At 62.5% G+C, this 52,604-nt stretch carries 67 protein-coding genes (1 of these 67 running past the window's edge); 10 read left to right on the forward strand and 57 right to left on the reverse strand.

The window, feature by feature from the left end; translation table 11 throughout:
- From ACFQ95_RS09325 to ACFQ95_RS09385, 13 genes are all read right to left on the reverse strand, one after another.
- Positions 1-708, reverse strand: a 708-nt coding sequence (locus tag ACFQ95_RS09325) for a DNA cytosine methyltransferase (protein ID WP_422830581.1), incomplete at its 3' end; no start/stop codon positions are given.
- Positions 705-1,319 (reverse strand): hypothetical protein, encoded by a 615-nt coding sequence (locus ACFQ95_RS09330; protein ID WP_422830582.1) that lies wholly within the window; start codon positions 1,317-1,319, stop codon positions 705-707. The genes ACFQ95_RS09330 and ACFQ95_RS09325, both read right to left, overlap by 4 nt.
- Positions 1,316-1,537 carry a hypothetical protein gene (locus ACFQ95_RS09335; RefSeq protein ID WP_422830583.1) on the reverse strand — a complete coding sequence of 74 codons (222 nt, stop codon included), beginning with the start codon at positions 1,535-1,537 and terminating at the stop codon, positions 1,316-1,318. Before ACFQ95_RS09335 ends, ACFQ95_RS09330 begins: the two co-directional genes overlap by 4 nt.
- Entirely contained in the window at positions 1,534-1,941 is a 408-nt protein-coding gene (locus ACFQ95_RS09340; protein WP_422830584.1) for a DUF4406 domain-containing protein, read from the reverse strand. Before ACFQ95_RS09340 ends, ACFQ95_RS09335 begins: the two co-directional genes overlap by 4 nt.
- A complete protein-coding gene (locus ACFQ95_RS09345; protein WP_422830585.1) occupies positions 1,938-2,147 on the reverse strand; it encodes a hypothetical protein in 210 nt (69 codons plus the stop codon). The genes ACFQ95_RS09340 and ACFQ95_RS09345 overlap by 4 nt, the downstream gene beginning before the upstream one ends.
- 2 nt (positions 2,148-2,149) lie before the next feature.
- The gene (locus tag ACFQ95_RS09350; RefSeq protein ID WP_422830586.1) at positions 2,150-2,590 is read right to left on the reverse strand and encodes a hypothetical protein; all 441 of its coding nucleotides are present in this window, start codon (positions 2,588-2,590) and stop codon (positions 2,150-2,152) included.
- A 1-nt stretch (position 2,591) separates the two neighbouring features.
- Positions 2,592-2,792: a hypothetical protein gene (locus ACFQ95_RS09355; protein WP_422830587.1), complete on the reverse strand. Its 201-nt coding sequence runs from the start codon at positions 2,790-2,792 to the stop codon at positions 2,592-2,594.
- Positions 2,780-3,004, reverse strand: a complete 225-nt coding sequence (locus ACFQ95_RS09360; RefSeq protein ID WP_422830588.1) for a hypothetical protein — start codon at positions 3,002-3,004, stop codon at positions 2,780-2,782. Before ACFQ95_RS09360 ends, ACFQ95_RS09355 begins: the two co-directional genes overlap by 13 nt.
- Before the next feature lie 2 nt (positions 3,005-3,006).
- Positions 3,007-3,420 (reverse strand): DUF7673 family protein, encoded by a 414-nt coding sequence (locus ACFQ95_RS09365; protein WP_422830589.1) that lies wholly within the window; start codon positions 3,418-3,420, stop codon positions 3,007-3,009.
- Entirely contained in the window at positions 3,417-4,136 is a 720-nt protein-coding gene (locus ACFQ95_RS09370) for a tyrosine-type recombinase/integrase (protein ID WP_422830590.1), read from the reverse strand. The genes ACFQ95_RS09365 and ACFQ95_RS09370 overlap by 4 nt, the downstream gene beginning before the upstream one ends.
- 183 nt (positions 4,137-4,319) lie before the next feature.
- Positions 4,320-4,625, reverse strand: a complete 306-nt coding sequence (locus ACFQ95_RS09375) for a hypothetical protein (protein ID WP_422830591.1) — start codon at positions 4,623-4,625, stop codon at positions 4,320-4,322.
- Complete coding sequence (locus tag ACFQ95_RS09380; RefSeq protein ID WP_422830592.1) at positions 4,618-5,094, reverse strand: phage regulatory CII family protein; 477 nt, start codon at positions 5,092-5,094, stop codon at positions 4,618-4,620. The genes ACFQ95_RS09375 and ACFQ95_RS09380 overlap by 8 nt, the downstream gene beginning before the upstream one ends.
- 103 nt (positions 5,095-5,197) lie before the next feature.
- Positions 5,198-5,362: an Arc family DNA-binding protein gene (locus ACFQ95_RS09385; protein WP_422830593.1), complete on the reverse strand. Its 165-nt coding sequence runs from the start codon at positions 5,360-5,362 to the stop codon at positions 5,198-5,200.
- Positions 5,363-5,456: 94 nt separating this feature from the next.
- Between ACFQ95_RS09385 and ACFQ95_RS09390 the strand changes: the two genes are divergently transcribed.
- Together ACFQ95_RS09390 and ACFQ95_RS09395 are read left to right on the forward strand one after the other, a co-directional pair.
- Entirely contained in the window at positions 5,457-5,768 is a 312-nt protein-coding gene (locus ACFQ95_RS09390) for an Arc family DNA-binding protein (RefSeq protein WP_422830594.1), read from the forward strand.
- A gap of 54 nt (positions 5,769-5,822) precedes the next feature.
- A complete protein-coding gene (locus ACFQ95_RS09395) occupies positions 5,823-6,731 on the forward strand; it encodes a DUF4238 domain-containing protein (protein WP_422830595.1) in 909 nt (302 codons plus the stop codon).
- A gap of 628 nt (positions 6,732-7,359) precedes the next feature.
- On the opposite strand, the gene ACFQ95_RS09400 is transcribed toward ACFQ95_RS09395, so the two are convergent.
- From ACFQ95_RS09400 to ACFQ95_RS09410, 3 genes are read right to left on the reverse strand one after another with little or no spacing between them, the layout of a single operon-like run.
- Positions 7,360-7,746 (reverse strand): hypothetical protein, encoded by a 387-nt coding sequence (locus ACFQ95_RS09400; RefSeq protein ID WP_422830596.1) that lies wholly within the window; start codon positions 7,744-7,746, stop codon positions 7,360-7,362.
- A 51-nt stretch (positions 7,747-7,797) separates the two neighbouring features.
- Positions 7,798-8,229: a phage protein NinX family protein gene (locus tag ACFQ95_RS09405; RefSeq protein ID WP_422830597.1), complete on the reverse strand. Its 432-nt coding sequence runs from the start codon at positions 8,227-8,229 to the stop codon at positions 7,798-7,800.
- Positions 8,230-8,260: 31 nt separating this feature from the next.
- Positions 8,261-9,037: an SOS response-associated peptidase gene (locus tag ACFQ95_RS09410; protein WP_422830598.1), complete on the reverse strand. Its 777-nt coding sequence runs from the start codon at positions 9,035-9,037 to the stop codon at positions 8,261-8,263.
- Positions 9,038-9,076: 39 nt separating this feature from the next.
- Between ACFQ95_RS09410 and ACFQ95_RS09415 the strand changes: the two genes are divergently transcribed.
- Together ACFQ95_RS09415 and ACFQ95_RS09420 are read left to right on the forward strand one after the other, a co-directional pair.
- Positions 9,077-9,445, forward strand: coding sequence for a hypothetical protein (locus tag ACFQ95_RS09415; protein WP_422830599.1), 369 nt, complete (start codon positions 9,077-9,079; stop codon positions 9,443-9,445).
- A gap of 25 nt (positions 9,446-9,470) precedes the next feature.
- A complete protein-coding gene (locus ACFQ95_RS09420; protein WP_422830600.1) occupies positions 9,471-9,785 on the forward strand; it encodes a hypothetical protein in 315 nt (104 codons plus the stop codon).
- 9 nt (positions 9,786-9,794) lie between these two features.
- Here ACFQ95_RS09420 and ACFQ95_RS09425 read toward each other — a convergent pair whose 3' ends face one another.
- From ACFQ95_RS09425 to ACFQ95_RS09580, 32 genes are all read right to left on the reverse strand, one after another.
- Positions 9,795-9,935, reverse strand: a complete 141-nt coding sequence (locus ACFQ95_RS09425) for a hypothetical protein (RefSeq protein ID WP_422830601.1) — start codon at positions 9,933-9,935, stop codon at positions 9,795-9,797.
- 15 nt (positions 9,936-9,950) lie between these two features.
- Positions 9,951-10,337, reverse strand: a complete 387-nt coding sequence (locus ACFQ95_RS09430) for a hypothetical protein (RefSeq protein ID WP_422830602.1) — start codon at positions 10,335-10,337, stop codon at positions 9,951-9,953.
- Positions 10,338-10,340: 3 nt separating this feature from the next.
- Positions 10,341-10,904, reverse strand: a complete 564-nt coding sequence (locus tag ACFQ95_RS09435; RefSeq protein ID WP_422830603.1) for a hypothetical protein — start codon at positions 10,902-10,904, stop codon at positions 10,341-10,343.
- Positions 10,897-11,223 carry a DUF6527 family protein gene (locus ACFQ95_RS09440; protein WP_422830604.1) on the reverse strand — a complete coding sequence of 109 codons (327 nt, stop codon included), beginning with the start codon at positions 11,221-11,223 and terminating at the stop codon, positions 10,897-10,899. The genes ACFQ95_RS09435 and ACFQ95_RS09440 overlap by 8 nt, the downstream gene beginning before the upstream one ends.
- Positions 11,223-11,780, reverse strand: a complete 558-nt coding sequence (locus tag ACFQ95_RS09445) for a lysozyme (RefSeq protein ID WP_422830605.1) — start codon at positions 11,778-11,780, stop codon at positions 11,223-11,225. The genes ACFQ95_RS09440 and ACFQ95_RS09445 overlap by 1 nt, the downstream gene beginning before the upstream one ends.
- The gene (locus ACFQ95_RS09450) at positions 11,777-12,133 is read right to left on the reverse strand and encodes a hypothetical protein (protein WP_422830606.1); all 357 of its coding nucleotides are present in this window, start codon (positions 12,131-12,133) and stop codon (positions 11,777-11,779) included. Before ACFQ95_RS09450 ends, ACFQ95_RS09445 begins: the two co-directional genes overlap by 4 nt.
- A gap of 10 nt (positions 12,134-12,143) precedes the next feature.
- Positions 12,144-12,482: a hypothetical protein gene (locus ACFQ95_RS09455; RefSeq protein WP_422830607.1), complete on the reverse strand. Its 339-nt coding sequence runs from the start codon at positions 12,480-12,482 to the stop codon at positions 12,144-12,146.
- Positions 12,479-12,745: a hypothetical protein gene (locus tag ACFQ95_RS09460; RefSeq protein ID WP_422830608.1), complete on the reverse strand. Its 267-nt coding sequence runs from the start codon at positions 12,743-12,745 to the stop codon at positions 12,479-12,481. Before ACFQ95_RS09460 ends, ACFQ95_RS09455 begins: the two co-directional genes overlap by 4 nt.
- 9 nt (positions 12,746-12,754) lie before the next feature.
- Entirely contained in the window at positions 12,755-13,594 is an 840-nt protein-coding gene (locus ACFQ95_RS09465) for a hypothetical protein (RefSeq protein ID WP_422830609.1), read from the reverse strand.
- Positions 13,591-14,976: a hypothetical protein gene (locus tag ACFQ95_RS09470; protein WP_422830610.1), complete on the reverse strand. Its 1,386-nt coding sequence runs from the start codon at positions 14,974-14,976 to the stop codon at positions 13,591-13,593. The genes ACFQ95_RS09465 and ACFQ95_RS09470 overlap by 4 nt, the downstream gene beginning before the upstream one ends.
- Positions 14,973-18,626: a phage tail length tape measure family protein gene (locus ACFQ95_RS09475; protein WP_422830611.1), complete on the reverse strand. Its 3,654-nt coding sequence runs from the start codon at positions 18,624-18,626 to the stop codon at positions 14,973-14,975. Before ACFQ95_RS09475 ends, ACFQ95_RS09470 begins: the two co-directional genes overlap by 4 nt.
- Before the next feature lie 121 nt (positions 18,627-18,747).
- Positions 18,748-19,212 (reverse strand): DUF1799 domain-containing protein, encoded by a 465-nt coding sequence (locus tag ACFQ95_RS09480; RefSeq protein WP_422830612.1) that lies wholly within the window; start codon positions 19,210-19,212, stop codon positions 18,748-18,750.
- Positions 19,173-19,499 (reverse strand): hypothetical protein, encoded by a 327-nt coding sequence (locus ACFQ95_RS09485; protein WP_422830613.1) that lies wholly within the window; start codon positions 19,497-19,499, stop codon positions 19,173-19,175. The genes ACFQ95_RS09480 and ACFQ95_RS09485 overlap by 40 nt, the downstream gene beginning before the upstream one ends.
- Positions 19,500-19,524: 25 nt before the next feature.
- Entirely contained in the window at positions 19,525-20,460 is a 936-nt protein-coding gene (locus ACFQ95_RS09490) for a hypothetical protein (RefSeq protein WP_422830614.1), read from the reverse strand.
- Between the two features lie 32 nt (positions 20,461-20,492).
- Positions 20,493-20,693 (reverse strand): hypothetical protein, encoded by a 201-nt coding sequence (locus tag ACFQ95_RS09495; RefSeq protein WP_422830615.1) that lies wholly within the window; start codon positions 20,691-20,693, stop codon positions 20,493-20,495.
- 24 nt (positions 20,694-20,717) lie between these two features.
- Positions 20,718-21,146: a hypothetical protein gene (locus ACFQ95_RS09500; protein ID WP_422830616.1), complete on the reverse strand. Its 429-nt coding sequence runs from the start codon at positions 21,144-21,146 to the stop codon at positions 20,718-20,720.
- A complete protein-coding gene (locus tag ACFQ95_RS09505; RefSeq protein ID WP_422830617.1) occupies positions 21,143-21,694 on the reverse strand; it encodes a hypothetical protein in 552 nt (183 codons plus the stop codon). Before ACFQ95_RS09505 ends, ACFQ95_RS09500 begins: the two co-directional genes overlap by 4 nt.
- On the reverse strand, positions 21,694-22,311 hold the full coding sequence (locus ACFQ95_RS09510; RefSeq protein ID WP_422830618.1) for a hypothetical protein: 618 nt from the start codon (positions 22,309-22,311) through the stop codon (positions 21,694-21,696). The genes ACFQ95_RS09505 and ACFQ95_RS09510 overlap by 1 nt, the downstream gene beginning before the upstream one ends.
- 24 nt (positions 22,312-22,335) lie before the next feature.
- Entirely contained in the window at positions 22,336-22,755 is a 420-nt protein-coding gene (locus ACFQ95_RS09515; protein ID WP_422830619.1) for a hypothetical protein, read from the reverse strand.
- Positions 22,756-22,831: 76 nt separating this feature from the next.
- Positions 22,832-25,498 (reverse strand): phage protease, encoded by a 2,667-nt coding sequence (locus ACFQ95_RS09520; RefSeq protein ID WP_422830620.1) that lies wholly within the window; start codon positions 25,496-25,498, stop codon positions 22,832-22,834.
- Positions 25,499-25,593: 95 nt separating this feature from the next.
- On the reverse strand, positions 25,594-26,388 hold the full coding sequence (locus tag ACFQ95_RS09525; protein WP_422830621.1) for an Abi-alpha family protein: 795 nt from the start codon (positions 26,386-26,388) through the stop codon (positions 25,594-25,596).
- A 67-nt stretch (positions 26,389-26,455) separates the two neighbouring features.
- The gene (locus ACFQ95_RS09530; protein WP_422830622.1) at positions 26,456-27,553 is read right to left on the reverse strand and encodes a hypothetical protein; all 1,098 of its coding nucleotides are present in this window, start codon (positions 27,551-27,553) and stop codon (positions 26,456-26,458) included.
- Positions 27,554-27,556: 3 nt separating this feature from the next.
- Complete coding sequence (locus ACFQ95_RS09535) at positions 27,557-28,969, reverse strand: hypothetical protein (protein ID WP_422830623.1); 1,413 nt, start codon at positions 28,967-28,969, stop codon at positions 27,557-27,559.
- A 99-nt stretch (positions 28,970-29,068) separates the two neighbouring features.
- The gene (locus ACFQ95_RS09540; RefSeq protein WP_422830624.1) at positions 29,069-29,743 is read right to left on the reverse strand and encodes a hypothetical protein; all 675 of its coding nucleotides are present in this window, start codon (positions 29,741-29,743) and stop codon (positions 29,069-29,071) included.
- Position 29,744: 1 nt separating this feature from the next.
- Complete coding sequence (locus ACFQ95_RS09545) at positions 29,745-31,397, reverse strand: hypothetical protein (RefSeq protein WP_422830625.1); 1,653 nt, start codon at positions 31,395-31,397, stop codon at positions 29,745-29,747.
- 3 nt (positions 31,398-31,400) lie between these two features.
- Entirely contained in the window at positions 31,401-32,660 is a 1,260-nt protein-coding gene (locus tag ACFQ95_RS09550) for an SGNH/GDSL hydrolase family protein (RefSeq protein ID WP_422830626.1), read from the reverse strand.
- 3 nt (positions 32,661-32,663) lie between these two features.
- Positions 32,664-33,275 (reverse strand): hypothetical protein, encoded by a 612-nt coding sequence (locus ACFQ95_RS09555; protein WP_422830627.1) that lies wholly within the window; start codon positions 33,273-33,275, stop codon positions 32,664-32,666.
- Positions 33,276-33,297: 22 nt separating this feature from the next.
- Entirely contained in the window at positions 33,298-34,899 is a 1,602-nt protein-coding gene (locus ACFQ95_RS09560) for a hypothetical protein (protein WP_422830628.1), read from the reverse strand.
- A complete protein-coding gene (locus ACFQ95_RS09565; RefSeq protein ID WP_422830629.1) occupies positions 34,896-35,885 on the reverse strand; it encodes a hypothetical protein in 990 nt (329 codons plus the stop codon). The genes ACFQ95_RS09560 and ACFQ95_RS09565 overlap by 4 nt, the downstream gene beginning before the upstream one ends.
- Before the next feature lie 178 nt (positions 35,886-36,063).
- Positions 36,064-36,549, reverse strand: coding sequence for a double zinc ribbon domain-containing protein (locus ACFQ95_RS09570; RefSeq protein WP_422830630.1), 486 nt, complete (start codon positions 36,547-36,549; stop codon positions 36,064-36,066).
- Positions 36,550-36,589: 40 nt separating this feature from the next.
- Positions 36,590-37,180, reverse strand: a complete 591-nt coding sequence (locus ACFQ95_RS09575) for a tyrosine-type recombinase/integrase (RefSeq protein WP_422830631.1) — start codon at positions 37,178-37,180, stop codon at positions 36,590-36,592.
- Positions 37,174-37,311, reverse strand: coding sequence for a hypothetical protein (locus ACFQ95_RS09580; protein ID WP_422830632.1), 138 nt, complete (start codon positions 37,309-37,311; stop codon positions 37,174-37,176). Before ACFQ95_RS09580 ends, ACFQ95_RS09575 begins: the two co-directional genes overlap by 7 nt.
- Positions 37,312-37,555: 244 nt before the next feature.
- On the opposite strand from ACFQ95_RS09580, the gene ACFQ95_RS09585 reads away from it, so the two are divergent.
- Positions 37,556-37,747 (forward strand): hypothetical protein, encoded by a 192-nt coding sequence (locus ACFQ95_RS09585; protein ID WP_422830633.1) that lies wholly within the window; start codon positions 37,556-37,558, stop codon positions 37,745-37,747.
- A 136-nt stretch (positions 37,748-37,883) separates the two neighbouring features.
- A complete protein-coding gene (locus ACFQ95_RS09590; RefSeq protein WP_422830634.1) occupies positions 37,884-38,816 on the forward strand; it encodes a glycoside hydrolase family 26 protein in 933 nt (310 codons plus the stop codon).
- A 290-nt stretch (positions 38,817-39,106) separates the two neighbouring features.
- Here ACFQ95_RS09590 and ACFQ95_RS09595 read toward each other — a convergent pair whose 3' ends face one another.
- Both ACFQ95_RS09595 and ACFQ95_RS09600 read right to left on the reverse strand, forming a co-directional pair.
- The gene (locus ACFQ95_RS09595) at positions 39,107-40,309 is read right to left on the reverse strand and encodes a diaminopropionate ammonia-lyase (protein WP_422830635.1); all 1,203 of its coding nucleotides are present in this window, start codon (positions 40,307-40,309) and stop codon (positions 39,107-39,109) included.
- Between the two features lie 49 nt (positions 40,310-40,358).
- A complete protein-coding gene (locus tag ACFQ95_RS09600; protein ID WP_422830636.1) occupies positions 40,359-41,546 on the reverse strand; it encodes a M20 aminoacylase family protein in 1,188 nt (395 codons plus the stop codon).
- 129 nt (positions 41,547-41,675) lie between these two features.
- On the opposite strand from ACFQ95_RS09600, the gene ACFQ95_RS09605 reads away from it, so the two are divergent.
- A complete protein-coding gene (locus tag ACFQ95_RS09605) occupies positions 41,676-42,149 on the forward strand; it encodes an Lrp/AsnC family transcriptional regulator (RefSeq protein ID WP_422830637.1) in 474 nt (157 codons plus the stop codon).
- Here the strand turns inward: ACFQ95_RS09605 and ACFQ95_RS09610 are convergent.
- Genes ACFQ95_RS09610 through ACFQ95_RS09620 form a run of 3 tightly spaced genes read right to left on the reverse strand, consistent with a single transcriptional unit; the run spans position 42,146 to position 45,265 of the window.
- Positions 42,146-43,330, reverse strand: coding sequence for an FAD-dependent oxidoreductase (locus ACFQ95_RS09610; RefSeq protein WP_422830638.1), 1,185 nt, complete (start codon positions 43,328-43,330; stop codon positions 42,146-42,148). The two genes, ACFQ95_RS09605 and ACFQ95_RS09610, sit on opposite strands and share 4 nt — an antisense overlap.
- 31 nt (positions 43,331-43,361) lie before the next feature.
- The gene (locus ACFQ95_RS09615; RefSeq protein WP_422830639.1) at positions 43,362-44,357 is read right to left on the reverse strand and encodes a cupin domain-containing protein; all 996 of its coding nucleotides are present in this window, start codon (positions 44,355-44,357) and stop codon (positions 43,362-43,364) included.
- Complete coding sequence (locus ACFQ95_RS09620; RefSeq protein WP_422830640.1) at positions 44,354-45,265, reverse strand: LysR family transcriptional regulator; 912 nt, start codon at positions 45,263-45,265, stop codon at positions 44,354-44,356. Before ACFQ95_RS09620 ends, ACFQ95_RS09615 begins: the two co-directional genes overlap by 4 nt.
- Positions 45,266-45,394: 129 nt before the next feature.
- On the opposite strand from ACFQ95_RS09620, the gene ACFQ95_RS09625 reads away from it, so the two are divergent.
- From ACFQ95_RS09625 to ACFQ95_RS09635, 3 genes are all read left to right on the forward strand, one after another.
- The gene (locus ACFQ95_RS09625) at positions 45,395-46,249 is read left to right on the forward strand and encodes a dioxygenase (protein WP_422830641.1); all 855 of its coding nucleotides are present in this window, start codon (positions 45,395-45,397) and stop codon (positions 46,247-46,249) included.
- 24 nt (positions 46,250-46,273) lie between these two features.
- The gene (gene ypfH, locus ACFQ95_RS09630) at positions 46,274-46,909 is read left to right on the forward strand and encodes an esterase (protein WP_422830642.1); all 636 of its coding nucleotides are present in this window, start codon (positions 46,274-46,276) and stop codon (positions 46,907-46,909) included.
- Between the two features lie 95 nt (positions 46,910-47,004).
- Complete coding sequence (locus tag ACFQ95_RS09635) at positions 47,005-47,883, forward strand: MBL fold metallo-hydrolase (RefSeq protein WP_422830643.1); 879 nt, start codon at positions 47,005-47,007, stop codon at positions 47,881-47,883.
- 53 nt (positions 47,884-47,936) lie between these two features.
- On the opposite strand, the gene ACFQ95_RS09640 is transcribed toward ACFQ95_RS09635, so the two are convergent.
- From ACFQ95_RS09640 to ACFQ95_RS09655, 4 genes are all read right to left on the reverse strand, one after another.
- Positions 47,937-48,359: a hypothetical protein gene (locus ACFQ95_RS09640; protein ID WP_422830644.1), complete on the reverse strand. Its 423-nt coding sequence runs from the start codon at positions 48,357-48,359 to the stop codon at positions 47,937-47,939.
- Between the two features lie 101 nt (positions 48,360-48,460).
- On the reverse strand, positions 48,461-50,194 hold the full coding sequence (locus ACFQ95_RS09645) for a putative bifunctional diguanylate cyclase/phosphodiesterase (protein WP_422830645.1): 1,734 nt from the start codon (positions 50,192-50,194) through the stop codon (positions 48,461-48,463).
- A 268-nt stretch (positions 50,195-50,462) separates the two neighbouring features.
- Positions 50,463-51,104 carry a response regulator gene (locus tag ACFQ95_RS09650; protein ID WP_422830646.1) on the reverse strand — a complete coding sequence of 214 codons (642 nt, stop codon included), beginning with the start codon at positions 51,102-51,104 and terminating at the stop codon, positions 50,463-50,465.
- A 34-nt stretch (positions 51,105-51,138) separates the two neighbouring features.
- Positions 51,139-52,604 carry the 3' portion of a PAS domain-containing sensor histidine kinase gene (locus ACFQ95_RS09655; protein WP_422830647.1) on the reverse strand. 52 nt of this gene lie beyond the right edge of the window, so 1,466 of the gene's 1,518 nt are visible here — the last part of the coding sequence; the start codon falls outside the window, past its right edge; its stop codon occupies positions 51,139-51,141.

Raw genomic sequence — 52,604 nt, forward strand, 5'->3', positions numbered from 1 at the left:
CATATGGCGCAGCACGTCGCCCACGGCATGCAGGCGGCGCTTGGGCGGCTCGTACAAAAAGGCCGGCACCTTGTCCATGCGGCGGGCCACCAGCAGAAAGCGCTTACGGCTTTGCGCCAGGCCATCGCCCAGCTCGCCGCAGTCGTGAGTCGTCTCACTCACCGCATAGCCGTAGTGGCGCAGCAAGCCGATGATCTGGTCCAGCAGGTGGCGGCCACGGCTGGCAATGCGCGGCACGTTCTCAAAGATGAACAGGCCGGGTAAGTCATCCGCAAACGCCTCCAACATTAGCCACACCCCGCGCAGGGTGAGCTCGTTCAGGGCCTGGTACTTGGCCGTCACGCTCAGCGATGCACTCAGCAGCCCGCTGAAACCCTTGCACGGCATCGAGGTAAACACGATGTCCGGGAAATGGCCATGCGCCGCACGTCGCACCGTTTCGGCCGTGGCCTCGCGCCAACCAGCGGGCGGCATGTGGCCATGAAAGGCAAGGTACTGGCCCAGCGTGAACAGGTCCACACAAGCCTGCTCCACACCCGTCAGCACCTTGAAATCGCGGCAGGCACGGGCGTCCACGTCGATGCCGCCCACACACACCATCCTGCCCGGCATACCGGGAATGGAAGGGTCCGCATCTTTGAAGCCCGCCGCCCCACTACCCAGGCCGCCGCACATGTGAAAGTGCGTCACGGTTTGCACACTGGTCATTCACATTCCTTCAGCGCGGCATCGCGCGCAACGTTGAGTTCAGCCATGGCGGCATGGGTGCCGCCGTGGTCGGGGTGAGTGCTCTTCAGCAAAATGCGGTAGTGCTGCTGGATCTGGCTGGCCACGGCCGGGCCGTTGCCGTACTCAAGTACTTCGCGCCAACCGCGCTGGCTGGCCGGCGCGGGCAAGGCTGTGAAGCCGGTGAAAGCACGGTCCAGAATGGCCGCGCCGCCGTGCCGCTTGATGGCCCGCATCGCCTCCAGGGTGGCGGCGATCGCGGCCAGGTTCTGCGCCACGTCGTCGTACTGGTCGACCGCCATGCAGCGCATGGGCGCCTTGGGGTTCTGCTGCCAGTACACCGCCACACCGGTGTCGCTCGGCTTGGCCTGGTTGCTGCGCGGGTAACCGTCCAGCCGGGTCTGCAGGTTGGTGCTGATGATCACGTCGTCGGTGTGAATCGACAGCTTGGCCAACTCTTCCAGCACGCGCTCCACGCCTTGGAACACGGACAGGTCATTTCCCGACTTGCGGAACAAGCCAGGCTTGCGCGCACTGGCCGCCGTGCGCTTCCAGCCCTCCGGCCAGGTCAGCGGGTAACGGGTGGGGGTCATAGCGCGTCATCCTTCAAGCGTTCCACACGGCCATCGCGGTACACCAGGCGGTTGCCGGCACGGCTGGGCAGCTGTTGCGCGGCATCGCCGCCGGCGCGGGCGCAGGGTTTCGTCAGCTCAGGGCAGTGGTAAGGCCCGGTGCTATGGGCAATGCCCACCGCCTTGGCAAACGGAATGCGCGACTGCAGCTGGCGGCTGGTTTGCAGGTATTCGCTCATTGGCCCACCTCGCCGCCGTCTGTTGAGCGGGTAAACACCGGCACGCCTGTGCGGAAGGCCTGGCCGTGGTGCGCCGCGGCGGGCTTCAACAGCGGGTCCTCCCACACGTTCAGCAGGCACTGCACGCGCACCACTCGCATCTTCAGCAGGTGCGCCACATGCAGCTCTTCCTTGCTGCCCTTGCTCAACTCCCAGCCGGGCAGCACGGCCACCGTGTCGCAGCGCAGCACCTGGGCCAGCGACATGCGCAGGTAACCCTCGTACGTCTTGCACTCGGGCTCTGGGTTTTCGGCCGGGTTCTCCACCGTGTGGCCATGGGCGCGCAGTTGCGCGGCGGCGGCGTGAAACGCCGGGTAGTTGTAATCGGGCAAATGGCTCATGGGCCCGGCCAGGTAGATCTTCATGCGCTTGGTTTCCTTTCCTCGGTAGACAGCACCAACCAATCGGCGGCGCGGGTATTGGGGTAGCTCACGTCAATGCACTGGGCAATGGCCGCGCGGCCGGCGTCGCACTCGCGCTCCACCTGCACGTCGATGTGGCCGGTGGTGTTGCGGCCCTTGCGGCGCAACTTCACGCGTATGTGCTTCAGCACGGGGGTAGCAGTCGTCACAGTCAAATTCCTCTCGATGCAAAGTTGTCGATCGCCTGCACTTGCGCCAGGTGTTGGGTCAGTTGGTCGGGGCCTTCGGCTGGCAGCGGCATGCTCAGCTCGTACATCACCAGGTGCAGGCCCTTGCCCTGCCCCTCGGGGCTGGCCACCTCGGCCACGCCTATGCGGTAGTGGCCTTTGTGCGGCTCGGCCTCCACCGCCCGGGTCAGGCCCTCGGCGCGCAGCTTCCAGGCGGCACGGCGGGCCAGGGGCGTGCCTGCCAGGCGGTAACCCGCGTGCTCGGCAAACGTGGCGTAGCCCTCCACCACCAGGTCGGCCAGCGCGTCGTCTATGGCGGGTGTGCAAGTGCTGCTCAGGCCCGCCTCGAGCTGGGCACGCGGCACCCAGGTGCCGGCCTCCATCAGCCGCGTCACAAGTTCATCCATCAGCGGGGTCAACGCCATCTCAGCGCCCTCCCCGCTGCTGGGCGCGGCGTTGCGCGGCCAGGTCAATCTCGGTCTCGGCCAGGTAGCAGCGCAGATCTGCCTCGCGGCGCCAGGCCGCCACCACCTGGTGCACATGCAACGTGAAGTGGCGCAGCCGGTACACCACCGCCTCGGCCAGCTCCAGCAGGCCCAGCACCACCCACCAGATCACAAGGCGCATGGCGTGGCCTCCAGTGGTTTGCGGCGGCGCTGTTGCACCAGGCTGGGCACCAGGTGCAACGTAGGCTTGGTCGACAAGCGCATGCAGTGCATTACCCGCGCCGCGCCCCATTCCTGCTCGGCCTGGCACATGGCATCCATAAAGCTCGCGGCGCTCACGCGGCCGCAGCGGCGGCGGCCTCGGCCGTCAAAGTGGGTTACCTTGAACAGCATGCTCAGGCACCCACCACTTCGGGCAGTTCGGCCTTCTTGCAGGCGCCCTTGAGGCGCATGTCATAGGCCCAGTGCTCCAGCTCGGCGCCGGTGTTTGCCCCCTCGCCCAGCAGCGCATCCAGCAGCACATGCACTTCGCACCAGGTGTGGCGTGCATCCATGCGCAGCACCACCATGGCCGCCTCAAAGATGGCCGTGTCAACAGCGCGCAGATCGGTCAGGTCAAACGGAAAGCGCCGGCCGTTGTACAGGCCCAGCAAAAACTTGGCGGCATATCTGGATCCGCTGGTGCCTGGGTGCTGTTGCACCACGTTGTACAGCCGCAAGATGGCCGTTTGCTGCTCCGGCGTGTAACGGGCAATGGTCGTTGCACGGTGCTGCGCCATACGCTCGGCCTGGGTGGTCTGCATGTTCATGCCCGCACCTCCGCCAGCTTCTGCGCCTTGGCCTTGGGCATGCGCCCACCCGCCACCGCGTGCATCTCGCGCTCAAAGTCTTCGCGCAGCATCTGCGTGTAAATGCCGGTGCTGGCAATGCTCTCGTGGCCCAGCGCAATCTGCGCCACCTTCAAAGCGTTCTTGCCGCGGCTGCGTTTGATGATGTTCACACCCCGGGTGTGGCGCAGCCAGTGCGGGCTCACACCAGGTGGCAACCCGGCGGCAGCGGCCCACTTGGCCATGCGGGCTTGCAAGGTGCGCACACTCATGTGGTCGGCCAGCAACTTGCCGCGCACCACGCCGCAACGGCCCCACAGCAGCGGCGCCGCGCCCTCGGCACGCAAACCCAGGGGGCACAACTCAGCGTTCAGCCGCAGCAGCGTCTCCAGGCACTGGCGCACCGGCTCCGTCACCATGTAGCTGTGCGGCTTGCGCTTCGCCACTTTGGCCGGTTGCCCGGGCTCCACCTTGTAGCCGTGGCCCTTGCGCTGCTCAGCGCGCATGGTCAGCCAGCCATGGGCCAAAGCCTGGCTGGCCTGCGCCGCCATCGTCGTGGCCAACTCGTTCACCCGCATGCCCGTCTCGATCAACAGGCGCATCCAGGCATGGTCGCGCTCGGCCAGCGGCCCCGCCGCCTGCTTGGCCGCCTGCAGCAGTCGGCGCTGCTCGTCGTCCGTCAAATGTCGCTTCTGCATCACACACTCCTTGGTTGTCGTTACCCATTACCCCATCCAGTGCCGGGCCCAGGCCCCCCAGGGCCAAAGCCAGCACCACCCCACCCAGCCAGCGCGCGGTCTGTCTCACGTCACCGGCTCCGGTTGTTCTTTTCACGGCGTGCGCGGTTGCGCAGCAGGCCGTACGCGCTGCACGTCAGCGCCTTACGCATCACCGGGTTCTCCCAGGCCGCCTCGAAAGTCGGCCACCGCTGGGGTAACCAGGCGCAGGCGTCGAACACGCGGCGCGCCCACTGCTCCACCAGCACCTCGTCGGCTGGCGGTAGCGCCAGCGGCAGCTGCTGCGGGCTGGGCAAGTTCGGTTTGTGCGTGTTCGGCATGGCGGTACCTCGCGGTCAAAGCAGCCTTGATCTCTTGCCCAAACAGCGCGGCAATGGCGCGCGCCGGGTTCACCACATAGCCCTCAGGCACGCGGTGCTGCACGTCTTGAAGGTGTGAGGGCTTAGACATGCACCAGGCCCTCCAGGCGCTGCAGCAGCTGCAGCACCGCGCGAATCAGTTGGTGGCCCTCTGCCTGTACGGCTTTGAAGTCGTCAACACAGAACCGGTCGTCGTCAAAGCCGCGCGCCAAGGCCTGGCACATCTGGCCCTCTTCACTGCCGATGTGGCACAGCAGCTTGCTGATTTCGGCGTCGGTCGGCGCCGGGCCCGGCGTAATGTCAAACGTGCCCAGGTGGAACAGATGGCACAGCGCGTGCAGCACCTGCAGGTCGCCGCTGATGCGCGTCACCCAAACCACATCGCGGAGCGTGGGCTGGTGGCGGCTCTCGTCGTTGGCGTCGGCCTTGTTGTAGAGCACGCCCGGCACCATGCCAATCTCGGCCGCCATGTCGGGCACACCGTAGCGGTACACCAAGCGGCGAAAGGCTTCGTGCACGTTCACCTGGGTGGGTGACTGCGTGGCGTTTTTGGGCGTCATGCGTGAGTCCCGCCTGCGTCGTCACGCACCGTGACGGCAGCGCCCAAAGCCCCTACCATCCGCGTTTCTCGCAACATCACATTGGGTAAAGATGTATTCACATTTACACCTTGTTTCCCAGGGACCGCTCCAGGCGGCTTCGCATCTCACTGCTGCGGCTTCGGCAGTTGTTCTGGGCCGCTTTGTCCAGAGCGGAAATCACATCTTTTGGGAGACGAATCACCACCGGTGTGGCCGGTAGCGGCACCTTCTTTTTCAAACCTTTCATGGCACTCCTCATGTATTCACATTGGCAACACTGTGAATCTATGTGAATACATTTTTAGTGTCAAGAACTTTTTAATCAGTGGGAAAATTGCGCGATGGAAAAAGAAACGTTCAAGGCACGGGAAGTGCAGCCAACAGTGCTGCGCTTGCACCCCGACATGCGTGAAGAATTGATGAGGTTGGCCAAGGCAAATGGCCGCAGTCTCAGCAAAGAGATCGCGGTGCGCCTTGAAGAGAGCTTGAAAGAAAAGAAGCACGCGGCACCGCCAATGCCATCGCAGCAGTTGCGCGCCCAAGAAAAAAGCCTGGGCGGTTTCGTCTCTGAAACCGACCAGGCCATGCTCGATGTATTCCACTCGCTGCCGCCAAAAAAGCAGCTCGCCCTGCTTTCTCTATTTGAGGGCTAGGTGGGCGGCTCGCTGTGGTCTTCCGGCCAGAAGCAGACAGTGCGTTACGCAAACATGAGCAGCACCGACCCGGTTCGACAACACTTTGTGCCACGTGGCTATCTAAGCTCTTGGGCCTGCGGAGTTGGTGCCCAACCTGGCTGGGTCTGGCGGTTCGACCGCGAACTGACGCGCGTCGATCTCAAGTCGCCTCGCAAAATCCTTCGCGAGGCGCACATTTACACCACGCGCGCGCCCGATGGAACGCACGACTATCGCTTTGAAAGATTTCTTCAAGAACGCGAGGATGCCTTCTACACAGTGCGGCAGAAGCTGTTGGCGCATGAAATGCTGGACACGCCCGAGTGGGTTGATCTTCTAGCATTCACCGCCGCAGCGCGGGTACGCACGCAGATCAATCGAGATCGTCACAGGGCACAGTGGGGGCAAGTCGTGAAGATCGGCGAAGAGATGATGAGCAAGCTGTCTGAGATGTCTCCTGACGCACGTTCGCAGTTTGCAAAGATGCAGCCCGCTAGTGGGAAGAGCAACGGTTTGACCTTGGACCAGGCACGCAAACTGCGAGACGAGCCTATTCAAACCACGCTAGTCCCCGCAATAAAAAAGCTTGTTGAGCGCTTCGACCGCATGGAGGCAGCCGTGCTTTTTGCTCAGGGGTCGGCCCGATTCATAACGTCCGACAACCCTTGCGTTTTCTACGATGCCAATGCGCGTGCTCGGCCACCCCTCAGAGCGTTTCCTGACATTGCGTCACCAACTTTTGAAGTTTCGATGCCGCTAAGCCCTATTGCATGTTTGCGCCTTGGACCAAAAAGAACCGGTCACTACGCTGTATCCGATGACAATGTCGTCGCCATCAATAATCGCACGGCTGCAGCAGCTGCCCGCTTTCTCGTCGCAACAACGCGAGAAGGATGGCCGCCGCATTGCGGGCCTGCAGATTGGCGATTGGGTGTTGACTAGGCGACTGCGGATTGCGGCGGTTAGGCTAGCCCATGCCGTCGTCGCTTCCCGCACGTAATCGACAATATCGATTCAATTGAGCAAATTCCGCTTGGGTCCCAAAGCTCTCAAATCGGACTATATACAGGCCCGGCTAGCCTGGCTTTTTTTTCGCCAAAACTAGTACCTATTTGCTCGTCACAGGCTCCTGAGATTGGTCTGACAAGGAGTTTTCAATGACGTTAATGGAGCGAAGTCTTCCCTCAAAATCCCGTAGTTCTTTGTACTCGTTAACAGCAACTATGCAGATAGCAAGCAGAGCAATGGGAATGCCGTACACGAGAGGAAGAAAGAAGAGAGAGGCAGGCGCTGCTACAACGCAAACTAATGTAGGGGCGATTGAAGTTAGCCCCCTTTGTGGGGGCGGCTGATTGTCATTCATGTTGTGCCTATGCTCGCATGCGGCACCAACAGACAACTCACAAACCCTGCGCTTCTGTTCAGTATGGTCCCTTGTGCCAAGAAGTCACGTTCTCATTTGTATCGAAACGTGGGCCGTCAGAGACCAGGCGGCTACCCAACCCCGCAACCGGCGACGAGGCCAGCCAGCAGGTGACAGATCTTGGTCGATAGCTGTCCACCCAGTCCATCATTGAGATAAATGCTCTTGGGCGTCAAGCAGAAACTGGATAGACGCTGTGATTTGGTCACGGGGAAATGTCGTGAAACTCGACGTCCCGTCGTGATAGTCGGTCCGCAGAATGGCCTGAGCGCTGGCTTCGTCCACGCTCCAGTCGATTTGCTTAATCGGCTTTTGCAGCGGGCTGACTTCCGGCAAGTTCATATTGGCCCGCTCCACCTTGAGCCGGTCGTTGGCAATGTTTGCGGCGGCGGCAAATTGATCACCGTGTTCAGGTGAGAAGGCAACCACGAACGGACCATGTTCGCTCAGCACCTCGACGTAGGCCATGCTTGCGTCGGGCAACATCCCTGCACCCTGCACGCCGGCGATCCGAAACCCTTCTTTTTGCTGCATGGGAATCCTTCCTCTCGGGTTAAGCCCGTGAAACCGTTAAAACGAGTTGGGTCAGCCAAAGAAAAACGGCTGGTAGGTGAAATCGGGCGCGCTGCTCCAGTCCGGGTTGTCATCCACAGTGGGCCCAAACCTTTGGTGCACAAACGCCTTCAGGCCTGCGCCAAGGTAGGTGAAGTGCTCCATCTCCCCTTCGATCGAGTAGCGGCCGTCTGTATCGGTGCGCAGCGTGTAGCCGGCCCGGGGGTTACGGTCTTCGTTGCCGCCAAACACAAAAATGCTGCCATGGTCCAACACCGGCCCACCTTGGGCCCAGTTGCGCAGGGGGTGGTAGGCCTCCAGGCTGCTGTGCGGCGTGCCCTTGGGGTCCCCGTCCACCAGCGTCACCCAGTGCCAATGCACTCCGTCCACGCTGTGCAGCGACCAGCCTTGTGCACGCGCAACCCATCGGTCCAACAGCTCACCATCCAACTCTGAAGTTTTCATCATTCAATCCTTCCCGCGTAGGGCCGCGATATCAAAACAACTCACCCGCCACATCGAGGTCTTTGCCCTCTCCCGTGGCCAGGTCCAACACAATGCGCCGGCGCGTGTCGCGCGGCCCATGTTTGAACACCTCCACCGTCGGCAGCCGAATCAGGCGCTGCGCCTGCTCGGCCGTGCCATGCAGCCAGGCATCCCAATCGGCCCGCTCCAGCGGCACCACCGAGCGCTTGTCCTGCTCCTCAGGCGGCAACACGTTGCCTTGCCTATCCACCTCGGGTTTGTGCAGCAGTTTCAGCAGTGGGTGGGCATCGCAATTTTGCGTCAGCATCGTGAAGTTGGGCACCACCTCACCGGTGGCATGGTCGGTCCACTCGCTCCACAGGCCAGCCAAGGCCCACGGCGCGCCGTCGGCACGCTCCAGCCGCCAGTAGATGTTCTTTTTGCCAATGCCGTAATACGGCTCAAAGTAGGCCCACGCCGGTATCAGGCACCGGTGGCCCGCCTTCCAGGCGCCGCGATACGTGTGCGCTGTGGCCATGCGCTCGTTGCGTGCATTGTTGGTGCTGAGCTTCTTGGGTTTGGTGCCAGGCGGGTCGGTCTTGCGCGGCTGCAGGGTCGGTATGCGCGTGGTCGACCCCGGCGGAATCATCCCCCACTGCCCCACCTGCAGCAGCTGCCCAGCCTTGACGTACGGGCCCATCGTCAGCGGCGCCTGGCTGGTGCGCCAAGGGGGCAAGTCGTCGGGTATTTGTACGTCAAAAAACGCCTCCAGCTGCTCAGGCCCGGGGGCGTCGTACTCATTGCACATGGTGTTTTCCTTGCTTAGAAAATACTGTATGCTTAAACAGTGATTCTACATGTCTACCAACTTCGTTCAGGCGGCACACGCCGCCCACGCAGCGCCATTCTGCGGGGCAGGCCCGTGCGTGGCCGCTTCATTTACCGCGAGTATGAGGTCGGCGACCGCAAGATCATGCGGGCCAGCATCGTGGACGACAAGGGCATGGACCTGCTCGACCCACTGGTCCACGCCAGCATTCCCAAGATCGGGCTGGGCATGCACGTGGTCGGCACGCAGTACATTGGCCACGGCGGCGCCAAAAGCCGAACGGTGCAGTACCCACAGTCATGGGTGTGCGCTCAAACCGAGCCAGATCTGAAGGCGCTGATAGGCCTGGTGCCCGAATACGAAGACGAAGACGACAAGCCGTTTTAGGCCGTTAATCACAAAGGAGAATGCTATGGACCAGGTGCGCATCGCCCGCTTACCCACGCTTCTGCCGGGGGAGCATTACGACGGTGAAGAATGGCTGCCGGCCGAGGCCGAATTTTGCCAGTGGTATGAAGAGCCAATGATTAGCTACAACGAAAAGTATGGGGACAACACGCACTGGCTCGAGTTTCGCGAGGTTCCCGACGACCAAGTTGAATCGAAAGTGCAAGCCATGTATGACAGGCTCATCTACAGCAGAACGCCAGAGGGGCAGCTTGAGACGATCAGGAAAGCCAAGGAAGACTTTGCAGGCATTCTCGACCTGCCCCCGCAAGATAAGTGAGACGCCCACTCACTTCGGGTTGACCATCGCGACTCTGCGCACAATGGCAATGCAGGTTTGCACAGCAGCGGCTTTCGCGGGCTGGTCTTGGGCAATCAAGCGTTTGCGGTAGGCCTGTAGGGCTTCAATCACGGTAGCTGCTTCGATCATGGTGCCAGTATTGAATCACAGCGCGGCAAACGTAGAGTCGCTCATGGCCAAACCGCTGTTGCCGGAGGCCGAGATCTCCACCCAGTTCATGGCAATCCCGTCGACCACCGTGCCGCGCAAGCGCGTCACGCGCAGCAAGGGCATGCGCTCACGCATCACCTGCAGGTGCAGGTCGGTCACAGCAGCGTAGACAAAGTGAATGCCCAGCTCAGTGAACGGCTGCAGGCCCACCCTCTCCATCAGCCGGTAGAAGCCCGGGCCCATCAGCGAATCGATCAACGCGTTGTCACCCATCTGCGTGACCTGCAGGCTCGACGTGGGCCGCTTGTCTGGCCCGCGCTCAAACACCAGCACCGTGGTGCGCCGGTGCACGTTGCGGTGGGTGATCTGGTCGACCGCCATGCACTACCGCCCCGCCTGCTCCGCGATCTTCCGCACCGCGTCGCCACTTGCCTTGCTGCCCCGGCTGCTGCCGATGAAGTACGCAATGGCGCCGGTGAGCCCAGTTTCAACTGTCGCGTACGCTCGAACGATCAACGCGCGCAAAAACTCGTCGCTCGGTAGCGGTGCGAAATAGAACACGGCAAACGTGACAATCCACGCGACCCCCAAGCCCAGCAGGATGAACTGCGGCACCTTGTCACCGGTGGCTACCTGCCGGCCCCGGGCGTCTTGCACGTCTTTCAGCACCGCATCATCGGCCGCCTGGTTGACCTTCTCCAGGTCAATGTCGAGCTCGCGCATGCGCACTTCAAACGCCTGCTCTGCGGTTTTGATCGCCACGATCTGCTCGCCCGTGAGCTGGCCGCCCGCAATGGCTGCAGCCAGGTCACGTTCAGTCCCATCTTCGCGCCCGAGCACGGCGCTGGCCAGCACCTTCACGGCCGCACCGGCCATGGGGCCACCGAGCGCGGTGCCGAGCACGGGCGCCACACCGGCCACAAACTTTTTCCAATCGAAGTCAGCCATGGTGGGGCTCCAGTTCAGGAAGGTCTACGGTCTGGCCTGCCAGCGCATGGGTGCAGTCGCTCAAAAACTGAATGCGGCCATCGGTCACAAACGAATGGCACACGTCGGGCGGGTCGCCCTCTTCACGAACCCAGGCGGAATCTACGGCACGCCCGGTGCGCACCAACACCGAGGGCGTGAGCGTCGGCCGGTCAAGCGAGCCGTTCCAAGTCCAGCAGCCGGGGCCACTGGTGCTCACGGCATGCTTCGTGTCGCAACCAGGGCAGTGAAACCACGCGTAGTGCGGCGCCGTTGGCGAGGGGTGTTCTAGGCGTGCCATCACACGGCCCTCTTTCCGATGGCAATCGCCTGCTCGCCGCTCGCCCCCAAGAACAACGCACGCTCAGCGGCCCGCCGCCGGCGCAGCCCCAACAATGAAATGCCCTTTGACTTGTGCCACATCAAAATGGCGTCGGCCGCGCCGGTCAAATCGCCCTGGTTGAATCGCCGCACCACAGTGGACGTTTTGAACGCGTCGACGCCAATGTTGTAGGCCAGGCACACCATCGCATCAAACTGGCTTTGTGTTGGCACGCTCACCAACGCTACGCGCACACCCGGCTCAAACTCGTTGGCCAAGCGGTGCGCAAACCGCGCATCTGCCCATTCCTGGGTCACCGCCAAACCCTCCACCACGTCGGGGCCTGTATCACCCCAGCCAATGGTCCACGGCGCTCCAGAGAGGCCACGCATCGATGTGGGCACCGAACCCAGCCATTTCAGGCCTGCAGCCGCCAAGGCCCTTGCCAATGGGCTGCCCGGATCTGGATACGCGACGAGCCGGCACTGCTCGAAGTAATGCATGACGGCCTGGCCGCCAAAAGCTGAAGTGTTCATTTGCGGCCCCCTGTATCAGCCGTGCGGCCACGCAGAATGGCCAAGCTCTCTTTGATCTCGCCCGTAGCGCCGCGCAGTTCCTTCAGGTCGGCCTTCAGCTCGGCTAGTGCGGCTTTTGTTTGCTCGCGGTCGGTCGCGGCTGCAGCTTTCACCGCCTCCACATCGGCCTTGGTCTGCACCTGCTCCGTGCGAATGCCGTTGTAGAGCGCCAAGGCAGACGAAGCCACAACCAGGATCTGCACGATGGTGCCGGTGTTGATGGTCGGGTCGAATCGCATCAGGCGCTTTCCTTCTGTGGGCGCGGTGGTGTCGCCCAGTGGGGCGGGTCGGGTGCGGGTGGTGGTTGAACTCATGGCGCTCCCCTCAGTCCTGCGTGATGGCGGCTACGTCGCGGGCACCGAGATCTGTGGCACCGGGTTGCCGCAACACGGCAGACAAGGCCATGGGGATCACCTGGTTGGCTTTCACCATTTCGTTGCGGAACGACTCGACCGCCGCACCGGTGGCGCGTTGCTGTTGCGAGTTTTCGATCAACAGAACGGGCAACCAGGCCATCGCACAGCCACGCTCGTCGGTTTGCTCGCCCGTGTTCGGGTTGCGTCCGGCAAGCTGGATGCTCCAGGCGCAGCGGTGGATCTTGTTGTCCCTGATCTCCTCGCACTTGCTACCGAGCGGACACGTAGCTACGACTTCGATGTTCATGGTGCCGACGCCTCCACCATCCAGCTCAGATCCACATCGCGCACGATCCAGCCATCGAACGTGGCATTGATGGCGGCTTCTTTGCCCTCCGGCAAGTCTGTAGGCGGCGCCTTGAGGATGGTTCGCGGCGGCAGATGAATGTTCATCTGATCAAGGTTGCGTTCAAAGTTGTACGGCCCGATGTAACTCAGGTCGTCACCCCACTGGTGGCCAGTGAGGACCTCCCTGGTGGGCAACTGCTCGGCTGTGTTGTCTTCTTCCATGGCTGGCTCCTAGTTTTTCGTGCAGATGATCAAATCGATGTAGCGCGGCACCCAGTTGGTCCCGCTTGAACCGTTGTCAGTGGTGCCGGAGTGGGTGTGTGAGGTGGATTGCCCGCCCACGGAAATCACCGCATAGCCGGTCTCCGTGTAGTCCCCTCCTGAGCCTGGGTAGCCAGGCGCCCCAGATCCAGGTGAGCTGTTCTGGTTGTTACCGTTGCTGTAGCGGTGTTGGTGCCCTAAGTCACTCGCGGGATGGTTATGGCTGGAACTCTCGGTGCCGGTGCTAAATCCGTGCGTGTGGTTTGGCACCACGTTGTTCAGGATCGGGCTGTGCGAGCCGCCCACCCCACCCCCAGCCCCCGACGACACGACACGCAACATGCGGTTGTTCGCGTTGTCCGAGGTGTCGCGCGTCCAGCCAGTAGGGGCTGCGACCTGGGCAAAGGCAATGCGAGTGCCGGCCCCAAAGTACTTGCCGGGCGGATCCAACGGCGTCCAATCCCCCGACACTCCAGGCGTGCTGGCCGCCACGTTGGGCAGGTCCACCATCAAGAGCCAATATGAGCCAGCATGGAGCACCGATGCAGGCCGCGATAGAGCACCAGAAAGAGCCGACCAGTTCCCTTTGAAGTTGGCCCCGGCCAGCGCCACGCCCGAGGCGTCGGCAAATTCTTTCGCCGCCGTGGCATTGGTGAAGTTGGCCAGCAGCGCGGCGTTTATCTGCGCGCTGAAGTTAGCCCACCAGTTCACCATTAACTGCATGCGGCCCGGAAACGTCAGCTTGTCCTCTCGGTCCGGGGCTGGGCTCGGTGCAAGGTCCACATAGGGCGGTTCCACAGGAAGAGTCATGTCAGTCCTTTCACCGCCAGATTCGTGATGGTGTAAGTAGGTTTTTGGAAGGTGAAGCGCCAGCGCGACATGCTGGCGAAATTCACCAAGGCATCGAACTGCACCTCTTCACTGGGGATGTAGAGCGCAGGCTTGCTGCCAATCTTCTTGCGCAGCCAGGTCACGCGCGGCATCAGCCCGGCAGGCACGTGAATCTCATAGCTGTTGTCGAACGAGCTGTTCCCAGCGATACGCGTAGTCACGCCGTACTTGTTGCGCGTGACCTGGCTCCAGTCCACAAAATCGCTGTCAGCGCCAAAGTTGCATTCACCGATGTCGTAGCTCACACCCATGGTGAAAAAGCCGCAGGCCACCGGCCCATTGCCCTCCAACACCACGGTGATCAAGCCATCGGCATACGGGGCCAAGTTACTGAAAAGGGCCTTCTCGACCTGAATAAAGGGGTCGAAACACCATTCCCAGTAATCCTCGGCAAGCGAGCCATCCAACGACTTGGTGCGCGCCGAAATCAACCGCCCGCCAGCTGCCACGTGCTGCGTCAGGGTGACGTGCCCACCCACCAGGCCCATCAGCCCAACGGTGTCAATCACGCCCGGTGGGCGCAGCAACAACACAATGGTGTTGTTGGCGGTGGTGGGCGTGCTGACCTGGTCATCGAACATGCCCCAGCGGTTGGTCTTGTCCCGCACATTCCAGTAAGCTGCATTCGCGGCCAGGGCTGGGTTCTTGTTGAGGTTGGCGGGCGACTCCTTTGCCGACTCGTACACCGTGTGCGTTGCAGGGTCGTAGCAGGTCTGCAGCAAGTTGTAGGTGGTGCCTGCGTTCCATGGCGCCTCACCTGTGTCCGGTTCAGGCACGCTGCTGTAAAGCAACCCCGTGCCGGTCAACACATCGGCCGCACGCGTGGCGGCAGCGCCGTTGGTCGGGATCCAACTACTCGCGACAGTCTTGCTCGGCTCCAGGTTCGCGTATGCCACCACGCCAATGACCGTCAGGGTCAACGTGCCGGCTGTGGGCGTGAACGTGATCGACCGCCGCGCTGGGTATGCTCCAGCCCCGCCCACAGGCCCGCCCGAGCTGTACACACCGCTCAGCGCAATGCTGCCCGTGCCAAACCAGCTCAGCGTATGGGGAACCGCTGCCACGGTGACGCTTTGCGTCGACAGCGCCAGGCTGTTGAGCAGCAGATTGGTGGCCGCGCCCTCGATCAACGCACCCAGGCATTGCAGCGTCACCGGATCATGGGTAATGCGCGGCACATTGGCCGCCACCGTCTGCATACTGCCGTCGCTTGCAAAGCAGGTGGCCACACTGGCCCGAGCAAAACTGCCCATCGTCAGCGGCAGGTCCATCGGGTCCACGATCTTCATCATCGTGCTCATAGGGTCGCACGCTCAGGGGGCAGGCCCTGTCCATCAAACTTTTCCCAGAGCTCCAGCAGGTCCAGCAGCGCTACCGTACCCACGCGCGATTCACTGCGCGCCTCGCTCACCTCTGCAATCAGTCGGTTCATCAACTGCGCCAAGCCACTGTCGCTGCCCGCCCCTCCGCTGCGCATCGCTTGGCCCAGCTGCGCCTGGTTCCAGTACCTGGCCGGGCCCGTGGCCTCCACCTCCCAGCCGTTCTCGCCTACCAGGCGCAAGCCACCGCTGTGGTCGCCACCACCGGCAAACGCCGGAATGCTGGTCAGCGTCTGCCCTGCCGCGCTCTCGGCCGCGTTCAGTTGCTTGCCCGAGATCTGCAGCAATGCATCCAGCTTGCCCGCCAGCAGCAGGCGCGCGCGCTGCTCTTCAGCGGCCGAGGCATAGCTGCCGTTTTCCACTGCGCTGCGCGCCGCGGCGATGGCTTCGCGCAGGGTCGCATCGTCGGGCAGGTAGCCGCTCTTTTGTGCCGTGCTCAGCGCTTGGTCGATAAAGGCCTGGCCCGCACTGGCTTGCATGCCGGCGGTGCTGCTCACGCTGCCATACAGGTCGGCCACGCTGTCCTTGAGGACATCAAACACGGCCCCCACCGAGTCCATCAGTTCCTCGGCAGCAGCTTTGCCGCCGTTGGTGATCGAAGCAAACGCATCGGTAATGCCCATCAACGTGTTCCAGGTGTTGCGCCCAGCTTCGGTGTTCAGGTCTTGCGCCTCGATGTAGCTGCGCAGCTGTTGCCGCGCGGCATCGCTCTTCGCTGCCACGTCTGGCATGGCCAGGCCAAGGCTGTTCAGCGTGTTGGTCACTATGGCCGTGGTGTTGGCGGTGCGCTCGGCCTCGGTGTAGTAGTTCTGCTCGTAGCTGGCCAGCTTCGACTGCAAGGCGTCCAGCCCACCGGCGGTGGCCACCAACGCCTCGGCCGCCTCCATGCCCACCACCTTCAGGTTGGCAAACGGCAGCTTTTGCACCGACTGCATGAAACTGGTGTACGCGCTGGCCCGATCCAGGGCCGCAGTGATCTCGGCCACCGACATGCTGGCCGTGTCCAGGCTGCGAATGAAGCCATTGATGTTGGGGTCGAGGTCGGTGTTTTGCAGCAGCTTCACCAGCGCTTTGCTGCTGGCCAGCGTCACGGCGGCGGTCAGCTCCGCTTCGCTGCGGCCCACGTTTTCCACGCCGCCCAGCTCGGCGCCACGGCTGTACACCGTGGCGCCGTTCAACTGGGCGTCCAGCACCAGCTGCGTTTGCGCCTTGCCCTTGGGGTCTGTGGCCACAAACGCGCCCCCGGTGTAAGCGCCGGCCTTGCCGCCCAGCGCTGCAGCGGCCGAGGCATAGCTGGCCCCCACCGACTCCACAATCTGCTGCGCCTGGCTGTCATTCGCCCCGCCATAGCTGTAGCTGCCGGCGCTCGACCCCATCAGCCGGTTGTTCACGTTCAGCAGCGCGCCGCTGTTGTAGCCGCCCTCAGACTTGGGGCCACCGCCACTGGTAAATTTTTTGGCGAGCATGGCCACGGCAGCAACGCCCAAGGCAATGGGGCCCAAGGCGCCGGCCATCACCCCCAAGCCACTGCCAATGCCAGACAGCGTCCCCGTTCCCAACAGGCTGGCCCCAGCGTTCAAGGTCGACAAGATGCCCCCGCCCGCACCCCAGGCCCCCGTGAACCCTGCGGCAATCGACCCCGTGCCAGACAGCAGGCTGCCCACGTTCCCCAGGCTGCCAAGGCCCGAGGATCCGCTGCCGCCAGCCGCGGCCGAGGCCGCAGAGCCCGTCACGTTGGCCCCGATGTTCACCACAAAGGTCTGCTTGGCCAGTTGGTACAGCACGTCTAGCACCGACGACTGCAGCGTTTTGCCGATGCGTTTAAACGCGTCGTCGCCCCAGTCGGCCACATTCACAAACGTGTCGTGCGCCGTCTGGTCCACCGACTTCCAGAAGTTCTCAGACTCCTCGCGCTGCGCTTTGGTGTTGATCAGCGTCAGCAGCTCGCGGCGCGCATCAATCTCCTGCTGCACAGCCTGGTAGCCCTCGCTCCCCTCCCAAAAGCGCGACTGCTTTTCTTTGAGGCGGGCAATGGTCACTTCTTCAATTGCCTGCGCCAGGCTGATGTTCTTTTGGGCGGCCAGCTTGGCGGCGGCCTCTTCATCCAGCAGGCTGTTGGCCCGGTCGCGCACGCTGGCCAGGGCTTTCTCGCTCGCGGCCTGCTGCGCGTTCATCCAGACGGCCACGCTGCTGGTTTCTTTGTCGAGCATGGCCTGGCGGGTCTTGGCCACGTCGCTGGCGGTCTTCAGTTCGTCCTTGGTGGCCTTCTCCACCATCTCGCTGGCGGCCTTGCGTTCATACAGCGCCGTCACTGTGGCGCGCTGCGCGGCCGTGAACTTGGCCCATTCGTCGCTCTTGGTCAGCGCCAAGAACTCAATCTGTGCCTTGTTGTAGCCCAGCTGCGCGCCCTCGGCCTCAGCCGCAGCGCGTGGCAATTCCTTGCCCAGCTTGTCGATCAGCTTGTCGTAGTCGCTCAGCTCGGCAGCGCGCGACGGGGTCTTTTTCTTCTGGCCTTCGATGTAGTCATCAATGGCCTTTTGCTCAAGCTTGGCGCTCTGGGCTTTCAGAAAAGCATTCGCAGCCTCATTCGCCTGGTTCGCCTGCAGCTCGGCCTTGCGGGCCAGCAGCGACTCGCGCAACTGGTCTTGCACCGCAGCGCCGCGCTTGGGCGTCTTCTGGGTGGCCAGGTAGTTCAGCTGCTTGTCGATCGCCTCGATCTGCTGGGCCAGCGTGTCCTCGCGGCCAAGGTCCAGCATGGCATCCCAGGCGCGACTGGCCCAGTTGCGCACGCCCTGCCAGGCCTTCTCCAGCGTGCCCAGGTTCTTGGTCAGGTCGCCGCCCAGATGCTGGGCCAGGATGTCGCTGTTGGCCGCCATGGCCTTCTGCGTTTCGCCCGCCTTCTCCAGGCCCTCGATGTACTTGTACTGATCCAGCGTCAGGTAGTGGTATTGCTCATTGTGTTTGGCCGCCCACTTAGCCACGCCGTCACCCATGCTGGCAAAGTCAGCGGTTACCGTGTCGCGGCTCTTGCCGCTGAACTGCGTCACCAGCTCCACACCCTTGGCCACGCTCTCCAGGCTCTCACCACCCACGCGGCCGGTGGCCACCAGGGCCTCCATGGTTTCGCGGGCATTGCCCACCAGGCCGTTGATGGATGCCGCCGCGTTGCGCGCTGATGCATTGATCTGCCCCGCCACCAGGCCTGCGGCATTGCCGGTGAGCGTGATGGCATTGGCCTGGCGCTCGGTCTCACGGCTCACCTGCAGCGCAATCACCCCATAGGCCACGCCTGCAGCAGCCGCCAACCCCAAGCTTGTGGCCAGAAAGGCGGTGGCACCACTCAGCCCGCTGGTGGCCTGCGCGGCGCTGGTCAACACGCCGGTCTGTTTTTCGAGCGTGCTGCCCAGGCCCTCGCTGGCGGCATCCACCCGTTTGGTGGCCCCCTCGATCTTGGTCGCGCCGGCGTCCACCGCTTGCGCGGCCTCGGCCATGCCAGGCTTGAGGTTGCCCAGCTCGGCCTTCATGCGCACCACGATCTGGTACAGGGTGGACGCACCCACGCCGCCGCTCATGCGTCCCCTCCCGAGTTCAGATTTGTGATGTGCGCGCGCGTCATGATGTGGCCCTGCCGCACCGTGCGGCAGGGTGATCATTCGCGGTTTGCGCGGCCATTTAAAGGCCGTGCCAAGGCCGTTAGAAGGTGAAACCGCGCGGTGGGGGTTCGGGTTTGAAGGCCTTGGCCGAGGCCGAGCGCAGTGCCTGCTCCATGCCCTGCAGGTCCGTAAACATGGCGGCCAGTTTGGCCTTGGGCAGCCGCAGCATGCGCGCCGCAGCTTCCACACCGGCGTAGTCCAGCCGGTCAAACCGCCGGTCGCCGGTGTAGCGGTTCTCCGTGGTCACCCATTGCGAGGCCACGGACACAAAAAATTCAAGGCTGTCCCAGTTCTCCGGCCACACCTGGTAGGCGCTGGTGTCGGCGGGCGGGGCCAATTGGCGCTTCAGTTGTTCGAGCTGCTCGGGCGTGGCGCCCATGGCCCGGGCACCGTCCAGCACGTTCTGGTCCACCGGCGACTCGGGCCGGTCGGGCTCATCCAGCCCGGCCCAGCGCAGTGCCGCCCCTACGAGTTTTTTGCGCGTGCGCCGTTCACACCTTCCCAAAAGGCCACGGCAATGCCGCGCGCCGACGGCGCAATGCTCAACACGCTGTCCAGGTTCTCTGGGGTGAACGGCAGGTTTTCCCGGGTGTCGCCGTCGACCAGCTCCCAGCCAGCTAGGCGATCACGCGCCAACTCTTCATCGGAGATTTTGCGCAAGGCCTTGAGTTCTTCAGCGGTGGCCCGTTTGAAGATGCCGGTGAAGGTGTTCACGACTTCGTTGCCTTGGTCGTCAAGCACCGTCACGGTCACTGTGTTGGGGAATTTGGGGCTCAGGGTACGGTGAAACATGGTTTTGGCTTTGAAGTGGAAAGACTTACTTGACGGTCAGCACGAACTCGTCGTTACCGGTGTTCGGGATCATGCTGAAGGAGACGTTGGTCATCGACACGCTGTTGTCTTCACTGAACGTCGGCGCAGCGGTCACCTGTACATAAGGCACATCAGCCTGAATGATGTTGCCGGCGGTGGTGCCGTGCACGATGGACAACGGGCCCTTGGTGCCCAGGCGTGTGATCTCGCCCCAGTTCACCACTGCTGCGCTCGCCGTTTCCACCACCATCGAGCCCGCAGGGGAACGGTCAGCGCTGGTGGGGCCGGCGGCGCCCACCAGGTCGCGGTAGGCCAGAGCGTTGGCCATGTCCATGGTGAGGGACTGCATCACCATGGGTTGGCCGAACGCGCTGAAGCTTGGCGTGTTGACTTTGCCCACGGTGAGCGGTTGCTGGTAGCCGCTGAAATCCGCCGTGGTCGGCAGTACCACATCCGTGGCGGGCGAATACTCGCCCAGAAACTTGTACTTCATCACGGGGATTTGCTTCGAGTTCAGCTCGAAGCTCACCGTGCCTTTGGAGCCCGTCAACTTGAACAGCAGGCCATCAAGGTAGCCATAGCACGTCACCGTCGGCTCCCCGCTGCTCACGGGCTGATAAACCGCACTGGTGCTGGCAGACAAGGTTTCGCTGAAGCCGCAGGCCTTCAAGGCTGGGGCCCACTTGGGTGCGGTACCGGCGGCGCCGGCACCCGCCAGTTCAATCTCAAACTCCAGCACGCGGTGCACGCCCACGGCCAGCGAGCCAAAGTTGCCCTTGTAGCCACGAATGTTGTTGCGCTGCACGAACTCGGCGGTGATCGGGTTCAGGGTGACATTGCGCACCAGGATGGAGTTTGCTGCCGCGGTGGGCGCTGCATCGGTGCCGCTGGTGGTTTCCACCTTTAGCGTCAACAGCATGTTCTTGACTGACTTGGCCATGGTTTGCTCCTAAAAATGTGGTGGTGCGGCGCTCAAGCGTCCACTGGGGCGGCGTCTTCTGCAGGCGGCTGCGCCTTGGTGCGCACACCGGTGTACGGGTCGCGCACGTAGTCGCCGCCAATGCCGGTGAACTCGTCCGCCGGCCAGCCACCAGGTGGCACAGGCAGCGGCTGGCGGGTTTCGGCGGCGGTGTTGGCCGCTTCAGCGGTGGGCGTTTTGGTCTTGGTGTTCATGGGTGCGGTTGTCCTCAAAGGGTTTCAATACTTCACGTCCAGGCCCAGGGTGAGCCAGCCGTAAGGGTGTTCAAGCTGCTTGCTCTGCTGCCAGTTCCCCGGCGTAACCGAGTCCACACCAGGCAGCTGCGCGTGTTCGTGCACCCAGTCCAGCAACTCGCCCAGTAGCGCAAGCTCGGCCTGCTCAATGGCTTCGGGCTCGGTGTCGTCCGCAACCTTCAGAAAGCCCACCAGGTTGAGCTGCAGCGTGCCCAGGTCGCCCTCGCGGCCACGGTAGTTGGCAAAGTTGCCGCCGCCGCTCACCACCAGGCACACCACACCGGCCTGCAGGCGTTCCAGCGGCGCATTGCCCGGGTCTGCCAGCAGGCTGCGCTGCACGTGGCGCGTCGTCAGGGCGGCCATCAGGCTGGCCTCGATCACGTCCACCGCCGGGTTGGGTTTGCGTACGCTCATGCCGTACCACCCTGCGCTGCACTGGCGCGCATGGCCGCTTCCACGGCCGTGATCAAGCGCACACGCATGGTGGGCTCCAGCTGCTGAAACGCCGGTTTCACAAAGGGCCGCGCCTTGGTGCCCTTATGGCGCACGCTCCAGGCCAGGCCTTCGTAGCGGTCGCGCAGCTCCAGCTCCATGGCGGTGAACTTCAGCGAACCTTTGCGCGGCTTGCGCGCGCTGCCAAAGGCCTTGCCCTGCAGCCATTGCACGATGGAACGGCTGGCGGGGTCAAAAAAGCGCGGCAGGCCTTTCCCGCCGGGGCGCACGCCCTCTTCCACCGCGCTGGCATAGGCCGCACCTGGTGACACCTCGCGCACCAGTGGCTCGGGGCTGCTCATGTGCACGCTTTGCGTCAAAGCTGTGCGCCACTTGGGCGCCGTCATCTTCAGGCGGCGCTCAATCAGGCGGCCCATGGCATCCAGTTCGCCGCTCAGCGCGCTCTCCACCTCGGTGGGCAGTTGCCGCAAAGAACCAACCACGGCCAGGGTGTGGGTGTTGGTACTCATCAGGCAGCGGCCTCAAAGATCTCCAGCAGCTGGGCGTGCAGCGCCGCGGCCGTGCTGTTGCGCGGCTGGCCGCTGTAGCCGTCACGCATGGCCACGGGCTTGGTCACGTTGCGAATGGCCAGCTCGCGCAAGGCCTCCACCTGGGCGCGCAGCAGCAGCAGGCCACGGTCGGCCAGGTTGACCGTGCTCTCGGTTGGCTCATCGCCCAGCGTGTGGGTGGCGAAGTAGTAGAAGCGAAAGCTGCTCCCGCGCGCGGCAATGTGCAGCGCGTTGGGCGCCGGCGCAAAGTCCAGCCAATACCCTGCGCCGTCGTTCGAGGCGCTCATGCGCGGCGTGGCGCCGGGGTAGCCCGCATCCCAGGGCTGCAACGCGCATCCGCGCTGCTCCCACAGGTGCGTCTTGTAGGCCGAGAAGTCTGCACAGTCCGCCAGGCTGTAGCGCGGCACCTCGGCCTGCAACAGCACCTGGCCCAGCTTGGTGCGCGGGCGCTTCAGCGCCATCGCGGGCAGCGCCTGCAGCACAAAGCGCCGCATGTCGGCCAGCGCGTCCGCACCAAAGGCTGTGGCGCTGTCATGCAGGCTGTGCTGCAGGTCCAGCGCCAGGTCGGGCAAAGACATCGTACCGGCCATCTGCTGCGCGCCTTAGGTCTGCTCGCCGTTGCCGGTACCGGCGGGCGGAGTGCTACCGCCGCCATCGCCACCCAGGCTGCCGTCGGCCAGCGTCAGGCGCCGCTCCTGAACGGCGGCCAGCACGGTGCTGCGAGGCTGCTTGCGCTCGAGCTCGAAGCTCTCCAGCAGGGCCAAGTCTTCGGCGCTGTACTCGGGCACGGCGGCGATCAGCTGCGCGGCATTGGCGCCCTGGTAGAAGGCCAGGATCTCGTCGGCACGAATCGGCGTGCGATCGCCTTGGTTGCCGCTGTTGCCGGCCTCATCGCCGCCAGGGAGAAACTCGCCGGGCACTGCATCCCGGTCAAACTCGCGGCCTTCGCCGGGCTGCAGCAATTTGCCGCCAATGAACTTGGCGGCGTCGGTGTCGTTCGACACATAAACTTTTTGATCCACGGGGTTCTCCGTTGGCCCAACGGGCCGTGCGCTTGCAATCAAGCGACGGCCCGCCAGGTGGGGCTATGGGCAGGGCTTAGGCGGCGCGGGCCACGCGGCCGGCAGCGCTGTACAAGATCAGGCTGGTGGCGGCGTTCTTGCGGTTGATAGGCGTGTGGCTCACGATGTACTGCTCGCCGTAGCCTTCTTTGGCGCCAATAAAGGCACCCGCTGCGTTCTTTGCCTCTTGCAAAGCGCCCATGGCAAACGGCTTGGCCATGCGGAAACGGCTGTTGTTGCGCTCGCCAATCACGATGCGGTTGTCGTTCAGCATCAAGCCAGGAGCGCTCGGCTTGAAGGTCTGAATGCCCTTGGTCACGCCCACGCTGCCATCAGCGTTCAGGCTCGTGCCCAGGCGCGAACCGTTGGCAGTGAAGGTGGTAGCCTGGCCCAGCGCGTTGTTCACGCCCCCGGTCATCAAGCACATGCCGGCGTTGAAATACCGGTCGTCCTCGATGACCACCTTGCGGTTGCCAATGGCGGTCAGCAGGTTGTCGTAAAGCTGGCCCACGGTCAGCGAGCCAAGGTCCAGGTTGAACTTGGCCATGTTGGTGGTGTAGCTGTAGGCCACGGTCAACACCCAAGCACTGGTCGGCGTTTGCAACACACCGGCTTCGTTGTAGAAGCGCAGCTCGCCCAGGTTGTAGTCCATCACGTAGTACAGGCCTGCAGGCAAGGCGCTACCGTCCGATGGCAGCACAAACTCGTTGCGCACCACGGCGTTCAGCGTCACCACCAACGGGTTGGCCGTAGCCACAGCCACATTGCCCTGCAGGTCGTACTGGGTGCGCGGGCGCACCACAGGGAACTGCGAGGTCACAAACACCTTGTTGGTGCCGTTCACCTGCGCCGTCAGTGTGTCGGTGATGGTGGCCACGCCGTACTCGTCGGCAGAGCGCACGATCTCGTTGAGGTTCACACGCTCGGTGTCTTCACCCACGATGCGGATCATGTTCGCGACGTTCTCGGCGATCGGGTCGAAGTTGATGGGGCCAGCGCCCAGCAGCAACTGCATTTCGTTCGACACCTGAAATGCCAGTTTTTGAGGCGTGTTGAAGGCGGTGTCCCAGTCTTGCCGCACGCCCGCCTTCTGAATCGCCTGCAGCTCGTAGCGGCGAACGTTGTTCACGCCGGCCGCAGTAGTGTCACGCCAGCTGTACGGGATCATGTAGCTGGGAGCCAACGCGGCGGTGCCCACGTCCATGAAGTTCAGGCTCACCAGGTTGAAGAGCATTTCGCGCAGCACGGTGCGCTCCACCGAGGCCGGCACCTTGATGTCACTGATGGTGCCCACGCCCGCGCTCAGCATCTTGTGCTCGTTGTGCAGGCGGTGGCCGTTGGCGCTGTCAAACTCGGCCAACACCTTGTCGGCGTACTCCTTGTTGGCAGCCAGCAGCTTGCCACCGGTGGCAAAGAAACGCTTGTTGTCGCCTTCGGTGCGCACCAGGCCCAGGCGCTTGTCCAGCGTAGATTGCAAGCCGTTCACTTCGTTGCTGCTGTCGACCGTGATCAAACTGCCATTCGGCACGATATAGCCCAGGCCAGCCAGCTTGGTGGCAGCGCTGAGCTTTTTCGCATTGGAGACCTGCAACTCGGCCAGCGTTTTAACCTGGTCTACGGTGCTGACGGCAGTCACCATGGGGTGCACTTCTTCCGCCAGGGCTTTCACCTGGTCGACCGTGAGCGTGGTGTCGCCAGCGGCAATGGTTTCGCTCAGCGTCTTGTGCAGGTTGGCCAAGGTGGTGGCCGAAGCAGCAGCAGCGGTTTCTCGTTCGGCCAACAGGCGGGCAAACTCGGCGGCCACGTCCACAGGCTGGCTCAGCGTGATGCTCACGTTTTGCGGCTGCGCCGGGTTGCCTTGGCCCAGGCTTTTGAGCTGGTCGCACACACTTTGGCCAACCGATTCCCAGGTGGCCACGGCGGCCAACAGCTTCACCTGGTCAGTGCCAGCGGCATCCAGTTGTTTCTTGGCTTCGGCCAGCAGCTTGTTGGTGGTGTCTTCAGACAGGCCCAAGGTTTTGTACTTGGCGCGCAGTTGTTCGAGGTGGGTCATGGAATGCTCCGAAAGTTCGCGTAAAAGTTTGGGTGAGACCCAGGTGCGGATCTCGTGGTCGTCGTCGTGCTCGCCTTCGCTCAGCTTCACCGGATCAAGGCCCTTGATCACCGGCCGCGTGGTAAGGCCTGCGCCCAGAAGCACACAGCCGTGCTGCTTCCGGGCTTCGTTGTCCTGCCACGTTTCGTGAAACTCAGCGCTGAAATACTTGAACCCGCGCACGCGCACGGCCTCCACGCCATAGGGCGTGAAGTCCACCAATGCACGCAGCCGGCCGTTCTCCAAAGCCAGCTTGCGAATCGTGGCGGCCGAGCCATTGCTAGGCCTGTGCTCCACGTCAATCTCCACGTCCTGGCCCAACACGCGTGCGTCAAAGTTGCGCACCATCTCGTTCAGCATCGCCAAGGTGATGCTGAAGTCGCCATATCGGGGGTCGTAGAAGTTACCGGCGCGGGTCAAGGTCACCCACTTTTGCGTGGTGCCCTCCGCCAGTTCAATGGAGCACGAGAGAAAACGAACCAGGCCGGGCGCGGCCTTGTGATCCCCGTCTGCCAGCTTGAAGTGCCGCCCCGTGGGGGCAGCGGTGCAAGGTTTTGCACACAGCGCGGCCATCGCAGCCGCCAGAACGAAACCCAACCGTGAACGCTTCATGCCAGAACTCCATCGCACCATGCGATGGGGGCCATCATTCAGGGTTCAGGCGGCCATTTAAAGGGGTGAGGTTGGCCGCCTACTCACCCGGAGTTTTAGCTCTCTGTCCGACAGCATGCCGAATAAAACAACTTTCCAAACAAAGTCACGTCTATGCAGCCGGGGTGCGACTTGTGACTGGTATCTTCATATTGAAATGGAGACCATTCGCCCTGCGGGGTGCCCACCAGGCCACTCGAGTAACGAAGCACACCCATCGTTACGAGATGCTCCAAATACATTCTCATTTGCTCTGGATATGCATAGTCGTCCTCGCAAAACACATGCTCCGCGTACCAACTCCTATCGGAGTCGCTGAAGTCCTCTTCCGCATTGACGGCATCTAGCACCGTGCCATAACTAAACCACGGCCCCTGCATCCGTTTCTGGAAAAAAATTTGGCATCCCCTCCGATTAACTCGCTCAAGCATCAGAAGTTCGTCCAACGCAAGGTTGTTGATAACCAACAAAAAGCCAGGATGCGCCTCGCCCAGTCGCTCTTTATCCATCGCCCGTGCCAGCAAATTTACGTATAGGCCGGCAAGCCGCCCCGGTTCTTCGAGAACAAGTTTCTGAGCGATTGGATACAACAGAGCGTCTACAGGCTTGACCAAGCGATCGGAAGGCACCTGGGCAAGTGCAGCTTCAAGATGGCGATCGAGTCGATCCCGCAGATGCCCGATTGCTACAAATGGAATTGTGGCAAGACGAGCCGCCTTCACAATCTCAGTAGCGGCGTGACCAAACTGCTGAATTGCACCACTCAAGGCATCTTTGTAGATCTGTTCTACTAGCGGAGCGTGAGGGGCTGCTGCAGCTGCAACGGCGGCAATTTCTGCGGGACTTAACATGGCGGGCCTTCCTTCTTAACGTTCGCTCACTTAACCGGAGTCGAGCCTACACTTTAGCGCGGCGAAGCTATCGCCGCTGCCTAGCAAGCCGCTCCTTTACCCTGTACAACGGGCTGCGCACCATCCCCTGCGAAATCTTCCCTTCGCTCCACAGCGCCGCTTTCTCTTCGCCCAGAATTCCCACGCGCACGTCGGGCGGCATGCGGCCCATGGCGTCGGTCACCGTTTCTTTGCCAGCGCGGTCAGCATCGGTCACTTCGCTTTCAAACACCATCTCCACAAAGCTCAACGTGTTGGGGTGCGCTGGCCACGGGCACGCGGCACGCGTCGGGTACACACCCGGACCCAGTCCATAGAGGTTCTGCGCTGCCAGCAGGTCGCAAATGTCGGGTTTGGGGTGCTGCGGGCTCAGCAGGTAGCGCCACCCGGCAAAGCCCGGCGTGCCCTCCCCGCCCTGCATGTAGGCCTCGCCGTGCGCCCGGTTGATCTCGGTGCGCAGCACGCGCTCGGCCTTCCAAACTTCACTGCCATCCTGGCCTGCCAGCAAGTCACCCAAGCGCACCAGGGCCCCGCTGCGGCTGGCGGCCAGGCGTCCCGCCACCTGGGCCGGTACCGCCTGGCCACCGTAGGCCAGGTCAGCCGCGGCGCGGCTCGCATCCCAGCCCTGCACCACGGCATTGGTAATGGCCCGGCTCAGCGCCTCGCGCGCACCCTGGTCCAGCCGCCAAAGCCGGTCACTGAGGCGCAGGCCATCCGCGGCGACAAAGTTGCGCACCGTGTCGACGGCGGCCGCGTGCACGCGCATCGCCGTTTCGCTGGTCAGCACCGCCTGCGCGTCGCGCCCGGTCGCGGCCACGCCCTGCAGGGTATAGGGGCGCACACCCAGCGTGGCAGCGTTGTCGAGCTGCTGGGCGATCAGCGCATCGCGCTGCGCGCCCATGGCCGTCACAAGCTCGTCAATCTGGGCCAGCAAGGGCCGCAGGTGGTGCTGGGGCACGGTGTCGCCAGCAGAAGCCGCACGCCGTATGGCAGCACGCACCTGGTCGGCAGCGGCCTGGTAGATCTGCAGCAGCTCGGCCGCGCCTTCAGCATCCAGCTTGCGCATCGCGTTGCGCGCTTGTTGGCTCGCCCGGCGAATGGCGGCCCGGTCGCTAGCAGTGCTCACCGCTTAGCTCCTGCCCCGCCCACCATTGCCACCAGGTGCGGCAATGGCCGTTGCGCTCTCGCCCTTGGGTGCGTTGCCTGGCGTCACGCTCACATGGTTTTGCGTGCTGGGCTGAAGCGGCAGGCCATCCGGTCCCACCTTCAAGGGATTGGGGTACGGGTCGTTGCTTGTGGCTTGGCGGATCTTCATGTCACGAATCTGCTGCGGATCCAGCCCCATCTCGCGGTGGATGTATTCGTCTGGCAAGCCCAGCGCCATCCATTTCAGGCCCAGGTCAGCCACCTGGTTGGCTGTCTCGGTGCGCCGCTGCGCAAACCGCAGGTAAAACTCGTCGGGCCCGGGGTCGATGCCCTGTAGCAGCAAATGCATGCGAAAGGCGAACGCGTAGGCGCCGCCCTGCGCGTCCTGCAAGCCATCCACGTGGTCGTAGTACTGGCGCTTCATGTCCTCAAGCACATCACGGGCAATGTTGTCGGTGTACCCAAACAAAGCCTTGGGCGCGGGTGTACCGGCAAAGAACGTGCTCAGCAGGTGAGCCACATCGGCAATGTGGTCCAGGTTGGCATCGCCCTGCACCGCCTGCACGCCCCCCTTTTTGTTCAGATAAAAGTCGGTGGTGATGTCGCCCTTTTCGCCTTCGGTCTGCTGCCGGTACACGTTCAATTCGTCAGTAGAGGCGCCCTCCAAGATATGCGCCAAGCGCAGTGGTGCACGCATGCGCCGGCGTAACACCAGGTCTTCTTCGGTCATCACCAGTTTGCGCCAGGTCGACGCGCAGCCGTCCAGCAGCGGCCGCCCCATGCTGCCCATGTCGTCCCAGTTTTGCGGGTCTAGCCGCCCCAGTGCCAACTGCCAGGCCGCAAAACGGGCCAGCACCTGGCCGGTCATCACGTCGCGCTGCTCAAACGCCACAGCCGGGTCCTTGAAGCGGCCATTGGGCGCCGTCATGGGCACCAGCGTGTCGCTGGGCATGCGCACTGCAGCAGCAACGCGGCGGCTGTCGTCCAGCACCAGCTGCAGCGGCAAGTTGCCTTCCATCACCTGGCCGCGCGCATCGCTTTTGAGCTTCTCCGCGTTGTTGAGCTGCAGCCGCCCTTGGAAGGCTTGCCACTCGCGCTGCAGCACCGGGCTTTGAGTCTGCATCACCAGCCCGCCCCGGATCACATCACCCGCAATGCGCCCGTGCACCATCTTCACCCGGCCGTCTTGCGAGTCCATTGTGCGCATCATCGCCACCATGGCGCGCCGTTCGTAGTCCACAAACATGGCCTGGCGCATGCTGCGCTCCATCGCCAAGTCGCTGGCCACGCGCGCACCGACTTCATTGGGCAGTTTGCCGGCCGAGGGGAACAGGCTGTTCCATCCGGCTACGAGCGGCGCCCAGGTGGCCGAGGCCAGGGATTTGATTGGGTTCATGAGTGCAGATTGAAAATCTGCGTCAGCATGCCGATGAACCACGGCCATTTAAAGCGGTGCGTGTGGCCGGTCATCGCAACACTCGCAGGTGTTGGAAAACTAAGACGCCGCACGCAGCATCATCTGAAAATACGCCGCTGCGGAGATCGGGCCACTGGACACCGGCGGCAGAGGCGGCGACGGCAGCGTGACAGCGATAGCCAGCGGGTTTGCCCAGTAGCCGGCCGCGTCACCAGCACGCCAGCGCACCTGATCCGTCGCACCTGGCGGGCGCCCCGTATGGTTATGCGTGCGCGTCGTTCCTTTATGGATCCAGGTACTGCCGCCGTCCTGCGAAACCTGGTAGGCGGTAACCCCGATGTTGTCTGTAGCCGGCTCAATCGAGGTTGTGTAGCTGACGGACGTTAGGGCAGATACTGTTATGACACCAACCATTTCCGGGCTAGCCGTGTCGCCACCAGCACCGACCTTGTTCGTGATGCTCTCTGAATAAACAGTGGAAAGCGCCGGTTGCACGAAGTACCCCCGGTACCACTGTACGTACGTTCCGTCTCCAGGTTTGAACAGGTTGTAAGCGCCCAAGTCGTTGGCACGCGTTGTTCCGCTCGATGGCAACGGCGCGAGCAACTTCCAAAGGGCCTGCGCAGTTGAACGCCCTGGAAGCTCTGGCAGATCATTGCCGAGCGGGCAAATAAAGTCGCCCGCCGATGCGAGGTTGGCGGCTGTGGCACCAACCGGCCCGAGAAGCAATCGAGGTGAGTTGAGCAGCAACATGTTAGGTCGCCGCCATCACGCAGACAGCGCGCTTCTTGATGTCGGATGGGTCTTCAATGACAACTTCGTAGTTTGTGCCCAGCGCAAGTGATGCGTGGGTGTAACGCGCAAGCTGACCTTCCGAGTCTGTGTTCTTGGTGGCCTTTGGCAATACAACGTCACCATTGGCGGCGTTGTTCACGCGCACGTAGAAGGCCTTGTTGATTTCCAGGCCTTGGCCAACCTCAATGCCAACAAAATCACCAATGGCAAGCTCTGGCTTGTTGAGATCGAGTCCGTACACGGTCACGCCATCGGTGGTGAAGCCTGCAGAAGAAACGATGTTGCTGTTGTTGTTTGCAGCATCGGTATGAACCGTGTGCGAGTAGCACGTTGTGGCAGAGGGCAAGCCCGTGACGCCAAGAATCTTCGCCCCGGCGCTGGTAATCCCCAGGTTGCCGGCCCATGCAGCTGCCGTTCCAGCGTTATTTTGACCGGCCTTGATCTGAGCAACGGTCGGCACGGTCGCACTGGTGGTGACAACCGAGAACATCGTGCCGTTGCCCTCGTCGGTGGTTGCGCCGACGTTCGCCGTTGTGGTTCCCGTCTTGGTGCCAACTGGGGCCGACAAGATTGGCGCGATGCTGTCACCAGCTGCTGCCGTGGTGAAGCTGGCCGACGATACGACATTGCTGTTATTGCCAGCGGCATCAGTGTGCACATCGTGGCTGTAGTACGGCGTGGTTGGCGTCAGCCCACTCGCATTGAGCGTTTTGGCGCCAATGCTCGACACGGCGACGCTGCCAGCCCAGGCAGCCGCTACGCCAGCGGCATCTTGCCCGGCCTTGATCTGCGCCACTGTTGGAGCGGTGGCGCTGGAGGTCACCACGGCATACATCATGCCGTTGCCTTCGTCCGTCGTCGCGCCGACTGTTGCGCTGTTGGCACCTGTTGAGGTCCCAACTGGGCTACTCAAATTTGGCCCCGTTGTGTCAGGTGCGGCAACCCCCTTGATCACGGCGGCAATGCGCGATGTCTGAGTCTGCCCCGAAGTCCACGACACACCGACCGAGGTGGACGCCCCAGCTTTGTAGGAGTGGTTGGCCGTGATGCTGTTCAGTGTTGGCGAGCCGCCGAAGTTGCCAAACGAAGTCTGACCCGCCAAGGGGGCCACGCCGGTCGCACCGTAGCCGCACCAGCTGAAGATAGTGATGTCGTCCGCCGTGGCCGAGATGTTGATAGTATTTGGCGACGTGCTGCTGGGAGAGCCACCAACCTGAGCGGCACTAATACGCGTCGTCGGGTCGCAATCATGGTAAGTCTCGACCGTAACCATGACCTGCTGGCCGTACCAAGAGCCGACACCGATAAACAGATTGGATACGCCAACAGCGGGGTCCATCAGGTAAAAAATTAGGTTGCTGCTGTTCGGGCCACCTGATGCAGTTGTGCCAAGTTCTGTCAATGCCGTCCCGCCAACACCCCCGGCTGTGCCACCCAAAACAACATTTAGGCCGGTAGGTTTAGAGCCGCCATTTGGGTTACTGATCTTGACAACCGTAAGTCGATTGGCCCCGGCGCCAACTGTTACCGAGCGATCAACACCATATGGCGCCGCATTTGAAAGAGTGACAGCGAACTGAAGAATGTTGGCCGTTTGTAATGCTACTGGCATGGCTTATCCCCGAACTGTGGCGCAGCGAATGTCAAAAGAACCCATGGCGCCGCTGAAGGCCGCGCCTGATGGCAATTCGATATTGAGCTGAGCGCCTGTGTGTGAAATCTTGGTCCCGGCGCGAGGGATTGCCGTGCGCAGAACCTGCACGCCGTTCATCACCGCATCACCCATTTGGAGCTTTGTGGTGTCTGCCGTCAGCTTCTCGTTCTGGTAGCCATAGACAAACGCCCGCAGCATCGAGAACCGGGTTGCGTCGAAGTTGTTGAAACGAATCTCTATGACGAGGTCCAGAGCAGCCGGATCGCTTGCAGTGATCGCACGGCCATTCAGGTACGTGACGAGCTGCATGTAACCGCTGCTGCCGACCGACGTTGGATTGACCCGCAGCCAAGGATCAGTGTTGCTGTCGCCAGCGTCAGCGGCAAGAATCAATGTGGACGCACCGTAACCGGATCCATATTGACCGAGGTTCCAGTAAGTCGGCATCGAGCCAGAACCGATGCTATTGGTCCCACCTGTGCCGGTGTTGTGCGGATTGCGCACCCACTGCGGATTGGCCGGATAGATGTCGCCCGCAACCCTGCTGACAGGGCTCGGCAAGCCAAGCGGGAGAATCAGAGCGTTGTAGGGAGCAGAGCCGTCTGCCGTCATGCGAGCGGCGGCTTTCGTGCCACCGTGCACGCCATCGGCTGGCTTATAGGTAGCGACCCATGCGCCAGTGCCATCGTTGACGCCAGTCGTGTCATCAATGAATGTGCAACCCGGAACAGTGGGGCAATAGCTTGCCAGCCAGGCGTTGAAACTGTTCACCCCTGCGCCGTTGTCAGGCGCGCTTAGGGGCGGCACAGCATGCATGATGAAATGATCGGCGTACTTCGTCAGGACCTCAGCAATGAGCTGCTGATAGTCAGTCTTCATGCCCGCTGAAATGCTGACACCACCCCGCGCATTGTTGGTGCCAATGCGACATTCAAAAAAGCCGATACGCCCCAAACCCGCCAAACCGGGGGAGGCTGCATTCCACGGATTGTTGATCCGATCCAAGAGGTTGCGAACCGTGTGACCTGCAACACCGATGTTGGCGATTGGTTTCAGCACCCCGCCAGCACGGGCATTCAGTCCATAGCCGGTGTGCAATTCACCATAGCCCGGGTCAGTCAGCGAGTCGCCGCCAAACACAACAGTGTTCAGAACGCTAGGGCGCGGCCAGCCCGCATAAACGCTGTCACCGCTGGCGATGGTGTAAACATCGGCTGTCATGGTTTAAGCGCCGACTTTTACCGCCGCGTATTCGTCCGCCACACTGCCGGGCATGATGATGATGGACGCCATTTTGTTAGACACCTGCAGGGTGCCCCAGGCCGCACCGGTGGCCGGGTTGATCAGGGGAACACCACTGCCAACGACATCCAATAGCGCCGCGTCGTAGCGCCGAATCTCCACTGGTGCGGTGATATCGGATGCCGCATTGGCCGTGGCGATGACGATACCGAGTACCGGAATGATGGTTCCGCTATCCGCAGCGGTCAGCGTGAAATTCCCCGTGCGCGGCGCCTGGGTGACGATCGAAGCACCAGCCCCAGCCACTCGCGCCTGGCCATCCCAGACGCCCGAAGAGGCATGGGCAAGTTTCAGTACAGCACCAAGTTCAGCCGTCGACACAGCGCCGCCAACGGTCAACCCGTTGTCACCTTGCACCGTGATCGCCCCGCTTGAGGCCTGTTCCAGCAGCACGCTGAAAAACAGTGGCAGGCCTCGTGGCACCTGCACCACACAAGCAGCAGCAAACCGCAGTGTCTTTTGGTGATCTGCGGCCACCAGCCGGTAGCTCGGCTCGTTCACCAGCACGAAGTCGCCATTGCGTGAAATTGTCATGTTCAGCCCCTAAGAAAAATGCTCAATGCATGCCCAAAGCCAGCCCGCCCATCAGGCTTTCGCGGCTCACCTTGCGCTGCTGGATGACCGCCGGCGCATCGGCCATGCCGCGCGTCAGCAACGAATACACGGCCGCACACGCAGCATCAAACAAGTCGTCGCCAATCTTCGGGTCGGCCATCTGAAAGCTGCTGTAGCTACCCTTGGTCGGTAGCGCACGCAGGTTGCCCAGCTGCCGCATCCAGGCCAGCCACTCGGGGGCCTCTTGGTCGTAGCCCTTGTCGACGTACGGAAAGGCAGCGCGGTTGTGGTGAAAGGCCTCGCGCAGCGCGCTGGCCATCACGTGTTTGGTCATGCCCTCAAAGCGAATCGGCGCAAACGCCCAGCCGCTCCATGCGCTGGCATTGCTCTCGCCGTCGTTCACCGTCTCGCGGTTGATCTCCGTCAGCCCGCGCCGATACAGGTCATCGTTCACGGCTGTCATCATCCCCACGCCGTAAGCGTCCCCCAGGGCATAGTCGGGCCGGAAGTAGTCCCAGATGGCCACCAGGTCGTGGCGCAGCGTGGTATCGCTCACACCCGGCGCCCACACTTTCACGTAAGGAAAGGTCAACCAGTTGCCCAACACCTCACAAATCACCAGCGCGCTCTTCGAGGCCTCGGGCGCTTCGCCGTGGCCGGTGTGGTCATAGCCCAGACCAATCAGACCGCGCCGCTTGTAGCGCTGGCCTGGCATGGGCTCGGCACGCTCCAGGCCTGCCTCTAGGCCCAGGGCGTTGGCGCGCATGATGTGCTCTTCCCAGATCCAGTTTTGTGCCTTGACGTTCTTGCAGAGGAACTGGCGGATGTACTCGGCCGGCGGCATCTGCAGCTGCATCGACTGCGCCCATTTGGCGTCCACCATGCCCATCTGCACGCCCAGATGCACATTCACCGGCGGCAGCACGTGGTATTCGCCGGTATTGATCAAGCTTTGCAGGACGTCAGCACCCTTGAACACCCCGGTGATGCGAATCGACGGCTTGAACTTAGTGGCCGTGCTGTCTACGCCCAGGCGCCGCGCTGCGCCCAACATAGGCAGAAACCGGCTCATCAGCCGGTCGTGTGGCATGTCGTCCACCTCTTCCATGTCCGCAATGGTGATCGAGTCGCCGTCGATCTGGCTCATGATCCCGTAGGCACTGGCGCGGCTGTGATTCATCAGCTCGAACCCGGTGTCTTTGAGCTGCGGACGCCCCGCGCTATAGGCAATAAAGCTGCTCAGGATCGGGCTGCGCTTGATCGCATCAATCTGATAGTTGAGGTTGTTCAGACTCTGCTGCATCCGTGGCGCCACAATGCCGCATTCTTGGTACGGGGTGGTGGCCAGCGTCTCCAGCACGTGGATCTCTTTCACCGCCGTCTTTCCCGTGCGCCGGCAGCTGTAGTCCACAGTGTTGGGGTGCAGATCCATCTCGGCCATCTTCAAGATCTGCATGGCATCAAGCTCGACGTTGTGCACGTGCTTGTGCCACAGCGCATGCGGCTTGAGTCCAGTCACCGGGTCGGGCAAGGCAAAACGCATCAACTCACGCTCAGCCACGATCGAGCTTTTGGCACGCTGCGCGGCAGAGCTGCGCGTCATGGCGAGCCTCCCGCGGTCGCGCGTGGGGTGTGCTTGGCCTGCTGCGCTTCATGCGCCACCAGTACCGGATCGTTCCGCGTGGCGGTTTCGGCATTCACCAGCAGCTGTTGCGCGCCCTGCATGACAGTCAGCATGCGCTGGCTGAACGCCTCCAAGTGTTCGGGCGGCGTGTTGCTCAGGCCCAGACGCCCGCCGGCCTCTTCTTCATCGGGTTCTGCCGCGCGCACGGTCATGCCCAGATCTGTCATCGACAGACCCAAGCGAGAAACCAAGTCGGTGATCGGCTTCAAAGCAGGGTGAGCCGCAAGGCTCATCACCTTGTGCGTTTTCCCCTGCTCGTCCTCATAGGTCAAAGTCACAGGTGTGCCATCCCGCGCCAGTTCCACCTTTGGCACCCGGATCACCACCCCATCGCCTAAAACCTCTTGCATCAGCATCTGCAGCAGCGACGTGAGGGCGGCCTGCAGGTCGGCGTGCATCGCCCCCAACACCTTGGGGTTGCGCTGATCAAAAGCTGCGTGATGCAAAAGAAAGTTCTCTGCGCGCTTCACGCACGCAGGCTGCTGGCCACACCATCCCCAGTCCACGTCGCAGCTCTTACAGAACGTGTAACCCCCAGGCTTGGCCGGAAAGTACGTGGCCACGCGGGCGTTCAGCCCGTGCTTCATGGCGTTGAACCTGGTTCGCTGAGATTCCTCAGGCGTAGGGTGCCCGTCCAGATTCGCCGCCGTCGCCGCAAGCCCAGCCGCCGTGCGCGGCCCGGTCGCCGCCTGGTGCGCCTTCAAAAGCGCCTTCTCCCATGTCGCCTGCGGTTGATTGGGCGCCTGGCACAGTTCACGCGGGCAGTGCGCAAAGTACAAAAACGGGTGATACGCCTGTTCCGGGTATGGCTCGACCAGGTCGGGCACGGCCTCAAACGCACGCTGACACACCGTGCACCTGAAGTTCACTTTGGTAAGCGCTTGAGACCAGTCTTTTTTTGCCATGGCCACGGCATGGTCGGCCACTCCCACGGCCATTTAAAGGGGGCACGCTGGCCGAAAAAAAACGGTGTCAGCACAAGGCCAACACCGTTTAAGAGATCGGGTGAGGATCTAGGAGACGTCGCCCGCAGCAGGCGACAAACCGAGGTTATCTCGGTACTCCCAGAGAAAACAAGCTAAGTCATGCGAACTTGTAGTTGTGCCCGCAGTACGCGCACCGCACGGCAATCTTTGGTATGTGTTTTGAACAAGCCACGCACTCCATATCGTCGGGGTCCAATGCGCGCTTGGCCGGCGTTGGGTCAGCCGCGAAAAAACTGGGTGCCACGGGCTCTTCGGAGGGTAGGGCCGGCAGATCGGATTGGCAATAGCGGCACTTGATAGCCCCACGCTTGATCGTCTCTGCACAAAAAGGGCAAACCCTGGTGTCGCTGGCACTCTCAAAACCCGTCGCAAACTTCGTCCCGGGCTCGGGGGCGATGTATACAGCCTGTGGCTTCTGAGTAGACAGGTCTTTGAGGCACAGCAGAATCAGAAACATCAGCAGCGGCGAAAGCAGGAACGCCAGGATGCCCCAGGTAGCACCGCTTCGCCCCTTCGAGCTGGCGAATTTCCCCACCAGCACGCAAAACACCAGCCAAATAATCAGAAAGAAAAGCCCCTCCATCGCGCCCCCTCTTGGTTAAAAGTAACCAATGTAACAGCGCTCACGCCGCCAACCGCAGCACTCCAGGCCAAACCTTTGGCCGCGGGATCTCAAGGCGTTTGGTTCGTAGTGAGTCTGTGACGGGGAGCCAGAAATTGCAAAGCCCCGTACGCAAGTACGGGGCTTTTTGCTTTCCAGCCGTGACGAAAACGTGACAGCTCCACCACATGACGCCCTTACTCTTTGCGCTCGATCCGCATTGCCGCTGACAAAAGGTTTTCGGTCGCAAATTTGGCGTAGCAGTCCACCATCGTTTTGGACTTCCATCCCTCAGGTCTTTCAGCTCATCGCAATATGTGCCCGCTTGGCAATGCCAAGATGCCCAGGTATGGCGCAAGTCGTGGAAACGGAGATCCTCGATCCCTGCGCGCGTCAACGCCCCATGCCAAGCTGTATTGCTCACGTCAGCCCGCATAGGCTGCTGTTGTAGGTAAAGCCAATGCACAGATGCTTCGCGCACCAGCTGCAAAGGCCGGTTGCCCTCCATCACCAGGCCGCGCGCGTCGCTCTTGAGCTTTTCCCGGTTGTTGAGCTGCAAGTTGTTTTCAAAAACGCCCCGCTCGCGTCGCAACACTTCGCTCTCGGTCAGCACTCCATCGCCACATCGCGGGCCACGCGCGCACCAGTCCCTAGCGGGGACTTGCCAGTCGACGGGAACAAACTGTTCCAGCGTTCAACCAACGGCGCCCAGGTGGCCGAGGCCAGGGATTTGACTGGGTTCATGTGTGCAGATGCAACACCTGCGTCAGCTTGCCAATGAAGCTCGGCCATTTAAAGCGCTGCAGTTGGCCGGTCCGACCCACACCGGAAGAGGATGGCAATTAATTGTTCAGCTCCAATCAACCATCTCAAACGTGGCGGCATTGTGTCGTCAGTTGAGATACATGCTTATTAGTGTGAAGTAGTTCCGCAAAGGGTTATTCATGCCTTAGAGACTTGGGGCATTGATCAACTCTCCGAACTTTCCATGTCGAAAACATTCATTCATATCGTATTCGTACTTAGCGTTTCCAGCACACTGGTGGCCTGTGGCGGAGGACAAGACGAAGAGCCGCTAGAGCAAACCCGAGTCACCTCCACCGCAGTCGACCAGCCCACAAATGTCGATGCCGAAATTGTGTTTTCAGGTCTCGCACAGGCAGGGAGTGAGGCCGAATGAGCTGCATTCAGATAGGTCCAATGCTCGCCCCGCTCAAAGGCAGCAAAGACATCGCGCAGGCACTGCTTACACCTAGATCGATTCAAGCATCGCCGCGGAATTTCTCTCTCAACATCAATTGATTCGAGGCCTAGACATGAACTTAAAAACTTTCATTACTGCAGCTGCATTCTCAATATGTGGCGTCTTCACCTCCAACGCTGGAGCCGCCGAGCTCGGAGCTTATATGGGAGGTGGCTGCTATGGCGTCAGCAAGCTCGACGGCTACAGCGCTTGGTTAGGCCACAGGCCCACCAGAGGCATCGATTTTCTTGCAGCAGAAACGTGGGTGGCCATGGAGGCTGCCGCTGCTCGCAGTGCCAAATGCTGGAAACCGACCAATCTGGACATGACGTTTTCAGTACCCATGCTGACCACTGATAAAACGACGACGCTAGAAGCAGGCGCCGCAGGTGCCTACGATGAGCATTTCAAGACAATTGCAAAAAATCTTATAACCAATGGCTATGGCAATGCATCGATACGCATTGGTTGGGAGTTCAACTACAGCTGGTTCCCTTGGGCTGCAAAAAAGAATCCAACGGCATGGGTTGCCTACTGGAAAAGAATCGTGACCGCAATGCGCTCTGAGCATGGTGCCAACTTCACCTTCGACTGGTGCGTCGGATCCGGGCCAGGTGACATCAACCCCGCCGATGTTTACCCTGGAGATCAGTATGTCGACACCGTTGGCATGGACATCTACAACACCACTTGGGCAACGGTTCCACAAACCACGATGGATCGATGGAAGTATCGGATGAACAAGCCGGTAGGCTTCATCTGGCACAGAGACTTCGCGGCCCTGCATGGGAAGAAAATGACCTATGGTGAATGGGGCACGGGCACTCGTCCAGACGGCCATGGGCTAGGCGACGATCCTGAATTTATTCAACTGATGGCGGACTGGATCAAAAGCAACAATGTTGCCTGGCACCACTACTGGGAATACAACGCCAAAGACTTCGCTGCGAAGCTCAATGAAGGGCAATTTCCATTGTCGGCCACGGCGTTCAAGCAAAACTTCTGACGGCCAAGCGCGTAGAGGGCCCGGCCATCGTGCCCCCTCATGGTTAAAAGCAAGCCATGTCACAGCGCTCAAGCCGCCAACCAAACCACACCAGGCTAGGCCAAACCTTTGGCCGCGCAATCTCAAGGCATTTGCTTCGTAGTGAAGACGTGAGGGGGAGCCAGAAATTGCAAAGCCCCGCACGCAAGTACGGGGCTTTTTGCATTGTGGCGCGCAAAGAAGAAGTGGTGAGGTGGGCCTCGCCTCCACCCAACCTCCAGCCTCTATACAGCCTTTGGGAAAAAGACCACTCAGGTGGTTTGCCAGCGCTGCTGTGCCAACAACACTTCTTCGGCCGAGCGTCCAGCCAACTGTTGGTAGACGCTGGGCGCCGTGGCCCCTTCGGTGTTGACCACCAGAACGCGCGCCTCGGGGCCCAAACCCACCCGCGCACGAAAGGCTTGATCTAGGGCTAACGCCAAGACTCCGGCCAAACCTGCAGCGCCCGACTCTCCGCTGACAATGGGCACATCGCCCATGGCGCCGTGCGCCAGCAAACGCATGGCATCGACCGCCTGCTGGTCTTCAATCGTCAAGAAAAAATCGACCGTTGGTGCGAGAAAGCGCCAGGCCAGCGGTGAGGTTTCGCCACACGCCAAACCGGCCATCACCGAATCCACGCTGCCCGTGGCCTTGGACGCCACACCGTTCAGCGCGCTTTGCAGCAGGCAGTCGGCCTGCTGCGGCTCAACCACGATGAAGATCGGCCGCTGCGCGCCCCACTGCTCCCACAGGTAACTCGCCACACCCGCCGCCATGCCACCCACGCCGCCTTGCAGCAGCACATGGCTGAAGGGCTCAGTCCCCTGCTCGGCCAACTCGTCCACCAGCGCGCCGTAGCCTTGCATGACGTCACGTGGAATCTCTTCGTAGCCGGGGTAGGAGGTGTCGGACACCACACGCCAGCCGTTGGCTTCGGCCAGTTGCGCGGCGTGGCTCACCGAGTCATCGTAGTTGCCTTCTATGCGCACAATCTCGGCACCGAATGCGGCGATGGCGTGTTCACGCTCGGCACTCACGTGCTGGTGCAACACGATGACACAACGCACACCCGCGCTCTGTGCCGCTGCCGCCAGGGCGCGGCCATGGTTGCCATCGGTGGCGCTGATGACCACCAGGCCGTTTAATTTCGCACGGTAGTCGCCGCGCAGCACACCGCTAGCGTCCCAAGCGGGGTGCTCGCGCAGCACCAGGCGACTCAACGCGGCCGGGGCGCCCAAGGCCTTGAAGCTGCCCAGCGCCGAGCGTTTGGACTCGTCTTTGACCCACACCGCGCCCAAACCCAGTTGGGCTGCGAGTTTGGGCAAGGACCACAGCGGCGTGGCCTCTGGCGCCAAGTGTTTCCACGGCGCCAGCCACGCGCGTGTGCGGCGCGCCTCGGCAATCGACATGATGGTTTTGAGCTCGGCGGGGTAGGCTGCGCGAATGGCCTGCGGGTTGGGAACGAGTTGCATGAATGAAGAAGTGAAGAGAGAAGAAATCGGCAGATAAAAAGTCAGCAGCTCAACGCGGCAACCGCTGGCGCACCAGTTCGGCAAAATATTCGGCGCCTATTGCCAAGGTGGCATCGTTGAAGTCGTAGGCACCGTTGTGCAGCGGCACACCGCCCGCCTCGCCCTCGGCGCCATTGCCCAGGAACACAAAAACGCCAGGCACCACACGCAAAAAGGCGCCAAAGTCTTCCGAGGCCATCATGGCCGGCACTTGGGCATCCACGCGCTCGGCCCCCACCACGGCAGTCGCGGCAGCCACGGCATAAGGCACATATTCGGGCCAGTTCACCGTGGGCTCGAATTCAAAGCTGTAGTCAAACTGGCACTCGGCCCCGTGCAGCCTGCAAATGCCTTCGCAGATCTCGCGCATGCGCCTGGCCAGGGTCGCCTGCACCTGTGGGTCATAGCTGCGCGTGTCGCCCTTGATGATGACGTTGGAGGGAATGGCATTGCGAATGCCATCGGTGATGAATTCCGTGCACGACACCACGGCCTGGGCGCTGGGGTCTAGCGTGCGCGACACAATGGTTTGCAGCGCCAGCACAATCTCGGCGCCGATCACGATGGGATCTATGCCCATGTGTGGCCGCGCCGCGTGCGTGCCACGGCCTTTGATGTGGATGACGAAGTTGTCCTCACTCGCCATGATGCCGCCGCTGCGCGTGGCTATGCTGCCCGCCGCCTGCCCTGGCATGTTGTGCAGGCCGTAGATTTCGTCCACCGGAAAGCGCTCGAACAAACCATCGGCCATCATCGCCTTGGCACCCCGGCCATGTTCTTCTGCAGGCTGGAAGATGAAGCGCACGGTGCCGTCAAAATTCTGGCGCTCACGCAGCAACCGTGCGGCGCCAAGCACGATGGACATGTGGCCATCGTGGCCACAGGCGTGCATCTTGCCGGGGTGGGTGGAGGCCCAGCCGCGGCCGGTGGCGGTCTCGGCCATGTTCAAGGCATCCATCTCGGCGCGGATGCCGATCACCCCCGCCCCTGTACCCACCTGCAGGCTGGCCACCAGCCCCGTGCCGCCAATTCCTTCGAACACCTGATAACCCAGCGCACGCAATGTCTTGGTCACAAAGGCCGAGGTCTGGCGCTCTTCAAAGCCGGTTTCGGGGATGGTGTGCAGTTGGCGGCGCCAGCGGGTGAGGTCGGCACTCAGGCTGGAGTCGCTGGGAAGGGGCAGATCAATCGTCGACATAAAAGTCCTTGGGGCGGTACGGCTGTAAATGAACCGGTGCAGTGCAATAATATTTTTTCGCCCTGCGTATTTGCTGCAGATTGAACGCCATCCGCGCACTTTCATTACGTTCTAAGCCGCCCTTTTGCAATGCCCACCCCACTCGACCCGTTTGATTTGAAGCTGCTGTCTCATCTGCAGCATGACGCACGCCAGTCACAAGCCGAGTTGGGCGCGCAGATCGGCCTGTCTTCAGCGGCCGTGAACCGGCGCATCAAACGCCTCGCAGATGAGGGTGTGATCGACAAGTTTTCGGTGCAGCTCGACCCCAGCGCCGTGGGTGTGGAACTCACGGTCATCGCCCAGGTCGAGGTGGAGAGTGAACGCATCGACCTGCTCGACGCCATGAAGCGCAGCTTCAGCGCCTGTCCGCAGGTGCAGCAGTGTTACTACGTGGCCGGCGAGTGGGACTTTGTGCTGATTTTTGCGGTGCAGAACATGGGCCAATACACCGAGCTTACCCGCGCCTTGTTCTTCCAGAACAACAACGTCAAACGCTTCAAAACGCTGGTGGCCATGGACCGCGTGAAGGTGGGGCTGGACTTGCCCCTGGGCGGGCTTTAAGCGGCAAGCGCATCCAAGCGCGCCAGTTCCTTGTAGAAGCCGTCCACATGCGCCTGCGCAGTGTCTGGCATGGCCTGTATGGTTTTTTGATAAGACGCCAGATCTTCCACCGCCCCCACCTGGCCCACGCGGCGTGAAGCGTCCTGCACAAACTGGCATACCGGCGCGCGACATTGCTCAAACGCCTGCAGCGCGGCGGGCACGTCGGCATGCTGCGCCAGCAACTGCGCCAACAGCACCGCGTCTTGCACCGCCATGGCGCCGCCCTGCCCCATGAACGGTGTGGACGCGTGTGCCGCATCACCGATCAGCAGCACGCGCCCCTGGTGCCACGGCGTGGGCATGATGACTTCTTCCACCGCGGTGTAGAGCAGCTCTGACTCTGCCGAAATCTCGTCGAGAAACTGGCGCGCGGGCGCAGCAAATTCGGCGAACTTGGCCCGCATGGTGGCCGGCCAGTCGGCCCGGTCAAACCAGGCGCTTTTGGGCTCGGCGATGGTGCCGAAGATGTAGAGCTTCTCGGCCGAAATCGGCATGATGCCCAAGCGTTTGCCCACACCCATCATCATGATTTTGTCGACCAGTTCTGGCGGGCGGCGGTGCACGCTGCGCCACACGCCCAGGCCCGAATACACCGGCTGCACTTCGGGCCACAACAGCGCGCGGATGCTGGAGCGAATGCCATCGGCGCCCAGCACCAGGTCAAACGTTTCGGTCTGTCCGTTCGACAGAGTGACCTGCACCACACCATCCTGCTGCACCAGTGCGACCACCGATGTGCCCAATGCCACGTCTATGCCCAACGTCTGCAGCCGCGTGGACAACACGCGGTGCATTTCGGCGCGTTTCACGCCCAGAATCGGCGGCGTGCCCTGCGGCCCCACGTTGGGGTAGACCACGTCCACAATCGGATTCCCCTGCGCGTCGAGGTAGACGTTGCGGCCGCTGGCGATAGGGAACCCGGCACACACCAGTTCGTCCATCACGCCCAACTGGGCGAACTGCGCCAGGCCGTTGCTGTAGACAAAGATGCCCGAGCTCTGAAACTGCCACTGCGGCTGTTTTTCGATCACGCTCACGCGCCAGCCACGTTGCGCCAGCGCGATCGCCGCCGAACATCCGGCGATGCCGGCACCAACAATCAGGACTTTGGGAGATAACTTTGCGGATTCTGTTTTCATGCCGCGATTCTTCTCGCCGCCCCGCCAGACCTCAACCCTTGTGACGCCGGATCTGGGCACCGTTCGTCCGCAGCTTGAGGTACTGGCTGGGCGTTTGCCCGGCCCAGCGCTCAAAGGCACGTGAAAACGCTTTCTCCGAGGCATAACCCACGTCCTGGGCGACACGTGCAACATCGGCCTGGCCCTGCTCAAACTGTTGGCTCGCAATCCCCATGCGCACGTCCGCCAGGTAACGCATGGGTGTGGTGCCCATACGCTGCACAAAACGTTCGCTGAACACCGAGCGCGACTGATGGCTCACGCGCGACAGACTCGCCACCGACCAGGGTAGCTCGGGGTTGGCATGCATCTGGGCCAGTGCTTTGCCTATGGCCTTGTCGCCTATGCCGGCCAGCCAGCCCTGCGCCTGGGCCGCGCCACTCTGCAGATGTGCACGCAACACGTGCACCAGCAGCAGATCGGCCATACGTGCGGTGACCAGTTGCCAACCTGGAACTTGCGTCAGGGTTTCGTCCACCAAGGCCTGGGTGGCCAGCGCCAGGGTGCGCGTAGTCGCCACCTCGGCCGCGCGCAGCACAATCAGCGGCGGCAACCACGACAACAGCGACTGACCACGGTGCTGCGGCATCCACAGATGCAACGAAAACAACTCGGTGAGCGCAGCGCCATGGCCGCCCTCGCCGCCGTGCCTAAAGGTGATGGGGTGGTCGCCGTGTGCCCCCGACATGTGCTGCGCCAGCAAACCGCTGAAAGGCAAGGGTGCCAGTTCGCGCGCCGAACGCACGATGTGTGGCGCGCCCTGTGGCAGCAGCACGATGTCGCCGGGCTGTATCAACACCGGCTCGGCGCCGTCGGCCTCTATCCAATACGGCTCACCCAGGCTCACGCGGATCAGCAAGCCCTCTACACCGTCGGAGCGCAGCGACCAGGGAGCGCTGAGCGTAAAACGCGCGGTGCTGGCGCGTTCGGTGCGCAGCGTGCCCAACACCAGCCCTATCAGGTCGCTAGAAGAAGTGGCCGTACTCATGACTTCGTCCCGGCTTTTTGCGCGCCCACACACCAGGGTGGATCACGCAGCGCCTGCACCAGAAAGTCCACCAGGCGCCGCACCTTCAGGGGCAGTTGTTTGCGTGTCGGGTAGACCGCGTGAATGCTCAACACCCCGGCATTAAATGCGGGCAGCAGTTCGACCAGGTCGCCGCGCAGCACGTCCTGCTGGACCAGAAAATCGGGCTGCAGGATGATGCCCTGGTGCGCCAAGGCCGCAGCACGGCAGGTGTCGCCGCTGTTGGCGCGTATGCGCGGGCGGGTGCGTACCGTGGTTTCACCTTCGTGTGTATGTTCAAAGCGCCATACATCGCCCGAAGACCAATTGCTGTAGGCCACCACATCATGCTGCGCCAAATCAGCCGGGCGCAGCGGCGTACCGCGCTGCGCCAGGTAGTGTGGCGAGGCGCACACCATCATGCGGGTCTGGGCCAGCACCCGGCTGACCAGGCCCGAATCGGCCATGTGGGCGATGCGCACCACCAGGTCAAAACCCTCCTCGACCAGATCCACAATACTGTCGGACAACACAATGTCCAGCGTGACCGCTGGGTTCTCGGCCGCAAAGCGCCCCCACAACGCGGCCAGATAAAGCGTGCCAAAGGTTTGCGGCGCCCCCACACGCAGCCGCCCGCGCACCTGGCCAGTGGCGGAAGCGGCTTCGACCTCGGCATCCGTCACCGCCTGCAGCACCTCCTTGCAGCGCTGGTAGTAGAGCTGCCCTTCATCGGTGAGCGACAGGCGCCGCGTGGTGCGTTGCAGCAGGCGCACGCCCAGACGCTGCTCCAGATCGGCAATGTGCCGCGAGATCGCCGGTTTGGAGAGCGCCACCATGTCGAGAGCGCCGACAAAACTGCCGGCCTCGACCACGGCGACAAATGTTTTCATGGCTTGAAGAATGTCCATCGTCTCGAATTTCAAAACAATATATGCCGAGTATCGGTGTTTATCTCGAATGGAGAGACGCCTACAGTTCATTCCTATCGAATCCAGCCGATTCCCCACCAGGAAACTGTCATGTCAAAGACCACCAAGTTCCCCAGCATCTTTGTCTCTCACGGCGCACCCACGTTTGCGCTGGAACCGGGCCGTGCAGGCCCATTGCTGCGCGGCATTGGCGAGCGACTGCAACAACAACCTGGCCTGCGCGCCATCCTGGTGGTGTCGCCGCACTGGCAGACACGCGGTTTGCGCGTCAGCACCGCTGCGGCGCCCGAAACGGTACATGACTTCGGCGGCTTTCCTGCGCCGCTGTACCGCTTGCGTTACCCCGCCCAGGGTGCACCCGCGGTCGCCGAGCAAACCATCAAGCTGCTGAGCGCCGCCGGCCTGCCGGTTGCCGCGCAGGAAAACCAGGGACTGGACCACGGCGCCTGGGTGCCGCTGCTGCACATGCTGCCGCAGGCCGATGTGCCGGTGTTTCAACTGTCGTTGCCTGTGGACCTCACCGCCCAGGGCGCCCTGCAGCTGGGCCAGGCACTGGCGCCGCTGCGCGAGCAGGGTGTGGCCATCCTGGCATCGGGCAGCCTGACACACAACCTCTACGAGTTTCGCCACACACTAGAGGGCGACCAGGAGCCCTATGTGCTCGACTTCGTGCAATGGATTCGTCGCGCAACACTGGCGCACAACACCACCGCCCTGGTGGCTTACCGCGAACAGGCGCCGCACGCACAACGCGCCCACCCCTCTGACGAGCACTATCTGCCGCTGTTGGTCGCGATCGGTGCCAGCAGCGCAGATGAATCGGTGGAGGTGATTGACGGCGGCGTGACCTACGGCGTGTTGTCTATGGAAGGTTATGTGTTTGGCGACCTGCCCGGCGCCGCCTTGAGCCGCACACCACAAGCCGCTGAAGCGGCACTTGTTTAAACGGTACCTAGAGCACAAGAAACCATGCCATCACAATCCATCGTTGTCCAACAACCCGCCAAGGCGTCACAGTTGGTGCTGCTGAGCCACGGCGTAGGCTCGGTTCCGCAGTCCCTTGTGGGCCTGGCCCAATGGTTTGCCCAACGCGCGCCCGGCGCCTTCGTGGTCAGCCTGGCGTCGCCCGAGCCGTCCGATATTTCCAATGGGTTTCAATGGTTTTCCGTGCGTGGCATCACCGAAGAAAACCGCCCGGCGCGTGTGGCTGCGGCCATGCCGGGCTTTGCGGCCAGCGTGCAGCATTGGCAACAAGTGGCCAAGGTGGACGCCCACAAAACGTTGCTGGCAGGTTTTTCGCAGGGTGCCATCATGGCGCTGGAATCGACCAAGCTGGATCACCCGCCCGCACACCGCGTGGTGGCCCTGGCCGGGCGTTATGCCGAGCTGCCCATCCACAAACCCCATGCGACCATCCACCTGTTGCACGGTACAGCCGACCCGGTGATGCCCGTGGCCCAGGCGCAAAGTGCGTTCGCACGGCTGCAGCACCTGCAGGCGAATGCCACACTGGACCTGGTGCCCGGTGTCGGCCACGAGCCGCACCCCGCCATGCTCAGCTACCTGGCGCAACGCCTGGAGCAAAACTTTAATTCAGCCGATTAACGCAACAAACAATTGATTAAAAGGCGGTTTTTCAATCGATCCAAGCAATCTAATCTCTGGCCTTCCGCAACACAACGCTTCAAAGAAGGCCCTTCATGCAACGCCGCACCCTGCTCGCCGCAGCCACCCTCGCCCTCAGCACCCTAGTCGCTGCTCACGCCGCAACGCCCCTCACCCTTGAGGTGTACAACCCCGGCGACAAAGCCATCTTCCCCGTGACCTCGGTGATCGTCAGCGGCCCGACCGAAGCGGTGCTGATCGACGCGCAGTTCCAACGCAACGACGCCCAGGCCCTGGTGCAAAAAATCAAGGCCAGCGGCAAGAAACTCACCGTGGTCTACATCAGCCACAGCGACCCGGACTATTACTTCGGCCTGGACGTGATACAGGCTGCCTTTCCCGGCGCCAAGATCGTCGCCAGCGCACCTACCGTGGCGCACATCAAAGAGTCCATGCAAGGCAAGCTGGGCTACTGGGGCCCCATCCTCAAAGACAACGCACCGCAGAAACTGGTGTTGCCCGAAGTGCTGCAGGGCGAGCGCATCCTGGTGAACGGCCAAGCCCTGGACATCCAGGGACTGCAAGGCCCGAGCCCGGAGCGCAGCTATGTGTGGATCCCGTCCTTGAAAACGGTGGCCGGTGGCGTGGTGGTGTCCAGCGGCATCCATGTCTGGGTGGCCGATACCCAGACAGTCGCCTCACGGCAAAACTGGCAAGCCACACTCAAGGCCATAGAAGCGCTGAAACCCGCTGCCGTGGTGCCGGGCCACTATCTTGGCGAGGGGCCCAAGGGCTTGGCCGCAGTGCAGTTCACCGCCAGCTACCTCAAAAACTTCGAGGCACAAGCGAGCCAAGCCAAAGATGCTGCGGCACTGGTGGACGCCATGCAGAAAGTCTACCCACAACTCGGCGAAGCCAGCTCGCTGGAGCTCAGCGCCAAGGTGATCAAGGGTGAGATGAAGTGGCCGCAATGAGTCCGCGTTTTCGCTGATCACGCCCCGGCTCATCTTGCGGCATCCAGTCGCATCTATCCCTCAATGGCCTTAGGCCGTGGCCACTGCTGCAGCCAGGCCGTGAGTGTGTACTCCAGTTCCGCCCAGCTGTGCACACTGCTCGCCCCCTCATGGACCGGCTGCGCGGCTGCGGGCGGCAGCATGCGGCCAAACCCCAGCAGCGTTGCGTCGGGTGCGGAGCGCTGCACATGACGGCGCAGCGCCCCCAGCAGCTCGCCTGCGCCGTCCAGATCCACCAGCACCAGGTCTATGTCCTTGGCCAGCAGCGTCATCACGGCATCGGTGGCTGAGGCCGCATCTATCACCCTGGCGCCGGGCTGCAGCGCGCTGCACACTTCGTGCACCAGGTCACGTGGCTCACGCTGCACAAAGACGGTCAGCACACAGGGCGGACCCGCGCTCGCCCCTGTCCAGGTGGCATTCAGCCGGGCCGACATGGCAGCTCCGGCAACAAGGCGATCGCCCACCATTGGCGTGCGCCAGGGTTTTGGGGGCGAAGGCAGAGGTGGTTCACGGCAAATCTTTCTACGGTTGAGGCTCAGTCCGAGTGTGCACAGCTGTCTTCGTTCTGCTCTTGATCCACATCAGCATCCAGGTCCTCAGCACTCGGGGTAAACAGCGCCCGCCACGGCCGTGAGCCGCTCAGCAGGAACGCCAGCGCCTGCGGATCCATGGGCCTGGCCAGCAGATAACCCTGACCTTCGTCACAGCCCATGGCGCGCAGCGCGGCCAGTTGCGCCCGGGTTTCAATGCCTTCGGCAATACAACGCAGACCCAGCCGGTGTGCCAGTTCGACAATCACCTTGACGATTTCGCGGGCCGAAGAGTCTTCCAGCATGTCGCTGACAAACTGGCGGTCGATCTTCAAATACTGGATGGGAAAACGCCGCAGGTAGGCGAGCGACGAATAACCCGTGCCAAAGTCGTCGATGCTCAGCCGCACGCCCAGTTGGCGCAGCGCCTGCAGCGATTGCATCACCGACGCCATCTCGCCGATCAGCAGCGACTCGGTCAACTCCAGCTCGATCAAACCTGGTGCTACACCATGGCGCCCCAGCGCAGAGGCCAGATCTTGCGCGGGGTCGGCGCGGTGGAACTGCAGCGCCGAAATGTTGACCGCCACCACCGGCTGCGCCAGACCCGCCGCGCCCCACTGCCCCAGGTCTTGCAAAGCTTGTTCGAGCACACGGTCACCCAGACGGCCAATCAGGCCCAGGCGCTCGGCCAGCGGAATGAACTCGGACGGCGCAATCGTGGTGCCGTCTGGCCGATGCCAACGCGCCAGCGCCTCCACCCCCGCCAGAGCACCGCTGCGCAGGTCCACCTTGGGTTGGTAGGCCACCTGTATCTCCTGGCGGCGCAGCGCCTCGCGCAGCCACAAGGCCAATTGGCGGGGGCGCGCCTGGGCTTCGTACTGCTGAAGGGCGGCGTCGCCGGGGCTGGCTTGTTGGCGCGCAAAAGAGGCATGCAGCAGGGTTTCGGCCGCCGATCCAGCGCCCGGCGCCAGCGAAGCCAGGCCCGTGGTCACGCCTATGGTGAGCTTGCGCCCCTGGGCCACCTCAAAAGGCTGCGCCAGCGCGGCCGTCAGGCATTCGGCAAATTGCCGCATCCAGAACACACCACCGTCGCCTACGCGGAAATCCGCTGGCGCCACCACCCCCACGGCGAACTCGTCTGGCCCCACACGTCCCACAATGCAAACCTGCGCATTGGACGCCGCTAATTGCGAGCAGCGCAGCCCCATCTGACGCAGGATGGCGTCCCCTCCGGCCAGGCCAAACTGCTCGTTGAGTGCCGTGAAGCCATCGATGTCCAAGGCCAACACATGCACATGTGCGCCCTGCTCGGCCAGGCGCTGCAGAGCACCCACAAATGCGGAACGGCGTGCCAGCCCGGTGATCGGATCGGTTTCGCCGTGCCGCAGCATGGTGTCGCGCGCCTGCGCCGGGGAAGACAGGCCGGAATACACCCCGAGGTAGAACGCCGAGGATGAGCCGTGATCGCGCAGCGCGACGATGCTCAGGCATTCCTGGTAGAGGTGGCCGTCTTTGCCGCGATTCCAGATATCCCCGTGCCAGCGACCATGGCGCTGCAATTCGGCCCACATGCCACGGTAGAAGCCGTCCCCTTGCAAGCCCGAGCGCAGCAGGCTGGTGCGCTGGCCCAGCAACTCGGCAGCGCTGTATCCCGTGACACGTTCAAAAGCGGCGTTGACACGCTGGATCACGCCGCGCGCATCGGTCAACACCATGGGTGTCGGGGCCTGCTGCAAGGCCTGCAGCCAAACCGGGGTCAGATCTTGGCTCCTGGGGAAATCTTGCGCGACCGGGCTCTTGGTTCCAACTCTCTCATCACACGTTGATCGGCGCGCAGGCGCCGCTCGGTTCACATCCACACTCTGCGTCAATCGAGCCTCCAGTGTCCAGCAGTTGTCTGGCAGCGACTTTAGAACGCGGTGCCGCAGTTGTCTGTGGGGAAGTCTTGACGGCTGTCGAGGGGCGAGTCGGTCAGCGCGAAAAAAACGGCTAGATGAAAGCCCGCTAGATTTCGTCCTCGCGCAGCAAGCCGTGGCGTATCGTCAAACGCACCAGTGCCGTGACGTCGCCCACACCCAGCTTGGCCATCAGGCGGCTGCGGTAGGTGTCAATGGTTTTCGGCGACAGATGCAGCTCGCGGCCTATGGCCGCACTGGATTGCCCGCGCACCACCATCGCCACAATCTGCCGCTCGCGCGGCGACAAGCTGCTGAACGGGTCGCTGCCGGCATCACCCGTGAGGGCCTGCACCGCGAGATCGGCCACCTCTTGCCCAAGGTAGCGTCGGCCCAGCACCACGGCGTCAATCGCGCGCAGCACCTCACTGGCCGGCGCACCTTTGAGCACGTAGCCGGCGGCGCCCAAACGCAGGGCCTCGGCCACATGCTGCGGCTGCGCCGACATGGTCAGCACCACCACATGCACCGGCAGCGCGCGGCGCTGTAGCTCCACCAGCACTTCCATGCCGGAGCGTCCACCCAGGCTCAGATCGAGCAGCAAGACCTGCGGCTGGCAACGTGCCAGATCGGCCACCGCTTCAGTGGGGTCGGCCGATTCGCCCACAACCTGATGACCGGCCGCCTGCAACACCGCACGCAAACCCTCGCGCACCATCTGGTGGTCGTCGACAAGGTACAAAGAAGTCATTCACCCATCCTGTTCAAGATCTCCGCAATCCATTTCATGCCGCGGCCATGGCCCACGACAAGCGCACCAAGGTGCCGCCTTCTGCCGGGCTTTGCACAGCGAATCGTGCACCTATGGCCAGGGCGCGCTCGCGCATGCCGACCATGCCCAGATGGCCGGGCCGCGCACGTTCGGCATCGGCCGGCAGGCCTTTGCCGTCGTCAATCACCTCGAGCACAAAGGCCTGCGCATCACCGCTCAGCACCACACGGATCAACGAAGCCCCGGCATGGTGGATGGCGTTGCCCAGCGCTTCGCGGGCCACCATGAAGGCGGCGTATTCAACATCCGGCGGCCAACGCAGGTCGACGACTTCCGGTTCGGTCTCGAGCAATACATCCAGCCCCAGCGGCGCCCGGCTGCGCGTCCGCACTTCGTTCTCCAACGCGGCCGCCAGGCCGTTGTCATCCAGCAGCGGCGGCCGCAAATCCACCAGCACCTGGCGCACCTCGCGTATCGCCTGGTCTATCAGGCCACCCAGATGGGCGCCGTGGGGATCCGCCGCCGCGGCGTTGTGTGCACCCACAACACTGGCCGCATCAAACGACAGGCGCATGGCGGTGAGCGTCTGCCCCAGCTGGTCGTGCAGTGCCTGGGCCAGGCGGCGCGTGGTGGTTTTCTCTTGCGTCATCAGCTGCTGCGCCAGTTCGGACAGTTCAAACTGGTACTTGAGCAGGGCCGTCTCGGCCTTCACGCGCTGCGTCACATCGCGCAGGATGGCGGTGAGTGTCAGTTTGCCGTTGATGGTGGCCTGCGAGATGGAGGCTTCGAGCTCCAGCTCTTCCCCGGCTGCAGTCAGGCCCTTTACCCGCCCTGCCCCCATGGCGCGCCGCGTCACCTTGGACTGCGCAAAACCCTGCAGGTCGCTGCCGTGGCGCTGGCGATAACGCGGCGGCATCAACCCATCCAGCGACTGGCCGAGCATGGACTGGGCACTGCGGCCAAAGATGCGCTCGGCCGCGGGATTGAACAGCATGATGCTGCCCGCCGCATCGGTGCTGACCACCGCGTCGCTGGCGGCATCGATGATGGCCGCCAGGGTTTCCTGGTGCTCGGCCAGGCGTTGTTCGGCACGCACGCGCTCGGTCACGTCGCGCAGTATGACGGTGTAGATGGGGCGGCCCTGCACCAGCACATGGGAGATAGAAGCCTCAAGCGGAAACTCTTCGCCATCAGCGCGCAAACCACTCACGGGCCCGAGCTTGCCCATGCGGCGCGCGGTCACACCGGTCTCGCCAAAGGTCTGCATATGTCCCTGGTGCTGCGCCCTGAACCGCGCGGGTATGAATTGTGTCAACGACTGCCCCAGCGCGGCCTCGGCGGCGCAGCGAAACATGCGTTCGGCCGCTTGGTTGAAGAGCAATATGGTCTGGTTCTCGTCCACCGTGACGATGCCGTCCATGGCGGATTCAAACATCGCCGCCAGCCAGGCGCCGCTGTCGGGCAAGGCGGCAGCACCAG

The sequence above is a fragment of the Variovorax sp. HJSM1_2 genome (assembly GCF_049316285.1).
Classification (GTDB): domain Bacteria; phylum Pseudomonadota; class Gammaproteobacteria; order Burkholderiales; family Burkholderiaceae_C; genus Rhodoferax_B.

Excerpts from the sequence above, each read along its gene's own strand:
- ACFQ95_RS09335 (WP_422830583.1), bottom strand. The coding sequence starts at position 1,537 with ATGAGCGAATACCTGCAAACCAGCCGCCAGCTGCAGTCGCGCATTCCG.
- ACFQ95_RS09640 (WP_422830644.1), bottom strand. The coding sequence starts at position 48,359 with ATGTCGGCCCGGCTGAATGCCACCTGGACAGGGGCGAGCGCGGGTCCG.
- ACFQ95_RS09350 (WP_422830586.1), bottom strand. The coding sequence starts at position 2,590 with ATGGCGTTGACCCCGCTGATGGATGAACTTGTGACGCGGCTGATGGAG.
- ACFQ95_RS09445 (WP_422830605.1), bottom strand. The coding sequence starts at position 11,780 with ATGAACACTTCAGCTTTTGGCGGCCAGGCCGTCATGCATTACTTCGAG.
- ACFQ95_RS09400 (WP_422830596.1), bottom strand. The coding sequence starts at position 7,746 with ATGCAGCAAAAAGAAGGGTTTCGGATCGCCGGCGTGCAGGGTGCAGGG.
- ACFQ95_RS09450 (WP_422830606.1), bottom strand. The coding sequence starts at position 12,133 with ATGAGTTCAACCACCACCCGCACCCGACCCGCCCCACTGGGCGACACC.
- ACFQ95_RS09520 (WP_422830620.1), bottom strand. The coding sequence starts at position 25,498 with ATGAAGCGTTCACGGTTGGGTTTCGTTCTGGCGGCTGCGATGGCCGCG.
- ACFQ95_RS09565 (WP_422830629.1), bottom strand. The coding sequence starts at position 35,885 with ATGGCAAAAAAAGACTGGTCTCAAGCGCTTACCAAAGTGAACTTCAGG.
- ACFQ95_RS09495 (WP_422830615.1), bottom strand. The coding sequence starts at position 20,693 with ATGAACACCAAGACCAAAACGCCCACCGCTGAAGCGGCCAACACCGCC.
- ACFQ95_RS09525 (WP_422830621.1), bottom strand. The coding sequence starts at position 26,388 with ATGTTAAGTCCCGCAGAAATTGCCGCCGTTGCAGCTGCAGCAGCCCCT.
- ACFQ95_RS09500 (WP_422830616.1), bottom strand. The coding sequence starts at position 21,146 with ATGAGCGTACGCAAACCCAACCCGGCGGTGGACGTGATCGAGGCCAGC.
- ACFQ95_RS09590 (WP_422830634.1), top strand. The coding sequence starts at position 37,884 with ATGAACTTAAAAACTTTCATTACTGCAGCTGCATTCTCAATATGTGGC.
- ACFQ95_RS09505 (WP_422830617.1), bottom strand. The coding sequence starts at position 21,694 with ATGAGTACCAACACCCACACCCTGGCCGTGGTTGGTTCTTTGCGGCAA.
- ACFQ95_RS09360 (WP_422830588.1), bottom strand. The coding sequence starts at position 3,004 with ATGCTGTTCAAGGTAACCCACTTTGACGGCCGAGGCCGCCGCCGCTGC.
- ACFQ95_RS09610 (WP_422830638.1), bottom strand. The coding sequence starts at position 43,330 with ATGAAAACAGAATCCGCAAAGTTATCTCCCAAAGTCCTGATTGTTGGT.
- ACFQ95_RS09405 (WP_422830597.1), bottom strand. The coding sequence starts at position 8,229 with ATGAAAACTTCAGAGTTGGATGGTGAGCTGTTGGACCGATGGGTTGCG.
- ACFQ95_RS09605 (WP_422830637.1), top strand. The coding sequence starts at position 41,676 with ATGCCCACCCCACTCGACCCGTTTGATTTGAAGCTGCTGTCTCATCTG.
- ACFQ95_RS09470 (WP_422830610.1), bottom strand. The coding sequence starts at position 14,976 with ATGAGCACGATGATGAAGATCGTGGACCCGATGGACCTGCCGCTGACG.
- ACFQ95_RS09650 (WP_422830646.1), bottom strand. The coding sequence starts at position 51,104 with ATGACTTCTTTGTACCTTGTCGACGACCACCAGATGGTGCGCGAGGGT.
- ACFQ95_RS09430 (WP_422830602.1), bottom strand. The coding sequence starts at position 10,337 with ATGGCGGTCGACCAGATCACCCACCGCAACGTGCACCGGCGCACCACG.
- ACFQ95_RS09435 (WP_422830603.1), bottom strand. The coding sequence starts at position 10,904 with ATGGCTGACTTCGATTGGAAAAAGTTTGTGGCCGGTGTGGCGCCCGTG.
- ACFQ95_RS09420 (WP_422830600.1), top strand. The coding sequence starts at position 9,471 with ATGGACCAGGTGCGCATCGCCCGCTTACCCACGCTTCTGCCGGGGGAG.
- ACFQ95_RS09510 (WP_422830618.1), bottom strand. The coding sequence starts at position 22,311 with ATGTCTTTGCCCGACCTGGCGCTGGACCTGCAGCACAGCCTGCATGAC.
- ACFQ95_RS09600 (WP_422830636.1), bottom strand. The coding sequence starts at position 41,546 with ATGTCGACGATTGATCTGCCCCTTCCCAGCGACTCCAGCCTGAGTGCC.
- ACFQ95_RS09385 (WP_422830593.1), bottom strand. The coding sequence starts at position 5,362 with ATGAAAGGTTTGAAAAAGAAGGTGCCGCTACCGGCCACACCGGTGGTG.
- ACFQ95_RS09355 (WP_422830587.1), bottom strand. The coding sequence starts at position 2,792 with ATGCGCCTTGTGATCTGGTGGGTGGTGCTGGGCCTGCTGGAGCTGGCC.
- ACFQ95_RS09395 (WP_422830595.1), top strand. The coding sequence starts at position 5,823 with ATGAGCAGCACCGACCCGGTTCGACAACACTTTGTGCCACGTGGCTAT.
- ACFQ95_RS09615 (WP_422830639.1), bottom strand. The coding sequence starts at position 44,357 with ATGAGTACGGCCACTTCTTCTAGCGACCTGATAGGGCTGGTGTTGGGC.
- ACFQ95_RS09410 (WP_422830598.1), bottom strand. The coding sequence starts at position 9,037 with ATGTGCAATGAGTACGACGCCCCCGGGCCTGAGCAGCTGGAGGCGTTT.
- ACFQ95_RS09570 (WP_422830630.1), bottom strand. The coding sequence starts at position 36,549 with ATGGAGGGGCTTTTCTTTCTGATTATTTGGCTGGTGTTTTGCGTGCTG.
- ACFQ95_RS09550 (WP_422830626.1), bottom strand. The coding sequence starts at position 32,660 with ATGACAGCCGATGTTTACACCATCGCCAGCGGTGACAGCGTTTATGCG.
- ACFQ95_RS09370 (WP_422830590.1), bottom strand. The coding sequence starts at position 4,136 with ATGCAGAAGCGACATTTGACGGACGACGAGCAGCGCCGACTGCTGCAG.
- ACFQ95_RS09465 (WP_422830609.1), bottom strand. The coding sequence starts at position 13,594 with ATGACTCTTCCTGTGGAACCGCCCTATGTGGACCTTGCACCGAGCCCA.
- ACFQ95_RS09460 (WP_422830608.1), bottom strand. The coding sequence starts at position 12,745 with ATGGAAGAAGACAACACAGCCGAGCAGTTGCCCACCAGGGAGGTCCTC.
- ACFQ95_RS09490 (WP_422830614.1), bottom strand. The coding sequence starts at position 20,460 with ATGGCCAAGTCAGTCAAGAACATGCTGTTGACGCTAAAGGTGGAAACC.
- ACFQ95_RS09635 (WP_422830643.1), top strand. The coding sequence starts at position 47,005 with ATGCAACGCCGCACCCTGCTCGCCGCAGCCACCCTCGCCCTCAGCACC.
- ACFQ95_RS09585 (WP_422830633.1), top strand. The coding sequence starts at position 37,556 with ATGTCGAAAACATTCATTCATATCGTATTCGTACTTAGCGTTTCCAGC.
- ACFQ95_RS09560 (WP_422830628.1), bottom strand. The coding sequence starts at position 34,899 with ATGACGCGCAGCTCTGCCGCGCAGCGTGCCAAAAGCTCGATCGTGGCT.
- ACFQ95_RS09475 (WP_422830611.1), bottom strand. The coding sequence starts at position 18,626 with ATGAGCGGCGGCGTGGGTGCGTCCACCCTGTACCAGATCGTGGTGCGC.
- ypfH (WP_422830642.1), top strand. The coding sequence starts at position 46,274 with ATGCCATCACAATCCATCGTTGTCCAACAACCCGCCAAGGCGTCACAG.
- ACFQ95_RS09625 (WP_422830641.1), top strand. The coding sequence starts at position 45,395 with ATGTCAAAGACCACCAAGTTCCCCAGCATCTTTGTCTCTCACGGCGCA.
- ACFQ95_RS09580 (WP_422830632.1), bottom strand. The coding sequence starts at position 37,311 with ATGAACCCAGTCAAATCCCTGGCCTCGGCCACCTGGGCGCCGTTGGTT.
- ACFQ95_RS09425 (WP_422830601.1), bottom strand. The coding sequence starts at position 9,935 with ATGATCGAAGCAGCTACCGTGATTGAAGCCCTACAGGCCTACCGCAAA.
- ACFQ95_RS09555 (WP_422830627.1), bottom strand. The coding sequence starts at position 33,275 with ATGACAATTTCACGCAATGGCGACTTCGTGCTGGTGAACGAGCCGAGC.
- ACFQ95_RS09380 (WP_422830592.1), bottom strand. The coding sequence starts at position 5,094 with ATGACGCCCAAAAACGCCACGCAGTCACCCACCCAGGTGAACGTGCAC.
- ACFQ95_RS09375 (WP_422830591.1), bottom strand. The coding sequence starts at position 4,625 with ATGTCTAAGCCCTCACACCTTCAAGACGTGCAGCACCGCGTGCCTGAG.
- ACFQ95_RS09485 (WP_422830613.1), bottom strand. The coding sequence starts at position 19,499 with ATGTTTCACCGTACCCTGAGCCCCAAATTCCCCAACACAGTGACCGTG.
- ACFQ95_RS09390 (WP_422830594.1), top strand. The coding sequence starts at position 5,457 with ATGGAAAAAGAAACGTTCAAGGCACGGGAAGTGCAGCCAACAGTGCTG.
- ACFQ95_RS09535 (WP_422830623.1), bottom strand. The coding sequence starts at position 28,969 with ATGAACCCAATCAAATCCCTGGCCTCGGCCACCTGGGCGCCGCTCGTA.
- ACFQ95_RS09595 (WP_422830635.1), bottom strand. The coding sequence starts at position 40,309 with ATGCAACTCGTTCCCAACCCGCAGGCCATTCGCGCAGCCTACCCCGCC.
- ACFQ95_RS09540 (WP_422830624.1), bottom strand. The coding sequence starts at position 29,743 with ATGTTGCTGCTCAACTCACCTCGATTGCTTCTCGGGCCGGTTGGTGCC.
- ACFQ95_RS09330 (WP_422830582.1), bottom strand. The coding sequence starts at position 1,319 with ATGACCCCCACCCGTTACCCGCTGACCTGGCCGGAGGGCTGGAAGCGC.
- ACFQ95_RS09620 (WP_422830640.1), bottom strand. The coding sequence starts at position 45,265 with ATGAAAACATTTGTCGCCGTGGTCGAGGCCGGCAGTTTTGTCGGCGCT.
- ACFQ95_RS09440 (WP_422830604.1), bottom strand. The coding sequence starts at position 11,223 with ATGGCACGCCTAGAACACCCCTCGCCAACGGCGCCGCACTACGCGTGG.
- ACFQ95_RS09340 (WP_422830584.1), bottom strand. The coding sequence starts at position 1,941 with ATGAAGATCTACCTGGCCGGGCCCATGAGCCATTTGCCCGATTACAAC.
- ACFQ95_RS09365 (WP_422830589.1), bottom strand. The coding sequence starts at position 3,420 with ATGAACATGCAGACCACCCAGGCCGAGCGTATGGCGCAGCACCGTGCA.
- ACFQ95_RS09545 (WP_422830625.1), bottom strand. The coding sequence starts at position 31,397 with ATGCCAGTAGCATTACAAACGGCCAACATTCTTCAGTTCGCTGTCACT.
- ACFQ95_RS09455 (WP_422830607.1), bottom strand. The coding sequence starts at position 12,482 with ATGAACATCGAAGTCGTAGCTACGTGTCCGCTCGGTAGCAAGTGCGAG.